At 34.9% G+C, this 42,190-nt stretch carries 41 protein-coding genes and 2 pseudogenes; 30 read left to right on the top strand and 13 right to left on the bottom strand.

Annotation, left to right across the window (positions count from 1 at the left end; genetic code table 11):
* The coding region (locus IV513_RS07190) for an IS3 family transposase (protein ID WP_209389928.1) at nucleotides 1-303 on the bottom strand (303 nt) is incomplete at its 3' end.
* Nucleotides 304-353: 50 nt separating this feature from the next.
* Entirely contained in the window at nucleotides 354-620 is a 267-nt protein-coding gene (locus tag IV513_RS07185) for a transposase (protein WP_209389927.1), read from the bottom strand.
* Between the two features lie 70 nt (nucleotides 621-690).
* On the opposite strand from IV513_RS07185, the gene IV513_RS07180 reads away from it, so the two are divergent.
* From IV513_RS07180 to IV513_RS07075, 22 genes and pseudogenes are all read left to right on the top strand, one after another.
* On the top strand, nucleotides 691-2,028 hold the full coding sequence (locus IV513_RS07180) for a carboxylesterase family protein (RefSeq protein WP_209389926.1): 1,338 nt from the start codon (nucleotides 691-693) through the stop codon (nucleotides 2,026-2,028).
* Nucleotides 2,029-2,129: 101 nt separating this feature from the next.
* Nucleotides 2,130-3,446 (top strand): phenylacetate--CoA ligase family protein, encoded by a 1,317-nt coding sequence (locus tag IV513_RS07175; protein ID WP_209389925.1) that lies wholly within the window; start codon nucleotides 2,130-2,132, stop codon nucleotides 3,444-3,446.
* Nucleotides 3,447-4,532 (top strand): 2Fe-2S iron-sulfur cluster-binding protein, encoded by a 1,086-nt coding sequence (locus tag IV513_RS07170; protein ID WP_209389924.1) that lies wholly within the window; start codon nucleotides 3,447-3,449, stop codon nucleotides 4,530-4,532. It begins immediately after the preceding gene.
* A gap of 75 nt (nucleotides 4,533-4,607) precedes the next feature.
* Nucleotides 4,608-5,546, top strand: a complete 939-nt coding sequence (gene paaA / locus IV513_RS07165) for a 1,2-phenylacetyl-CoA epoxidase subunit PaaA (protein WP_209389923.1) — start codon at nucleotides 4,608-4,610, stop codon at nucleotides 5,544-5,546.
* Between the two features lie 110 nt (nucleotides 5,547-5,656).
* Nucleotides 5,657-5,938, top strand: a complete 282-nt coding sequence (paaB, locus tag IV513_RS07160) for a 1,2-phenylacetyl-CoA epoxidase subunit PaaB (protein ID WP_002981782.1) — start codon at nucleotides 5,657-5,659, stop codon at nucleotides 5,936-5,938.
* A gap of 97 nt (nucleotides 5,939-6,035) precedes the next feature.
* Nucleotides 6,036-6,785, top strand: a complete 750-nt coding sequence (gene paaC, locus IV513_RS07155; protein WP_209389922.1) for a 1,2-phenylacetyl-CoA epoxidase subunit PaaC — start codon at nucleotides 6,036-6,038, stop codon at nucleotides 6,783-6,785.
* Between the two features lie 42 nt (nucleotides 6,786-6,827).
* A pseudogene (locus IV513_RS16060) lies at nucleotides 6,828-7,180 on the top strand (four helix bundle protein).
* A gap of 27 nt (nucleotides 7,181-7,207) precedes the next feature.
* Nucleotides 7,208-7,672, top strand: a complete 465-nt coding sequence (paaD, locus tag IV513_RS07145; protein WP_209389921.1) for a 1,2-phenylacetyl-CoA epoxidase subunit PaaD — start codon at nucleotides 7,208-7,210, stop codon at nucleotides 7,670-7,672.
* Nucleotides 7,673-7,800: 128 nt separating this feature from the next.
* On the top strand, nucleotides 7,801-8,601 hold the full coding sequence (locus tag IV513_RS07140) for an enoyl-CoA hydratase/isomerase family protein (protein ID WP_209389920.1): 801 nt from the start codon (nucleotides 7,801-7,803) through the stop codon (nucleotides 8,599-8,601).
* Nucleotides 8,602-8,683: 82 nt separating this feature from the next.
* The gene (locus IV513_RS07135) at nucleotides 8,684-9,832 is read left to right on the top strand and encodes a 3-hydroxyacyl-CoA dehydrogenase NAD-binding domain-containing protein (protein WP_209389919.1); all 1,149 of its coding nucleotides are present in this window, start codon (nucleotides 8,684-8,686) and stop codon (nucleotides 9,830-9,832) included.
* 79 nt (nucleotides 9,833-9,911) lie between these two features.
* Entirely contained in the window at nucleotides 9,912-10,223 is a 312-nt protein-coding gene (locus IV513_RS07130; RefSeq protein ID WP_209389918.1) for a hypothetical protein, read from the top strand.
* Nucleotides 10,224-10,264: 41 nt separating this feature from the next.
* The gene (locus tag IV513_RS07125; protein ID WP_209389917.1) at nucleotides 10,265-10,489 is read left to right on the top strand and encodes a hypothetical protein; all 225 of its coding nucleotides are present in this window, start codon (nucleotides 10,265-10,267) and stop codon (nucleotides 10,487-10,489) included.
* Nucleotides 10,489-10,902 carry a hydroxyphenylacetyl-CoA thioesterase PaaI gene (paaI, locus tag IV513_RS07120; RefSeq protein ID WP_209389916.1) on the top strand — a complete coding sequence of 138 codons (414 nt, stop codon included), beginning with the start codon at nucleotides 10,489-10,491 and terminating at the stop codon, nucleotides 10,900-10,902. Before IV513_RS07125 ends, paaI begins: the two co-directional genes overlap by 1 nt.
* An 83-nt stretch (nucleotides 10,903-10,985) precedes the next feature.
* Entirely contained in the window at nucleotides 10,986-12,194 is a 1,209-nt protein-coding gene (pcaF, locus tag IV513_RS07115; RefSeq protein ID WP_209389915.1) for a 3-oxoadipyl-CoA thiolase, read from the top strand.
* A 131-nt stretch (nucleotides 12,195-12,325) separates the two neighbouring features.
* Nucleotides 12,326-12,919, top strand: a complete 594-nt coding sequence (locus tag IV513_RS07110; RefSeq protein ID WP_209389914.1) for a transferase hexapeptide repeat family protein — start codon at nucleotides 12,326-12,328, stop codon at nucleotides 12,917-12,919.
* A 20-nt stretch (nucleotides 12,920-12,939) separates the two neighbouring features.
* Entirely contained in the window at nucleotides 12,940-13,767 is an 828-nt protein-coding gene (locus IV513_RS07105) for an alpha/beta hydrolase (protein ID WP_209389913.1), read from the top strand.
* Nucleotides 13,768-13,873: 106 nt separating this feature from the next.
* The gene (gene paaZ / locus IV513_RS07100) at nucleotides 13,874-16,369 is read left to right on the top strand and encodes a phenylacetic acid degradation bifunctional protein PaaZ (RefSeq protein WP_209389912.1); all 2,496 of its coding nucleotides are present in this window, start codon (nucleotides 13,874-13,876) and stop codon (nucleotides 16,367-16,369) included.
* A 69-nt stretch (nucleotides 16,370-16,438) separates the two neighbouring features.
* Nucleotides 16,439-17,125, top strand: coding sequence for an SMUG2 DNA glycosylase family protein (locus tag IV513_RS07095; RefSeq protein ID WP_209389911.1), 687 nt, complete (start codon nucleotides 16,439-16,441; stop codon nucleotides 17,123-17,125).
* 80 nt (nucleotides 17,126-17,205) lie between these two features.
* A complete protein-coding gene (locus tag IV513_RS07090; protein WP_209389910.1) occupies nucleotides 17,206-17,970 on the top strand; it encodes an enoyl-CoA hydratase/isomerase family protein in 765 nt (254 codons plus the stop codon).
* A gap of 133 nt (nucleotides 17,971-18,103) precedes the next feature.
* Nucleotides 18,104-18,607, top strand: a complete 504-nt coding sequence (locus IV513_RS07085; RefSeq protein ID WP_209389909.1) for a hypothetical protein — start codon at nucleotides 18,104-18,106, stop codon at nucleotides 18,605-18,607.
* Between the two features lie 93 nt (nucleotides 18,608-18,700).
* Entirely contained in the window at nucleotides 18,701-19,213 is a 513-nt protein-coding gene (locus IV513_RS07080; protein WP_209389908.1) for a hypothetical protein, read from the top strand.
* Between the two features lie 145 nt (nucleotides 19,214-19,358).
* Nucleotides 19,359-19,721: a DUF1304 domain-containing protein gene (locus IV513_RS07075; RefSeq protein ID WP_209389907.1), complete on the top strand. Its 363-nt coding sequence runs from the start codon at nucleotides 19,359-19,361 to the stop codon at nucleotides 19,719-19,721.
* Nucleotides 19,722-19,732: 11 nt separating this feature from the next.
* Here IV513_RS07075 and IV513_RS07070 read toward each other — a convergent pair whose 3' ends face one another.
* Together IV513_RS07070 and IV513_RS07065 are read right to left on the bottom strand one after the other, a co-directional pair.
* Nucleotides 19,733-20,212: a thiol:disulfide interchange protein gene (locus IV513_RS07070; protein ID WP_245168890.1), complete on the bottom strand. Its 480-nt coding sequence runs from the start codon at nucleotides 20,210-20,212 to the stop codon at nucleotides 19,733-19,735.
* Between the two features lie 25 nt (nucleotides 20,213-20,237).
* Nucleotides 20,238-22,319 carry a TonB-dependent siderophore receptor gene (locus tag IV513_RS07065; protein WP_209389906.1) on the bottom strand — a complete coding sequence of 694 codons (2,082 nt, stop codon included), beginning with the start codon at nucleotides 22,317-22,319 and terminating at the stop codon, nucleotides 20,238-20,240.
* A gap of 125 nt (nucleotides 22,320-22,444) precedes the next feature.
* On the opposite strand from IV513_RS07065, the gene IV513_RS07060 reads away from it, so the two are divergent.
* The 4 genes and pseudogenes from IV513_RS07060 to IV513_RS07045 all read left to right on the top strand — a co-directional run bounded on the left by IV513_RS07060 (nucleotide 22,445) and on the right by IV513_RS07045 (nucleotide 26,702).
* On the top strand, nucleotides 22,445-23,632 hold the full coding sequence (locus IV513_RS07060) for a homogentisate 1,2-dioxygenase (protein ID WP_209389905.1): 1,188 nt from the start codon (nucleotides 22,445-22,447) through the stop codon (nucleotides 23,630-23,632).
* A 146-nt stretch (nucleotides 23,633-23,778) separates the two neighbouring features.
* Nucleotides 23,779-25,284 carry a malate dehydrogenase (quinone) gene (mqo, locus tag IV513_RS07055; protein WP_209389904.1) on the top strand — a complete coding sequence of 502 codons (1,506 nt, stop codon included), beginning with the start codon at nucleotides 23,779-23,781 and terminating at the stop codon, nucleotides 25,282-25,284.
* 66 nt (nucleotides 25,285-25,350) lie between these two features.
* Nucleotides 25,351-25,743, top strand: a complete 393-nt coding sequence (locus tag IV513_RS07050; RefSeq protein ID WP_245168889.1) for a hypothetical protein — start codon at nucleotides 25,351-25,353, stop codon at nucleotides 25,741-25,743.
* Nucleotides 25,744-25,890: 147 nt separating this feature from the next.
* Nucleotides 25,891-26,702, top strand: a pseudogene (locus IV513_RS07045) (glucose 1-dehydrogenase).
* Here IV513_RS07045 and recO read toward each other — a convergent pair.
* From recO to IV513_RS07025, 4 genes are read right to left on the bottom strand one after another with little or no spacing between them, the layout of a single operon-like run.
* Complete coding sequence (gene recO / locus IV513_RS07040; protein WP_209389903.1) at nucleotides 26,703-27,389, bottom strand: DNA repair protein RecO; 687 nt, start codon at nucleotides 27,387-27,389, stop codon at nucleotides 26,703-26,705. It lies immediately after the preceding pseudogene.
* Nucleotides 27,390-29,642: a T9SS type A sorting domain-containing protein gene (locus tag IV513_RS07035; protein ID WP_209389902.1), complete on the bottom strand. Its 2,253-nt coding sequence runs from the start codon at nucleotides 29,640-29,642 to the stop codon at nucleotides 27,390-27,392. It abuts the gene before it with no gap.
* A 1-nt stretch (nucleotide 29,643) separates the two neighbouring features.
* The gene (locus tag IV513_RS07030) at nucleotides 29,644-30,594 is read right to left on the bottom strand and encodes a bifunctional UDP-sugar hydrolase/5'-nucleotidase (protein ID WP_209389901.1); all 951 of its coding nucleotides are present in this window, start codon (nucleotides 30,592-30,594) and stop codon (nucleotides 29,644-29,646) included.
* Nucleotides 30,594-31,349: a 5'-nucleotidase C-terminal domain-containing protein gene (locus IV513_RS07025; protein WP_209389900.1), complete on the bottom strand. Its 756-nt coding sequence runs from the start codon at nucleotides 31,347-31,349 to the stop codon at nucleotides 30,594-30,596. The genes IV513_RS07030 and IV513_RS07025 overlap by 1 nt, the downstream gene beginning before the upstream one ends.
* 109 nt (nucleotides 31,350-31,458) lie before the next feature.
* Here IV513_RS07025 and dapA point away from each other — a divergent pair, with 109 nt between their 5' ends.
* Both dapA and IV513_RS07015 read left to right on the top strand, forming a co-directional pair.
* Entirely contained in the window at nucleotides 31,459-32,331 is an 873-nt protein-coding gene (gene dapA / locus IV513_RS07020; RefSeq protein WP_209389899.1) for a 4-hydroxy-tetrahydrodipicolinate synthase, read from the top strand.
* Between the two features lie 133 nt (nucleotides 32,332-32,464).
* Nucleotides 32,465-32,911, top strand: a complete 447-nt coding sequence (locus IV513_RS07015; protein ID WP_317196404.1) for a GNAT family N-acetyltransferase — start codon at nucleotides 32,465-32,467, stop codon at nucleotides 32,909-32,911.
* Between the two features lie 91 nt (nucleotides 32,912-33,002).
* Here IV513_RS07015 and recG read toward each other — a convergent pair whose 3' ends face one another.
* From recG to IV513_RS06990, 5 genes are all read right to left on the bottom strand, one after another.
* Entirely contained in the window at nucleotides 33,003-35,087 is a 2,085-nt protein-coding gene (recG, locus tag IV513_RS07010; RefSeq protein ID WP_209389898.1) for an ATP-dependent DNA helicase RecG, read from the bottom strand.
* Between the two features lie 112 nt (nucleotides 35,088-35,199).
* Nucleotides 35,200-35,733 carry a thioredoxin fold domain-containing protein gene (locus IV513_RS07005; protein WP_209389897.1) on the bottom strand — a complete coding sequence of 178 codons (534 nt, stop codon included), beginning with the start codon at nucleotides 35,731-35,733 and terminating at the stop codon, nucleotides 35,200-35,202.
* A gap of 28 nt (nucleotides 35,734-35,761) precedes the next feature.
* Complete coding sequence (locus tag IV513_RS07000) at nucleotides 35,762-37,240, bottom strand: peptide MFS transporter (protein ID WP_209389896.1); 1,479 nt, start codon at nucleotides 37,238-37,240, stop codon at nucleotides 35,762-35,764.
* Between the two features lie 126 nt (nucleotides 37,241-37,366).
* Nucleotides 37,367-39,259: a peptide MFS transporter gene (locus tag IV513_RS06995; protein WP_245168888.1), complete on the bottom strand. Its 1,893-nt coding sequence runs from the start codon at nucleotides 39,257-39,259 to the stop codon at nucleotides 37,367-37,369.
* 131 nt (nucleotides 39,260-39,390) lie between these two features.
* Entirely contained in the window at nucleotides 39,391-41,043 is a 1,653-nt protein-coding gene (locus IV513_RS06990; protein ID WP_209389895.1) for a peptide MFS transporter, read from the bottom strand.
* Nucleotides 41,044-41,207: 164 nt separating this feature from the next.
* Between IV513_RS06990 and gcvH the strand changes: the two genes are divergently transcribed.
* Nucleotides 41,208-41,585: a glycine cleavage system protein GcvH gene (gene gcvH / locus IV513_RS06985; protein WP_209389894.1), complete on the top strand. Its 378-nt coding sequence runs from the start codon at nucleotides 41,208-41,210 to the stop codon at nucleotides 41,583-41,585.
* A 55-nt stretch (nucleotides 41,586-41,640) separates the two neighbouring features.
* Nucleotides 41,641-41,943: a VanZ family protein gene (locus tag IV513_RS06980; protein ID WP_245168887.1), complete on the top strand. Its 303-nt coding sequence runs from the start codon at nucleotides 41,641-41,643 to the stop codon at nucleotides 41,941-41,943.
* Nucleotides 41,944-42,190 lie beyond the last annotated feature (247 nt).

Raw genomic sequence — 42,190 nt, 5'->3', positions numbered from 1 at the left:
TGTGACATTGGGATAAATGGGACGTAAAAGTGGCTCTTTTATCCTTGCAGGAAGACGTTTCTTGCGTTTGTTTCTTAGATTAAGTTTCATCGAAGTATAGATTCTGTAAACACGCTTATGATTCCAACCGAATCCTAAGTTCCGCAACCGGTGGTGCATCGTCCAAAATCCCCAAGTCTCGTGCTCTTCTGCAAGCAAAGCCAATTGTGCACGGATCTCATCATCTTTACTTTTACGTATTTTCCTGTAATAAAAAACAGAAGTTTGTAGACTGAAAACCTGACACGCCCTGCGAAAACTCATCTGATGAGTTTCTTTTGAATACAACACCAGATCCCGCTTTTCGCAAGGCGTCAAAGCTTTTTTTCTATGACATCTTTTAAAACTACATTTTCCAAAGTAAGCTCTGCCACAATTTTTTTGTACTGTGAGAGTTGCTTTTCCAGCTCTTTGAGTTGAGCTAACTGATGAGCTTCCATACCGCCATATTTGCTTTTCCAATTATAAAAAGTTCCTTGGCTAATCCCATGCTCACGGCAAATATCATTAACGGATTTCCCCGCGTTTTGTTCAGACAAAATCTTGATGATCTGAACTTCTGTAAATTTACTCTGTTTCATTCTCTTCCAAATTTAAAAACTATAATTTTAAATGATCCAGTTTTTGGGGAAGATTACAAAAGTATTTTATATGAAAGACCATCCAAACAGTGTTTATACATTTCATACTTCTCTTGGGAACATTCTTGCCTTTCAGGAAGATCATGTTTTAAAAATTAAAAATATTCGTTACGCACGTTCCGAAAGGTTCAAAATGCCTGTTCCCCAGAAAGATAACAATCCGGAACAACTTTTACATAAAACTCCGGTTTGTCCGCAAAAAGTGAGTCCTTTTTTAGACCGTTTAATTCAGAAAACCAATATAGATGACTTTCAACCTGACGAATCGCCTCAATATCTCACCATTACCCGCCCCGAAAATGTATCCACAGAAGATAAATTGCCTGTAATTGTTTGGATCCACGGTGGTTCTTATGAAGTGGGATGTGGAAATTTGCCAACTTCTGATCCTTCGGTTTGGGTGAAAGAACAACACGTTATGGTGGTTTCTGTTTCCTATCGGTTAGGTCTTTTTGGTTTCTTGGGCGGAACTGAAGACCGACCTGCAAATTTAGGTCTGTTTGATATTATTGAAGCATTGAAATGGATTCAAGCTCATATTGCAAATTTTGGCGGAGATAAAGATAATGTTACACTTTTCGGTCAGTCTTCCGGTGGAGATGCTATTGCCCATCTTATGATTTCTGAAGGCGTTGAAGGTTTGTTTCATCGGGCAATTATTCAGAGTGCTCCGCTTGGTTTCAGAAAAAAAAGACAGAAAATGTCACAGGAATTTTTTCAGAATACAGATTTTTTGAAAAATGAAAAAGATCCTTTAACCATGGTAGAAAAATATGATAGTTATTTGCCGTCATTTAGAAAATATGGCTTAAAAACTGCGATGCCTTTCTGTAGTCAGTATGGTTTTCCTCCATTGTGTACAGAAGAGGAAAGTGTAGATTTATGGAAAAAAAACGCTTCAAAATATGATGTTTTGGTTGGATATAATCAAGACGAAACAGCATTTTACATTAAAACAGCAGAAAAAGGCTTTTACACCTATCTTCATAAGAAAATTTTGGATAAAATGGTAAGTGTAACTACCAATTCTATTTACGCAAATCCTATTAATAATTTTGCTGAAAATATGGCGAGTGGCGGAGGTAATGTTTATCAATTTGTTTTGAGTTCAATTACCCAAAATCACAGTATTGGAGCTTCGCACTGTGTAGATTTACCTCTTATTTTTTCTAATGAATCTGCTTGGAAGAATTCAGTGCTTCTTAAAGATACTCCTTGGAGCAATATTCATCTTTCAGGAAAGAAAATTCGTGCTTTGTGGGCAGAGTTTGCAAGAATAGGAAAAATATCTAATGATTCTGAAAGACCTGAAATTTTGAAAGTTAACAAAGTGTGCTCCAACCATTAATTAGCTAATATTCAAAAATCTATGATAAAAATCATAAAAAATTTGTCAGATTAAAAAATCTTTTTAATTTTACACCTAACAAATGTTAGTTAGTTAATTATATGGATTTTTCAGTTGAATATTTAAAGCTCGACCAATTGAGACAGCTTCAATCTGAGCGATTGGCTAAATTGGTAGACTATCTTGGAGAGAAGTCGGAATTTTATAGAGGAAAATTTAATGAATCAGGAATATCTCCGCAAGATATAAGGTCGATTGAAGATATTACGAAACTTCCGATTACTTACAAGCAAGATTTAAGAGATAATTATCCGTTCGGATTGTTTACTGTTCCTAAGAATGAGCTTCAGAGAATTCACTGTTCTAGCGGAACAACGGGAAGACCGACAGTTGTAGGTTATGCAAAAGAAGATGTCGATTTATTCAGCGAAGTGGTGGCGAGATCTTTAAACGCAGCAGGAGCAAAACCGGGAATGCAGTTGCATAATGCTTATGGTTATGGTATTTTCACCGGTGGGCTCGGACTTCATTACGGAGCAGAAAAACTGGGAATGAGCGTTCTTCCTATTTCGGGCGGAATGACTTCAAGGCAGGTTGATTTAATTATGGATTTTCAGCCGGAAGTTCTCTGTTGTTCGCCTTCTTATGCACTTACCATCGCTGATGAATTTGCAAAACGTGGAATTTCTGCAGAAGAAATCAGTTTAAAATATGCCGTTTTAGGTTCAGAACCGTGGACGGAAATCATCAGACAACATATCGAAGAAAGATTGGGCGTTCATGCAACCAATATTTATGGTTTAAGCGAAATTATTGGTCCGGGAGTTTCTATGGAGGATTTTGAGGAAAAAGGTGGAGCTTATATTTGGGAAGATCATTTTTATCCTGAAATTTTAGATCCAATTACCAAAGAACCTGTTCCATTCGGTGAAGAAGGCGTTTTGGTGATTACAACTTTAACCAAGAAAGCCATGCCGCTTTTACGTTACTGGACAAACGATATTACAAGTCTTTACTATGATGAAAGCGGAAAAAGAACTATGGTTAAAATGAAACCCATTCTTGGAAGAGCTGATGATATGCTGATTGTAAGAGGCGTAAATGTGTATCCAAGCCAGATTGAAGAAGCGTTTTCTCATGTGGATGGAGTGGTTCCGAATTATTATTTAAAGCCAGTTGAAAAAGAACAGATGTGTGTTGCACTCGATATTGATGTTGAAATTGATAATGATTTTGTAGGAGCAAAAAAACTTGAAATTAATACCGACGATTATGCTATTTTTGTCGGAAACTTTGGGAAAAGCATCGAAAACGAGATTAAAAAGAGAGTAGGAATTACTACGAAAGTTAAAATTCACGCTCAGGACAGTCTTCCAAAATGTGAAGGCGGAAAAATTAACAGAATACTTAAAAAATAAATGAATTCATTTTATAAACTTAAAACTGTAAAAGTTCAGAAAGATACCAACGATGCTGTAAATGTAGCCGTTGAAATTCCTGAGGATCTGAAAGATAAATTCAGATTCAAGCAGGGGCAGTATCTTAATTTCCGAATGATGATTAACGGAAATGAGGAAAGGCGTTCTTATTCCATCTGCAATGCTCCGAGTGAAAAAAGCAACACGCTGGAAGTTTTGGTAAAATTACTCGAAAACGGAAAAGTTTCTGGGTATTTCAACGAACATCTTCACATGGACGAAATCCTTGAAGTAATGCCTCCAATGGGAGGTTTCAATACTTCGTATCACCCGACAAACGTGAAAACTTACGTTGGTTTGGCTGCTGGAAGCGGAATTTCTCCGGTTTTATCGAATATTAAGGAAAGTCTTTATCAGGAACCGAATTCAAATGCTTATTTGTTCTACAGCAACAGAAGCATGAATCATGTAATGAAAAAAGCTGAAATCGATAAATTGGCAGAAACTTTTAACGGAAGACTGAAAGTTGTCTATTTAGTAAGCCGTGAGAAACATGAAGATCCGATTTTTGAAGGAAGAATTTCTCCTGAAAAATTAGATCAGTTGTTCGAAAGGTACGCAGATATTGATGTGAAAGAATCAACATTCTTCATTTGCGGACCTTCGGAAATGATTAAAGGAATTGCAGATTATTTAAAGAAAGATAAAAAAGTACCGGCAATCCAGGTATTATTTGAATATTTTACCGCTCCGGATGAAGAAAATACGGAGGAAATGAGTGACGAATTCAAAGCTATTGCCAATATCGAAAGTATGGTAACGGTAATCATTGATGATGATGAATATTCGTTCCACTTAAATTCAAAAAAAGAGAGTATCTTAGATAAAGCATTGAAAGACAATCTTCCTGTGCCTTTCGCTTGTAAAGGAGGAGTGTGTTGTACGTGTAAAGCCGAAGTTTTGGAAGGTGAAGTTTTCATGGAAAAAAACTACGCGCTTACCGAAGAAGAAGTAGCCAGAGGTTATGTTCTTACCTGTCAATGTCACCCGACAACGAATGTGGTGATGCTTAATTATGATGTTTAAATTGTATTAACGATTTAATGTAAAACGTATTCATGAATACATAAATACTTTTTACATTTTACAAAAGACAAGAAAATGGATTTAGAAAAATTTGTACAATACGTACACAACGAAAATAAAGTAGAACCAAAAGATGTAATGCCTGATGATTACAGAAAACTGCTGGTTCGACAGATTTCTCAGCACGCCCATTCCGAAATTGTGGGAATGTTGCCGGAAGCCAACTGGATTTCCAGAGCACCTTCCTTGAGAAGAAAAATGGCTTTGTTGGCTAAAGTTCAGGATGAAGCAGGTCACGGTTTATACCTTTATTCTGCGACTGAAACATTAGGAGACGGAAGCATTAGAGCAGACAGAGATGCTACTTACGACGATATGTTGGAAGGTAAAGCAAAATATTCAAGTATTTTCAATTACCCTACATTGAGTTGGGCAGATATTGGTGCAATCGGATGGTTGGTTGATGGAGCAGCAATCATGAATCAGGTAATGTTGATGGGAAATTCTTATGGTCCTTATTCCAGAGCGATGGTGAAAATCTGTAAAGAAGAATCTTTTCACCAAAGACAAGGCTATGAAATTTTGATGGCGCTTTGCCGTGGAACAAAACAGCAGAAAGAAATGGCTCAAGCTTCTTTAAACCGTTTCTGGTGGCCGGCTTTAATGATGTTTGGTCCAAATGACGACAGTTCGCCGAACTCTAAAATTTCTATGAACTACAGAGTGAAAAGAGAAAGTAACGATAGTCTTCGTCAGAGATTTATTGATGTTACCGTTTCTCAGGCTGAATTCTTAGGATTAACCATTCCGGACAAAGATCTGAAATGGAATGAAGAAAGACAGCATTACGATTTCGGGGAACTTCCGTGGGATGAATTCATGGAAATCTTAAAAGGAAACGGTCCTGCAAACAAAAAGCGTATTGAAACCAAAAGAAAAGCTCAAAGAGAAAATTCTTGGGTAAAGGAAGCGGCAGCGGCTTTCGCTGAAAAACAGGAAAAAATTTCAATATAACAATATACCGATGTAAAAATGTAGCAATTCAATTGTTATTCTGAGCGAAGCGAAGAATCTCCTTATTGTTAAACTGGTACATTGATACATTGTTAAATTTAATTTTATTTATGGCAAATTTAGATATGTGGGAAGTGTTTATTCAGACTAAACCGGGATTATCTCACAAACACGTTGGAATTGTACAGGCGCCAACAGCAGAAATGGCTTTGCAGAACGCAAGAGACGTTTATACAAGAAGAAAAGAAGGAACTTCTGTTTGGGTTGTTCCAAGTAAATATATCGTGACTTCGGAAGGAGTTGACAAGGAAGCATTCTTCGATCCGGCTGATGATAAATTGTACCGTCACCCGACGTTCTACGAGATTCCAAACGATGTGAAAAATATGTAAATCAATTAATAAATTTGAAAATGTGCTAATTTGAAAATGCCATCACTGTGTTTTAATTTTCAAATTGCCTAATTCTCAAATTTTCAAATTACAACAAATGAACCCATTATATAATTATTTATTAAAACTAGCAGACGACAGTTTCATTATGGGACAGCGTTTGTCTGCGTGGTGCGGTGAAGGTCCTTATTTAGAGGAAGATATTGCATTAACAAACATCGCATTGGATGAACTTGGTCAGGCAAACAACTTTTATGTGTACGCTTCAAGAGTGATAGATAACGGAAAAACTGAAGATGATTTGGCATTTTTAAGATACGAACACGAATATGTAAACGCACACTGGACAGAGCTTCCCAACGAAGATTATGCACAGACCATTTTGAAAGTTTATGTTTTCGCTGTATATCAGAAATTGATGTATGAAGCCTTGTCAAATTCTACAAATGAAGAACTTTCTGCCATCGCCCAAAAATCTTTGAAAGAAGTAAGATATCACTATACTCACGCTGCGTCTTGGATGAAAATTTTTGCTCAGGGAACAGAGGAAAGTAAAAGTCGTTTGGTAAAAGCGATTGAAAATACCTGGGAATATACAAAAGGTTTATTCGCAAAGACAGAAGGGGAAGATGATTTGGTTGCTTTAAATATTGCTCCGAATTCAGATGTTCTTTACGAAGAATTTGTTGCGATTACACAGAAAGATTTTGCGGATTTCAAATTAGAATACCCTACAAATCCTTTCATGCAGCCAAAATCAAGAACAGGATATCATACAGAATATTTTGGATTTATCCTTTGTGAATTACAGTATATGCAGAGAGCGTATCCTGGTTGTACGTGGTAAATTTTTGAATGTAACCATATATCAATTTAATAATTTACCAATATGAATAATAAAAATGATAATTCAATAATTAGTAAGACGCTTCAGTTCTCACTAGATATTATTGAGTATTGCGAAAAATTAGATTCAGCGGGTAAATATGTTATTTCAAAACAATTGTTACGTTCAGCAACAAGTATTGGTGCAAATGTTCATGAGGCTCAAAATCCTTCAAGCAAAATGATTTTATTCATAAAATAAAAATTGCAGCAAAAGAAGTTGAGGAAACAAAATATTGGTTGTATTTGTGGGAGCATTCGAAAAGTTATCCTTTTGAAGAAAAATTGAAAAATCAAATTTTAGAGATTTCTAAAATTATTTATAAGATTTTGAGTACTAGTATTAGTCCAAAATAAGAATTGTTAGATTGATAAATTATTACATTGGTAGATTTATTAAATATATTAAAACTCGTTCCCGATCCGGAAATTCCGGTAATCAATATTGTGGAATTGGGCATTGTAAGAGAAGCGAAAATTACCAGCGAGAATTCTTGTGAAGTAACCATTACGCCTACTTATTCTGCCTGTCCTGCTATGTTTACCATTGAGGAGGACATCATAAAAATTATGAAAGAGAATGGTTGGGATGCAAAAGTAATCACCAAAATGTTTCCCATTTGGACAACAGATTGGATTACGGATGAAGCGAGAGAAAAACTTCGTGCTTACGGAATTACACCTCCCGAAAAAGGAGCAGATGAACATCACATCGGGAAACCGAAGAAATGTCCGCGTTGTGGTTCTATGAATTCAAAACAGATCAGCAGATTCGGATCTACTTTATGTAAAGCTTCATATCAATGCTTAGACTGTTTAGAGCCATTTGATTATTTTAAATGTCACTAGATTAATGTAACAAACGAGCAATATAAAAATGTAAAAATTTTGAATGCGGCAAATATTGTTATACGGGTAAACTGATATATTGCTATATTTTTATACGTAAATTTACATTAATTATAAAAAGTAAAACTATGTACACACAACTTGACATCGAAACCCACTTTGAGGGAAAGCTGAAAATTGCTTATCTCAATCATCCGGATACCATGAATGCCTTAACTAAGCCTTCGTTAACAGAGTTAAAGGAATTTGTAAATGAATGCAGTAATGATCCCATCGTAAGATGTGTTGCGATTTCAGGAAGAGGAAGAGCGTTTTGTTCGGGTCAGAATCTGGATGATGCTTTTGTTCAGGGAAATGATCATCAGGATCACGATATTATCCGAAAAATTGTGACCGACTATTATAATCCTTTGGTGCTTGAAATTACACGTTGCAAAAAACCTGTTGTTGCATTGGTAAATGGTCCGGCTGTAGGAGCAGGAGCGATGTTAGCATTGATTTGCGACTTTGTTTTAGCCAATAATAAATCATATTTTGCTCAGGCATTTTCAAATATTGGGTTAATTCCTGATACGGGTGGAACCTATTTCTTGCCTAAATTATTAGGAAGACAATTGGCCAATTATTTAGCATTTACGGGTAAAAAATTATCGGCTGAAGAATCAAAATCTTATGGTTTGGTAGCAGAAGTTTTCAGCGAAGAAGAATTCAATTCAAAATCTATGGAAATTTTGGAGAAAGTATCTAATATGCCTACAATTGGCTTAAAACTAACCAAAAAAGCTTTTGCCAACTCTTACAATAATACTTTAAAAGAACAGCTTGAATTGGAAGGAGATTTACAGCAAAAAGCTGCAGAAACAGAAGATTTTAAAGAAGGTGTAACTGCCTTTTTAGAAAAAAGAAAACCTAATTATAAAGGAAAATAAATAAACTTGTACAATGTGAAAAGTAAAATGTACAACGTACACATACAATACTTTTTACATTGTACATTTTACATTATACAACATGAAAAATGTAGGAATCATCGGTGCCGGAACCATGGGAATAGGCATTGCACAAGTGGCCGCAACGAACGGATGCAAAGTTTGGGTTTATGACGCCAACGCAAAACAAGTAGAAACGGCAACTGTAGGTTTGGAAAAAACATTAACCAAACTTGTTGATAAACAAAAAATTTCGGCAGAAAAAATGACTGAAATTTTAGCCAATATCTCCATTGCTACAGAATTGAAGGACTTCAAAGAATGTGAACTCATCATTGAAGCCATCATCGAAAATAAAGAAATCAAAACCAAAGTATTTACAGAACTGGAAAACCACGTTTCTGAAACTTGTGTAATCGGTTCCAACACATCATCTATTTCCATCACCTCTCTCGGTGCGGAATTACAAAAACCGGAGCGTTTCATCGGGATCCACTTCTTCAATCCGGCTCCATTGATGCCTTTAGTTGAGGTTATTCCTTCTTTATTAACAGAAAACTCTTTAGCGGAAAAAATATACAGTTTGATGAAAGACTGGGGTAAAACTCCGGTTATTGCCAAAGATATTCCGGGATTTATCGTGAACAGAATTGCACGCCCATATTATGGTGAAGCATTGAGAATTGTTGAGGAAAATATCGCCACGGTAGAACAGGTTGATGATGCGATGAAAACAATCGGCAACTTTAAAATGGGACCTTTTGAACTGATGGATCTTATTGGAGTAGATGTGAATTTTTCAGTCACCAAAACGGTTTACAACGAATATTTTTACGATCCGAAATACAAGCCGTCCCTTCTTCAGCAAAGAATGTCGGAAGCCAAACTTCACGGCAGAAAAACAGGAAAAGGTTTTTATGATTATTCTGATAAGAAACAAGAATCAAGAATCAATAACCAAGAGTTTGAAAAGAATGATGAATTATATCCACAAATATTCTTGAGAATTATCTCTATGTTGATAAATGAAGCGGTTGAAGCAAAAAGATTAGGCATTGCGAATGACGAAGATTTGGAATTAGCAATGCAGAAAGGAGTAAATTATCCCAAAGGATTGTTGGTTTGGGGAAAAGAAATCGGATATGCAAAAATCTCTGAAACCCTTCAAAATCTTTACGAAGAATATCAGGAAGAAAGGTATAGACAAAGCCCATTACTTCGTAAAATGTAACAATATACCAATCTAACGATGCAGCAGTTCTTCTTATTCATTGGTAAATGCCTCATTGTTACTTATTAGATTAAATGTCATGGATATAGAATCATTCCGAACAGAATTGGAAATAAGGCTGAACATTGAAAAAGAATATTTAATTCAGGAACTTTCTTCAATAAAAGATGATCAGGAAAAATTAGAATTATTGGGAATTTTCAATGAAAAATATAAAGAATTGGTTAAAAGAATCGCCCATGAAGAAGGGATTAATTTAGCCGGTTTTTATCAGAGCGAAAAATCATCAGATTCTGGAAATCTTACCTATGAACAGTTAATTTTGGGTAAAACCATGAGTATTTACGATCAATTGGCAGATGAATTATATGAACAAATAAACAATTCTTAGCTTAAAAACATTTAAAAATTATGCTGAAAAGAATTTTTACAATGAAAAACTTTCTCAGATCTATAGTAACTGCGGCTATTTATGTTGTTGGTTTCGCCCTTGTAAAACTTTTCTTTTATTGTTTGGGTTGGGATGATGAGAAAAGTATCAACATATATGGCTTTTTATTTTATTTCGTCTTTATTTTTTTAGCATTCTTCATTTTAGACGGAAGAAATTATACATGGAAAGATGTAATGAGATTTAAAAATTTAAATAAAAGATAATGAATCCGAAACAGGTTGTAGATTACATGATGGAGAAAGACTATTTCTCCCAGTTTTTAGGAATAAAAATTATTGATATTAAAGAAAACTATGCATTAATTGAAATGCAAATCACCAAACAAATGCTTAACGGTTTGGGAACTGTTCATGGTGGAGTAACCTTTGCTTTTGCGGATTCAGCTTTTGCTTTTTCTTCAAACAATGACGGAAATGCAGCCGTGGCGTTAAGTGTAACCATAAATTTCACAAAGGCTGGAAGAGAAGGAGATATTTTCAGAGCTGAAAGTATTTTGGTAAATAATACCAGAAAAACAGCGATTTACGATATTAAAATTACCAATCAGAATCAAGAATTGGTGGCGAAATTTGTTGGAACTGTTTATAAAATCGGAAAAAAGGTTACAGAATTATAAATCAGATAAAAGACATCAGAGGTAAGATATTAGATTTAGAAATGTCTGTTGTCTGAAATCTATCATCTAAAATCTATTGAAAAATGAACAACGTATACATTATAGATTACATCAGAACACCTATTTCAAAATTATCAGGTGGTCTTTCAGAAGTAAGAGCAGACGATTTGGCTGCTATCGTCATTAAAGAAATCGTAGCAAGAAATCCTGAAGTTCCTGTTGAGGAAATTGAGGATGTTATTTTCGGATGCGCCAATCAGGCAGGTGAAGATAATAGAAACGTAGCCAGAATGGGACTTTTGTTGGCTGGACTTCCCTATAAAATCGGAGGCGAAACCGTCAACAGATTGTGTGCTTCGGGAATGTCGGCGGTGGCGAATGCATTCCGTGCGATTGCTTCAGGTGAAGGGGAAATCTATATTGCCGGTGGAGTAGAACACATGACGCGTTCGCCTTATGTGATGTCAAAACCAAGTGCGGCTTTTGGGAGAGACAGCCAGATGTTTGATACGACTTTCGGATGGAGATTCATCAATCCGAAAATGAAAGAAATGTACGGCGTTGACGGAATGGGAGAAACGGCCGAAAATTTAGCAGAAATGCACAGCATCAGCCGTGAAGATCAGGATAAATTTGCGCTTTGGTCTCAGCATAAAGCGACTAAAGCACAGGAAAACGGTAGACTGGCTGAAGAAATTGTAAAAGTGGAAATTCCACAAAGAAAAGGAGAACCGAAAGTTTTCGATAAAGACGAATTCATCAAACCTACTTCCACAATGGAAGGTTTGGGAAAATTGCGTCCGGCTTTCAGAAAAGAAGGAGGGACAGTAACAGCTGGAAACGCTTCCGGAATGAATGACGGAGCAGCAGCATTAATTCTTGCCAGCGAAGAAGCTGTAAAAAAATATGATTTGAAGCCTATTGCCAAGATTTTAGGATCAGCTGTTGCCGGTGTAGAGCCTAGAATTATGGGAATCGGACCTGTTGAAGCAACTCAAAAAGTTTTAAAAAGGGTAAATCTTTCACTGGAAGATATGGACGTCATTGAGCTCAATGAAGCATTTGCTGCGCAGGCTTTGGCAGTAACAAGAACGTTAGGTTTAAAGGATGATGATGCGAGAGTAAATCCAAACGGAGGAGCTATCGCAATCGGTCACCCACTCGGAGTTTCAGGAGCAAGAATTGTTGGTTCTGCCGCTATGGAACTTCAAAAACAAGATAACAAATATGCCTTGTGTACGCTTTGTATCGGTGTCGGACAAGGTTATGCAATGGTGATTGAAAAAGTATAGCTTTTTCAATAATATAAGAATCTGAAAATGTATCAACGTAACAATTCTTGTCATGCTGAGCTTGTAGAAGCATCTCATTGGTAAACCCTTAGATTGATACATTGTTAAATTAAATTTCCAATAAAAATTTTATGAATATCTACTCATATCACGGAATTCGCCCCATCATTAAGCCTTCCGCTTACGTTCATCCACAAGCGGTGATTATTGGCAATGTGGAAATCGGTGAAGAAGTTTATATTGGTCCGAATGCAGTAATTCGAGGCGACTGGGGTAAAATTATCGTGAAAGACGGAGCCAATGTACAGGAAAATTGTACACTTCACGTTTTTCCGGGCATTGAGACCATTCTGGAAGAATCGGCGCATATTGGTCATGGAGCGATTATTCATTCCGGACATATTGGTAGAAATTGTTTGGTTGGAATGAACGCCGTAGTGATGGACAAAGCAGTAATCGGTGACGAATGTATCATCGGTGCTTTAGCTTTTGTTCCCGCAAATTTCAAATGTGATGCAAGAAAACTGATTGTTGGAAGTCCGGCAAAAATCATCCGTGATGTTTCCGATGAAATGATAAAATGGAAAACAGAAGGAACAAAATTATATCAGGAATTGGCAAGAGAAGGAAAAGACGCTATTTTACCTTGTGAACCTTTTACGGAATATGTTCAGCAGATTCCTACGAAAGTTGTTGATTACAGCATTTGGGATGATGTGAAATAAAATTGATTTCAAAATTTAATATGCTTAAAAAACTCCTTATTTTTTGTAGTATTCTCTTTACATTTCAATCTGTAGTTTTTGCTCAGACGGGAAATGTAAAACCCTTAACTATTGGAGAAATCAGAACCATACATTCTAAAATTTTAAATGAAGACCGAATTTTAAATATTTATCTTCCACAAAATTTCGATAAAACAAAATCTTATCCAATAATCTATCTTTTGGATGGAAGCATGAATGAAGATTTTATTCACGTTACGGGTTTAGTGCAATTTTTCAATCAAATGTATTCTATGCCGGAAACGATTGTGGTAGGAATTGCCAATATTGACAGGAAAAAGGATTTTACTTTTCATACTGATTTAAAGGATTTACAGAAAGATTATCCTACGACAGGACATTCGGACAAATTCATTAGTTTTTTGGAGAAAGAACTAAAACCTTATATCGAAAGTCAGTTTAAAACAACCGATAAATACTTATTCGGACAATCTTTGGGTGGACTTTTAGCCACTGAAATTCTATTAAAAAAACCTGAACTATTCAATAATTATTTTATCATTAGTCCGAGTTTATGGTGGGATAATGAAAGTTTATTAAAACAGGCTTCTCAATTATTAACTAAAATTCCGGATACCAAAAAATTCATTTATATTTCTGTCGGAAAAGGAGAACATCCGGTGATGGTAAAAGATGCAGAAAATTTCTTTGATGTTTTGAAAAAAGCCAATAAAAAAAATTGGACTTTAGAATATAAAATGATGGAAACAGATAACCATGCAACGATTCTTCACAGAAGTTTGTATGAAGGTTTGGTGAAATTGTTTCCGTATCAGGAAGTGAAATAAAATGTAACAATATAACAATATAACAATGTAGCAATCTCAAAAATTATTTTTAAATATTGGTAAACTGTTACATTGATATATTGGTAAACTAAAATATAAATACTATATGCAAAAGTTAAAAAACTATATCTACGGCGAATGGATAGAAGGCTCTGGAAACGGAATTCCTTTATACAACGCTGTGACGGGAGAGCAGGTTGCTGTCTCGGATACTGAAGGTCTGAATTTTGAGCAGACTTTGGATTACGGAAGAACAGTTGGTTACAAAAATCTTTCATCCATGACGTTCTACGACCGTGGGGAAATGCTGAAAAAGGTAGCTCTTTATCTTCTCGAAAGAAAGAAAAAATATTACGATTTATCTTATAAAACAGGAGCAACTCATGTGGATTCTTGGGTGGATATCGAAGGAGGTTTCGGTACTTTCTTCACATATTCTGGTTTGGCGAAGAGAATGCTTCCCAATACTCCGTTTTGGGTTGATGGGGAAACTCAGAAAATTTCTGCTAACGGAACTTTTTTGGGTACTCATATTTTAACGCCAAGCGAAGGGGTTTCAGTACAAATTAATGCGTATAACTTCCCGGTTTGGGGAATGCTGGAAAAACTTTCAACTTCATTATTAGCGGGTGTTCCGTCAATTGTGAAACCTTCTCCGTTTGGTTCTTATTTAACCAATGCAGTTTTTCAGGATATGATTGAAAGTGGTGTTCTTCCTGAAGGAGCTGTTCAACTGGTTTGCGGTGAACCTGGAAATATTCTGGATTATGTTCAGGATGGAGATTCTGTGTTATTCACAGGTTCTGCGACAACAGGTAGAAAATTAAAATCTTTGCCATCAATTGCAGGAAATGCGGTTCGTTTCAACATGGAAGCCGATTCTTTGAACTGTTCTATTCTTGGGTTGGATGCAAAACCGGGCACGCCGGAGTTTGATCTATTCATCAAAGAAGTCCGCAATGAAATGACGACCAAAGCCGGACAAAAATGTACCGCAATCAGAAGAATTATCGTTCCTGAAAACTTAATCGGAGATGTTCAGGATGCTTTATCTAAAGCATTAGATCAGACCAAAATCGGAAATCCGTTAAGGCGAGAAACAAGAATGGGTTCTTTAGTCGGAAAACAGCAGTATGATGAAGTTTTAAGAAAAGTAAATTTACTGAAAGCTGAAACAGAACTTATTTACGATGGACAACACGAATTGGTTGATGCCAACTATGAAAACGGTGCATTTATGAGCCCGAAACTATTCTTAAATGATTCTCCATTCACCAAAAATATTTCTCATGATGTTGAAGCTTTTGGTCCGGTTTCTACGTTGATGCCTTACAAAGATGCGGAAGAAGCTGCAGCATTAGCAAAAAGAGGAAAAGGAAGTTTGGTTGGTTCTATCATTTCTCATGATGAAAAATTTGTTGCCGAAACTTCATGGAAAATGGCTTCTCAGCACGGTAGAATTTTCGTGTTAAACAGAGATAATGCCAAAGAAAGTACGGGTCACGGTTCGCCACTTCCTACTTTGATGCACGGTGGCCCGGGAAGAGCCGGAGGCGGTGAAGAAATGGGCGGTTTAAACGGTCTTCATTTTTTTCTTCAAAAGACCGCAATTCAGGGTTCTCCGGATGTTTTAACGGCAATTACTAAAATTTATCAGCAGGGAGCAGAGAAAAAATATTCAGACAAACATCCTTTCCAGAAATATTTTGAAGAAGTTGAGGTTGGAGATTCTTTAGAAACAGCTGGAAGAACGGTAACTGATGCAGATATCGTGAATTTCTCTAATGTTTCCTGGGATCATTTCTATGCCCATACTGATGCGACCAGCTTAACCGGAACGATTTTCGATAAAACAGTGGCTCACGGATATTTTATTCTTTCTGCAGCGGCGGGATTGTTCGTTTCGGGGAAAAAGGGACCTGTTATTGCCAATTACGGGTTAGAAAACTGCTCATTCTTTAAACCTGTTTATGCAGGAGATACGATTACGGTTTACTTAACGGCGAAAGAAAAGATCAACCGTGGGGTGAAAGGCAGAAATATTCCTTCTGGTGTTGTAAAATGGCTGGTTGAAGTGGTGAATCAGAGAGATGAGGTTGTTTGTGTAGCTACCATTTTAACATTAGTGGCAAAGCAGTCTCCTTTTATGGATTTGAATGTTAGAAATATTCAAAAAACGTTGCATAATTTAACCGAAAAATCTGAGCGTACATTTGGGGAACTTTCTCCACAACTGATGGTTGAACATTTGGAAGAGGTCATGAAAAATGGCTTTGGAAATTTAAAATCTGAAGATTTTGAAGAAATTCCTGCAGAAAAACTTGAAAAGCTTCAGGATTGGCTGTACACAGATCAAAAGATAAAATTCGGTGCCAAATATCCACTTTTGAAAGACGGGGAAAGTCTGCAGCCAAAATATAAAAATCTGGATGAGGCAAAAGCAAAATTGCTTGATACCATAAAAGAATTTAAAGTTTATTATAAAGAAAATCCTTTTGCAGAACATTATCATCCAAGATTCGGAATGCTTAATAAAGAAATGATGGAACTTTTCCAGCGAAAGCATTTTACACACCATTTTGAGCAGTTCGGATTGATTTAAATTTAAATAAGCGTAAATACAACAATGCAGCAATTAAATTTTTTGCTGCATTTTTTCTATCTTAATCGTATGAAAACATTCGGGGAAAAGGTCATTGAATTTAACAGCAAATTACATTATTCGGGAAATCTTTCCAACGATTTTCAGGTTTTAAATCCTTACTTGGATAATCCTGAAACAATGACCGTTATGGAAAAGTTTTACCATCATTACTATAACGATACTGCGCAGAGAAAATTTATGATTGGGATTAATCCGAGCCGTCACGGAGCAGGAGTTACGGGAGTTCCGTTTACCGATACCAAACGTCTGGAAACCGTTTGCGGAATTAAAATGAAATCTGCATACACTCATGAAGTTTCATCCGTTTTTGTATATGATATGATTGCACAGTACGGCGGTGCCGAAGAATTTTATAGGGATGTTTATATCAATTCTCCGTTTCCTCTCGCAATTGTGAGAAAATCGAAAGGCAGTTGGGTAAATGCCAATTATTACGATGACAAAGAACTTTTCAAAGATGTAAAAGATTTTATGATGGATACTTTGAAAAAGCATATTGACCTAAATCTCAATACTTCTGAGGTTTTGGTTCTTGGAAAAAAGAATGCAGAATTTATTTCAAAACTAAATCAGGAAGCCCATCTTTTTGAAAAAATGACTGTATTGGAACATCCAAGATATATTCAGCAATACAAATCAAAAGAAAAACAGTTTTATATTGATAAATATATTTTAGCTTTAAAAAAAGATTAGGAGAAAGAAATTTTTCTCCATTAAATTTTTTTACCGAACAATTGTTAGTATTTTTGTTTGAATTCAATATCAGATAAGAAATGAGTGATTTTGTAACATCAGAAATTAAAAATAATATTTCCGAAATTACTTTCGGAACCTCGAAAAGTAACTCGCTTCCGGGAGCTATTCTGGAAAAATTGGCGGAAACAATTTTAGAAGAAGGTGCCAAAAAAGAGGTAAAAGCAATCCTTGTAAAAAGTGCAGGTGAAAAAGCTTTCTGTGCAGGTGCAAGCTTTGATGAACTTTTAGAAATTGAAGAATTAGAGAAATCTACAAAGTTTTTCGGAGGTTTTGCTAAGGTTTTGAATGCTATGAGAAACTGCGGAAAAATTGTGGTGGTAAGAGTTCAGGGGAAAACAACCGGTGGAGGCGTAGGCATTGCTTGTGGAGCAGACTATTGTTTTGCAACAAAAGACTCTGCTTTGGCTTTAACGGAGATTAATTTAGGAATTGGACCTTTTGTAATAGGACCTTATGTGGAGCGAAAAATAGGTAAATCTCAGTTTGCAGCAATGGCTATAGACGCAGATTTCAGATCAGCAGATTGGGCAGAACAGCATAATATTTATCATTCGGTTTCACCTACAATTACTGAGATGGACTTAAAACTAGAGCAGTTTTTAACCACTCTTTCTTCCCGTAGCGAAGATGCTTTAGCTTTAATTAAAAAAGTTTCCTGGGAAGGAACGGAGCATTTTGCTGAATTAATGCCTGCAAGAATTCACATGAGTGCAAGTCTTATTTTAGAAGAATCTGCAAAGAAAAATATTCAGGTGATAAAAGAGAAATTAAGAGCAAAGTAAATTTTTATTAAATAATTGTGATAGAACAGCATTTCAGATTTGAATGCTGTTTTTTTGTTTGGGAGAGATTGTAAATGGAATAATTTTAGTATTCAGATTCTAAAAAAACGGTCAATTAAGAAAACTATATAAAATGAAAAAGTCAGTATTATTAATTATACCTTTATTGTTGGCTTCATGTACAAAACAAAATACAGAGGTTAAAATAACAGATAAAGATTCTCTTTCAGGAGAAACCCATTCAGCTGTTAAGCCAAAAGATTCTGTGGCATCATCTGAAAATCGAGATTCATTAAAAGTTTCAGCAACCAATAAAATGGGAGAAGCCGTTAAAATTATTGATGCAGAGAAACTTCCAAGCACTATAGATCAAACATTTGATGATAAAATTCAAAAACTCATCATTAGAATTCCCAATTATAGTAAATCTAAACTTCATGGCGTGATTACTCCAAAAAATAATAATATGAATGTAAGATTTAATCAGATTAAATTATCAGACGGAACGTATGATGGTCCTTTTGGTAGAGATATTTCTTATGATATAAAGGGGAAAGGCGAAATTTGGCTTATTATAGGTAAAGATCTTATGGCTGAAGGAGAAAATACAGGACAATTCTCAGTTACGATTGACTAAAGTGGTATAATTTCTGCAAAACTCATTTTAGATTTAATTTGCAATTATCTTAAATTAAGAATTGCATCAACTTTAATTTTAAATATTTAAGATATGAAAAAGATAGTATTAATAGCCACTGTCTCATCTATAGCACTGGCAAGTTGTGGTGCAGTACAATCTATTGTACAGAATACTTTTCCTTACACCTCCAATTTCTTAGTTTCTACAGGAGTTCCCGCTAATAAAGAAGTTTCTTCAACATCTACGGCATCCAATGTTCAGACTTGGGTAGGCGGAAATAATAATGCACAGATTAAAGATGTAAGAATTTCCGAGGCGAAAATCTCTGTAGTTTCTCCTACAAGTGGAGATTTAAGTGCGTTGAAATCTGTAAAAGTCTATATCTCTTCCAACGGAACAAGCGAAAAACTGGTAGCATCAAGAAGTGATATTTCCACCAATTCTTCAAGCTTAAATTTAGACCTTAATGATAGCGGGTTTTTAGATAATATTGTTAAAAGTTCAGGACTTTCTGTAAGAACAGTTTATGAATTGAAGAATCAGACTTCTTCGGATATGAATATCAAAGTTTCACTTAATTTCAGCAGTGTTCCTGCAAGATAATTTTATTTCAATCTCAAATAAAAAAATAGCTTTTCAGAAAAATAGGAAAGCTATTTTCATTTTTAATGATAAAAAATGTAAAACGATCTTATTCCAAATTGACATTTAATTTTTAGCTTTACATTTCAAAAAAAATTCGATGTAAATGGAAATTGTTGCCAAAATTTTAATTGCCGTTGTTGCATTAGAACATCTTTATATACTTTGGATGGAAATGTTTGCATGGGAAACCAAAGGAAAAGAAGTTTTTAAAAGTGCTTTACCTCCCGAAATGTTTAAACCCACAAAAGGTTTGGCGGCAAACCAAGGCTTGTATAATGGGTTTCTGGCAGCAGGATTATTATGGTCATTTTGTATTGAAGACTCTAAATGGCAGAGTAACATAGCTTTGTTTTTTCTAGGATGTGTAGCAGTTGCCGGAATTTATGGATCTTTATCTGCTAAGAAAATATTTTTTGTTCAGGCTTTACCTGCAATTCTGGCAATTATTGCGGTTTTGCTGAAGTAGTTTTCGGTTAATTATTTATTTTCGGAATAAATCTGGTACCAATTTTTTAGATTTTCTTTTAAAATTTCGGGGGAACAAAAACCTTCATGATAGTAAACCAATGTTCCTTCTGCGTCTAAAATAATCCATAATGGGTAAATGGGAAGATTTTTATTTTTAGATAACGCTATTGCCAACTCGTGAACTCCTGAATTTCCATTGGGCAAATAATTATATTCTTTCCCCTGAAAAATTATTTTTTCTTTTGTATTTTCTGCATCAAAGTTAATGAAGCATAAGTGTTTATTAATTAAAGATATAAGTTCTTTATCTTGATTAATTCTGAAATAATCCATTTTACAAACCGAACACCATTTTGTATAAATCCTGAGTATTATTGGCTTCGGATTTTTTTTATGCTGAATTTCAAAATCCGAAATATCCAAAGTTTTCATCTGAGAAAAACAAATCCCTGAAATGGAAAGTGTAAGCATAGTTATAAGTTTCATCATAGCTATTGGTTTAATTTTTTCTGAGCTACTTCAAAGTATATTTTATGCCTAAAAATCCTCGTATTTTTTGCATAGGAGCATAGCCGTAAGTGGTGTCAAAAGTATATCGGTTTGGGTTGTTTATAGGATCATTTATATTTCTGTCAAACGGATCAAAAGGCCTCATGATAGGGTTTTTCGGTGTAAAGTTGAAGAGGTTTTTAATGCCACAATATACTTCAAAGCCAGATGGAAAACTTTTTGAAACCTGAATATTTGCTAAAGAATACCATGGTGAGTATTCTGGTCTGTAATCATTTACCAGAATGGGCAATCTCATCGGTCCATACCATTGTCCTGTAAAATCTATTGCAAGATTATTGCTGAATTTGTAGGTAATATTATAGGTTCCGCTCCATTTTGGTGCGTGTAGTTGCTGCGATTTTTGTCTTTCATCATCAAATTTCTGATATACATCAACGTAAGTTAATCCTAAATTGATACTTAAAGGAAAACTGAAAATAAGATCTGTATTCAAAGATAATCCTCGTGAAATTCCGTATCCGTTTAGATTATTGTAAATAATTTTTTCGGGATCAGAATCAAAATCACCAACAATTTTATTGCTAAAATAGGTGTAAAAGGCAAAAGCATCAAAGTTAATCAATTGATTTCCTGCAGGAATTTTCCACATATAATTCAGATTTCCGTTTACAGATCTTTCTGGTTGCAAATTAGATTGAATTACTACTTCTCGTGAACCTGTGAGTGCAGCGTGATCTTCAGTAAATAAATTCACCACCCTGAAACCTGTACCAAAATTAAATCTAAAGGTATGAAATGGATTGGGCGAATATTTCCATGCTAATCTCGGCGAGTGTACACTGCGATGTATATTATCATAATCTAATCTGTAGCCGATGAGCAATGTGTTTTTTTCGCTGATTTCCCATTGATCCTGAATAAAACCACCAAAAATCGGAGATTTCATAGGTTGATTTGTAAATCCGTCTGCAGATAATGTTCCGGGTGTATTATCATCATAAAATGTATTCTTGAAGGTAACCCCAAAAAGTAAACTATGGTTTTTTATTTTTTTGTCCCAATAAGTTTGTATAAAACTGACTTTCTGTTTGGCGAGATAAGGATTGATACCATAATACGAATTTTGATCGTGATAATTATAAGAAAACTGAATCATTATATTTTCTTTTACAGGAAATTGGTACAGCCCAAAAGCTTCCAATCGGTTGGTATATATGCTTTCGCCATATTTTTTCTCGCTTCCGCGATAAGACTTATTCCACTGCATTTCTCCGCCAAAGCGGTCTTCATACAAGTATCGTAATGCAAAACTTGCAGATCGGCTGTTTTTTCGTCTGAAGTTCCATTTGTTGAAAACAGAAATTCGATTTTGCAATGCGGAATCTGTAAAGTTATCTTTGTTTTCATCATATCTCTTGGTAGCATTAAAATAATTTAAGCTGATAATAGAGGCCGCATTTTTGGAGATATTCAGCTTTGTGGAAATATCGAGATTATTTTCGCTCCACGAGGTAGTCATTATGTCTAAACTTAGCTTTGGCGCTGTTAATGCATTTTTTGTTATGATATTTATAACTCCACCCATTGCTTCAGAACCGTAAAGCGAAGAGGCGGGACCTTTTACCACCTCAATTCTGTCAATCAGGCTGTTGGGAATTCCGCTCAATCCATAAACAGTAGAAAGAGAACTTACAATAGGCATTCCATCAATTAAAATCATGGTGTATGGTCCTTCCAATCCATTAATGTGAATATCGCCTGTATTACAAACCGAACAATTTAGTTGAGGTCTTACGCCATTTATCATTGCTATAGCTTCAAAAACATTTGGAGTAGGATTTTTCTGGAAAAATTTCTGGGTGTAAATTTCTACAGATACCGGACTCTTAGATTTGCTGATAGGTTTTAACGTTCCTGTAATAACCATATCGTCGATATATTTTGTTGTCATTATATTTTTTTGCTCTGTTGTTGTAGCAGAATCCACTTTTTTGTAAGAATCTTTGGTTATACTGTCTTTTTCTTGTGCTGGAATTAAATAGACGGAACTTATTAAAATTGAAAATATAATTATTTGCCTCATGAAATTTAAATTGTTAGAGAAATCTAACAAATATTTTTAGAAATTCAAAACTTAGATATTGGAAAATCTTTTTCAGACAATTCATTTAAAAATATTAAATTTGAGAATCCAGATATAAAAGTAAAATGAGATACCACCAATCGGGAAATATCCCACAAAAAAGACATACAGTTTTTAAATCGCCTGAAGATAAATTCTACTACGAGCAGCTTTTCGGAACAGAAGGTTTTCATGGTATTTCTTCATTGCTATACCATATCCATCGTCCTACTCAGATAAAATCTATAGGAGAAGCTAAAGATGTTTCGCCGAAAATTGCCATCGAAAAAAACGTTACTCCTAGAATGTTTAAAGGGATGAATGTTACACCCGAAGACGATTTCCTGGATAGCCGTAAGTTTCTGATGGTAAATAATGACCTAAAGATGGGGTTGTCTAAACCCAGAAAATCCATGGATTACTTCTATAAAAATGCAGAATGTGACGAGTTACTTTTTGTACACAAAGGAAGCGGAATCCTGAAAACTTTTGTAGGAGATCTCAGTTTTTCAACGGGAGACTACCTTATTATTCCAAGAGGAACAATTTATCAGACAGAACTGAATTCTGAGGATACTGTCTTTTTTGTGTTGGAAAGTCATTCTCCGATTTATACTCCAAAAAGGTATAGAAATGAATTCGGACAACTTTTGGAACATTCACCATTCTGCGAAAGAGATATTGTTGCTCCAACTTTTGTTGAACCTAAAGATGAAAAAGGGGAGTTTCTAATTAAAGTAAAAAAAGAAAATCAGATTACCGATTTTATTTATGCAACTCACCCGTTTGATGTGGTAGGTTGGGATGGCTATTTTTATCCGTACAAATTCAACATCAAAAATTTTGAACCTATTACCGGAAGAATTCATCAGCCGCCACCGGTTCACCAAAACTTTGAAGGTCACAACTATGTAGTATGCTCGTTCTGTGCAAGAATGTACGATTATCATCCGCAAGCGATTCCGGCACCATACAATCATTCAAATATAGATTCTGATGAAGTTTTGTTTTATACAGAGGGAGATTTTATGAGCAGAAACCATATAGATTTAATGGATTTTACTTTGCATCCTGGAGGAATAGTTCACGGTCCTCATCCTGGTGCAATGGAAAGAAGCATAGGTAAAAAATTTACCGAAGAATATGCTGTAATGGTAGATCCGTTCAGACCATTAAAAATTACCGAAGAAGCTTTGAAAATTGAAGATCCTACCTATAAAACTTCTTGGCTCGAAAGTGAAGATCATGGGTTGAAAGACAGACTGCAGGAGTAGTTTTTCAGAAAAATAAGCGAGTAAACATAGAACATCGGTCATTATTGCCGATGTTTTTATTCACGGTAAATTTTTGATGTTAAAAACAATTAACCATACCCCCGAAGTAAAACTTTTTCCCGAAATTCGTGGTAAATTTTTAGATAATGCGAAAAGCAATAACCAGTAAGACACCTAAGCCAAAATACGATGTTGTTTTAATTGGCGGAGGAATTATGAGTGCGACTTTAGCCACTTTACTTCATGAATTTGATCCTAATTTAGATATTGCCATTTTCGAAAGGCTTGGAAGGTTTGCCAAAGAAAGTACCGCAGCTTGGAATAATGCCGGGACAGGGCATTCTGCGTTTTGTGAGCTCAATTATACTCCACAAAAAGAAGACGGTTCTATAGACATTGTAAAAGCTGAAAAAATTGCTGAACAATTTGAGGTTTCTAAACAGTTTTGGTCTTATTTAGTTGGGAAAAATTATATCCAGAATCCACAGGAATTTATCAATTCTTGTGCACACATGAGTCTGGTTTTTGGTGAAAATGATGCAGAGTATCTTCAGAAAAGATATAATGCTTTGAAAGAATCTCCTTTGTTTTCTGATATGGAATTTTCTACCGATCACGAAAAACTGAGAAAATGGATACCATTGGTAATGAGCAAAAGAAATCAATCTGAGGTTTTAGCTGCTACAAAAATGGATTTGGGAACCGATGTGAATTTTGGAAGTCTTACAAGAAAAATGGCAAAACATTTACTGGAAGATTCTAAGGTGGAGGTTTTTCTTTATCATGAGGTAAAAGATATCAATCCTCGTGAAGATGGTACTTGGGAAATGAAAGTGAAAGACCGCATCAACAGACATAAACAGGAAGTGACTGCCGATTTTGTATTTATCGGAGCCGGTGGATATGCATTGCCGTTACTCGAAAGTTCGGATATTAAAGAGAGTGCAGGATATGGAGGGTTTCCGGTTTCTGGACAATGGTTGGTAACTCATAATCAGGATTTGGTGGAACAACATCAGGCAAAAGTGTATACTCAGGCAACTGTAGATGCACCGCCAATGTCTGTTCCTCACTTAGATTTAAGAATTATTGATGGTAAAAAAGCTCTTCTTTTCGGTCCTTTTGCAGGTTTTTCAACAAAATTTCTGAAAGAAGGAAGTTATCTCGATTTACCGGAAAGTGTCAACACTAAAAATATCCGTTCATTATTTGGAGCTTGGTGGCATAATTTACCTCTTACAAAATATCTTATTCAGCAGGTTGCCATGAGTAAAGCTCAGAGAATGCAGCATTTAAGAGAATTTGTAAAAGATGCTAAAGAAGAAGATTGGGAATTGAAAGTGGCAGGGCAACGAGTGCAGATCATTAAAAAAGACGATAAATTAGGAGGAAAACTAGAATTCGGAACTGAAGTCGTTGTAAACGAAAAAGGAACTATTGCATCTTTACTTGGAGCGTCTCCTGGAGCTTCTACGGCGGTATTTGCAATGCTGAATGTTCTTGAAAAATGCTTCCCTGAAAAACTTCAAGGAGAATGGAAAGATAAACTGCTGGAAATGATCCCGTCTTATGGACAAAAATTATCAGAAAATCCTGAGTTAACGAAAAAGGTAAGAGCACATAGTAAAGAAATGCTTGAGCTTAAACATTAATATTTACAATAACTTGTACATTATTTTAAATTTTTAGAATCATGTATTGCCCATTTTTTTACTATTATGGAGGTCATTACTAAACCTATAATTGCAAAAGAAATTTTAGAATCTCTTCAGCCTAAAATTGAAGAGGAAAAACAAGTAATTGTGCACTGTTGTTTTCCAGCATCTCCATTTCTTGGAAACCTTATCAGGATTTGGAATACCACTGTTTTAATCGATCAGAATTCTTCTCATAAGAGCAAATTAATATATGCTGAAAATATCAGTATATATCCTTATTGGACTCCCATTCCTTTTATGAAAGATTTTTGGTTTACTCTTGTTTTTTCGGGTTTGCCTAAAGACTGTACAGTTTTTGATTTTAAGGAAGAAATCTCTGAAGAAGGTGGTTTTTTCGTTAAATCTATTAAAAGAAATTCTACAGATGTTTACAGAATAAAAATTTCTGAATAAACTGAGTAATTCTGAAAATGCGTTCCATCTAATTCATTTTTGATTCAAAATTTGTTCAAAAAGAGATATTTAGAAATGGATGATATTGCAAATGGAGCAGTTTGGCGTGAAACTTTCAAGATTTTAAATATCATTTAAATTATTATTATGGAAATTTCATTAAAAAATCAAATAGCTATTGTAACGGGTTCGTCGAGCGGTATAGGTGCAGGAATTGCCAAGTCTTTAGCTTCAGCAGGAGCAACGGTAGTTATCAATCATTCTTCTGAAAATTCTGCGGAAGAAGCTTTGGAAGTTTTAAATGAAATACAAAGAGCAGGTGGAAACGGAATGGTTTGCAAATGTGATGTTTCTAAAGAAGATGAGGTGGTAGTGATGTTTCAGAAAGTGATTTCAGGATATGGAACTGTCGATATTTTGGTGAATAATGCTGGAATTCAAAAAGATTCAAAATTTATTGAAATGACAGTAGAAGATTGGGATGAGGTAATGGGAGTTAACCTTCGAGGGCAGTTTTTATGTTCCAGAGAAGCCATTAAAGAATTTCTCCGTAGAGGAATAGATAAAGCCCGATCTGTAGCCTGTGGAAAAATAATTCATATCAGTTCGGTACACGAAATAATTCCTTGGTCGGGACGAGCAAATTATGCAGCAAGTAAAGGAGCTCTGAAAATGTTGATGCAAACATTGGCTCAGGAGCATGGTTCTGATAAAATTAGAGTGAATTCTATTTGTCCGGGAGCTATACAGACTCCTATTAATAAAGAAGCGTGGGAAACTCCCGAAGCTTTAAACCAATTACTGAAGCTTATTCCTTATAATAGAATAGGACACAGCCGGAAGAAGTTGGGAATCTGGCTGCATTTTTAGCAAGTGATTTAGCCGATTATATTTCAGGAGCAAGTATTTTTATTGATGGTGGAATGACGACTCTTGAAAGCTTTCAAGATAATGGATAATTACTCGAAAATTTGCTGCAGCACTTCTAAAGAATCAGGTGTTCTGAAATCGGTAACATGATAGTGATAGTAGATCAATACGCTGTCTAAAAAGTTTTTTCTTTGAGATTGAGCAATTTTTATTTCGTAAGGATTGGTTTCGGTAAGAATGGTTTTCCAGATTAAAGAGGTTTGGTCGTTAAAGAAATGATGCGTTTCTATGTGAGAAAATGTTCCGGTTTCGGGATCCAGAAAATTTCCTTCACCTAAAAGCGGCGCAACACCCTGAATTCTCAAAATAATGAGTAAAAAAACAAAATGAGAGCTATAGTTTTTGCTTTCCAATTGTTTTATCAATACTTCCATTTCCCGAAAAAAAGATATGTTTTTGTCTTCATTTCTTAAAATATGATTCAGAAAATCTGCAACAAAAAAAATTACGGCATTTGCTTTTATGTCCGTATAAATATCGCTAAGCTGTGCAATTTCAAATTTAGAAATTGTTTTTATGGCTGTATTTTTATTACTTCCTACAGTAATATTTAAATTATTGAGCGGGAGTAAAAAAGCTTTCTTTTTATTTTTTTTTGTATAAATTCCTTTCAGGAAATAAGTTTGAAAACCTTCATCTTCGGTGAAGCAATGCAGGATTGCATCATTTTCACCATACTTAATGAAAGACAACAAAAATCCGTTCTGAGAAATCATTTAATTCACTACTGCAATTTTAGCGGTAGCTTTGTCTGAACCATCTTCATTAGTCATAAGTACGAAATAAATTCCTGAAGCTACTCTGGTTCCTCTTTGGTTGTTAAGGTTCCATTCATAATATCCATTTCGGGCAACTGCGGAGTGAACTAAATTCCCTGCTGCATCTGTAATTCGGATATTGGTTTTTTCTGCCAAACCTTTAATAGTTACATTTCCTTTGAACTGCGACTGCACTACTGGATTAGGATATACCAAAACATTTCCAAAATCTGAAGTTACATCACTTACATCACCCTGATACGTAACAATTCCGTCGAAAGTAACAAAGTACACCTTTCCTGTTTTTTTATCAATTTTAATGTCTGTAACCATATTGGTTGGGAGCGGAGAGTTGGTTTTATTAAAATGTTTAATAATTTTTTCTCCATTAGCAGAAAGATAATATACACCACCATCTTCTACCGATACCCATTTTTGGTTTCCACCATCTACTTCAATCTGGAGAATAGGCGAATCTCGGAAAAGTTCTTCCGCTAAACCTCCCTGTTCAATCACAATGGGTTGGAGAGTGGGGTTGCTTTTAACGGCTGTTGCAGCATTAGGAAGAATTCTCAGTCCATTTTGCATTCCGAACCAGCCATCTCCCGACTTATCCATGGCAAAAGATATGGTTTCGCCTGCAAGTCCGTTATTCTGGTCGAGTAAATATTGTGTATCATCCGAAATATTAGCAGTCTTTTTTGTATCATAAACGACAAAATTTATGGTTCTGGGAATCGGAATCCATAATAAATCTTTGCTGTAAATGGGATATTGAAGTGCAGCACTTGTACTGAGATCTTTTAGGACAAATTTATCTGTAGTTCTTTCGTAAAAACCGATTGAACCTGAAGTTCCGTTATAAAATGAAACGGTAGTAAATATATTGTTTTGCTCGTCCGATGTAAAGCCTACCGGTCGGTTCATATAAGGGTCTACGGCTGCTAAATCATATAATTTTACAAAATCAAAATCTTTGGAACCAGAATTATATTTCATTTTGTAAATTCCGTATCCTGCGGCGTAATTATAATTACTGAAGAAAACATCTGCAGTATTGGCAGGATCCGGGAAAGCATCGATTACATTAAATACGGTAGAACTTCCTTTAAAAATAGAAGGGTATAACCATTCTGTTCCTGTAAAATAATAAAATCCGGGATTTTTTGGATTTATTTGAGGATCATTATATCCATTAGCCCTAATTCCCGTAGAAACTAAAATTTGGTTATCGTTGAATAATCTAATTTTATAAGCATAATTAAAGTATGGACCATCGGGTTTATACGTTACTTCGTCCTCAGTTTTAATTCCGGAAAGTACAGTTCCACCATAGATTTTAGATCCAATTCTTGTTGCCGTATTACAGGTTTCGCCCAAAGCAAAATTTCCTGTATTGGTTCCCGAAGTATTGTAGGTGTAAATTCTTGCTCCATCTGTTATTACAATATTGTCTGAATTTACTACCAGATCCGAAATGTTTCCGAAAGATTGAGAAACAGGTGTTGCAACTCCATTATTGTAGATATAGGCAGTATTGCCAGAAGAAAAAGCGATTGCAGATTCAGAATCTATATGTTTGTAAGAACCTGGGAATTCTGTTGTCCAAGTAGAATATACAGGGAATGTAGTATTCATTTCGTGGCTTTTGAAGCCATCATTGGTAACTGAAAAAACTTTATTGTCTTTAATTGTTGCTTCATTACTGGCTAAATAAACACCGCCTGTAGAAACAAAAAATGTAGAATCTCCGAATTCTTTTTTCTTCAGATCAAATATAGACAAACCATATCCTACAGAAACAACAGCTTTATCTCCTGTAATAGAAATATGATTAATTTTTTTGCTTCCGTTATATCCTGTTGCGATAGGAATATCTACCACAAGAGTTATTCCTTGTGGAGTAATAACATCCAGAGAGCCATTTTGGTAACCTACCAATCCGATTTTGGTCTGTGGATTATAATCGAAAGCAGAAATTTTTACTTCATGGAGACCGTTGGCTTTAGAAAGTTTTGTAATTTCTCCTGTGGCGATGGTATAATAAAAAATTCCGTTTTCTGTAGCAGCGATAATTTTGCCATTGTCTTCCTTCATAGCAAGAACATTATTATAGGAAAAATGATCTGCCCACTTTTTAGACGTAATATTTTGAGCATCTGCAAACTGCAATGTTGCAAAAATACCTAGAGAAATTAAAAGTTTTTTCATATTAAGCGATTATACTGCTGTCGATTGCCTGATTATTCCAGGAAATCTGTTTTACGTTTTTATGATGATCGAAAAAGAAATCTATTCTGCCCAAAAGCAGACCAGCCCAACCCACCTGGTTTACCAAAACATTTTTGCCTTGTCTGTTTTTGAAATTCTGAGGTTCAGGCAAGAAAGTATGGGTATGCCCTCCAAGAATTAAATCAATATTCTCTGTTTGGGAAGCTAAAATTTTATCACTTAGTTTTTGTGGCTCATCTTCGTAATCATAACCTATGTGGGAAAGGCAAATTACCAAATCACATTTTTTTTCATTCTTCAGAAAGTTAGAATAATGTTGTGCAACATCAATAGGGTTATTCCAGATGGTTTCGCCGTACTGTTTTTTGCCTACAAGACCTTCAAGCTGAATTCCCACCCCAAAAATTCCTACTTTAATCCCATTTTTATCGAAAATTTGATATTGGGATGTTTTTCCGTCTAATATTGTATTTTTAAAATCATAATTAGAACAGATGAAAGGAAATTTAGCATTGAGTAAAACCTTTAGAAATCCGTCCAAACCATTGTCGAAATCATGATTCCCCATCGTGGAAGCATCGTATTTCATCATAGACATCAGTTTAAACTCAAGCTCTCCGCCAAAAAAATTGAAATAAGGTGTTCCCTGGAAAATATCACCGGAATCTAAAAGAAGTACATTATTTTCTTCGTTACGAATCTTTTGTATTAAACTTGCTCTTCTTGCAAACCCGCCCTGATTAGGGTTTTTGGTGTAGCTGGAGTCAAATGGCTCTATTCTGCTGTGCTGGTCGTTGGTATGAAGAATGGTAAGCTTTGTTGCTAATTTAAAAGAATTTAAACTCAATTCTTCTGCCATCATCAAATTAGGAGCTAAAGACATTGCCAAAGATCCACCTGCTATTGTTTTTAAAAAACTTTTTCTGTTCATTATTTTTTATCAATAAAGTGTAAACGAATCTCTTCGTTAGGATTGATGTCTGTATTGTTTTTGAAATATTCAATAAACAAATCTCTCAGTTTTATTCCTGTAGGGATCATTTCTCCTTTGCTGAAAAACTTCATATTATCGCCTCCCAAAGCCAAATAGTCTGAAGTTGCAACATAATAGTCCTGATACGGATTTATCGTTTTTCCATTAATCAAAGCTTTAGAAACCGATCCTTGGTTTGTTTCTATATATAAATGCGAAACAGGATTATTCTTTTGGTATTTGGCATAATACTCAAAAAGCCCCATTAAATCTGAACCTTTAAATTTAACAATGATTACCTCATTTTCAAAAGGCATTACTTCATAAACATTTTTCAGAAGAATATCTCCTTTCCCAATCGTGGTACGGATCCCTCCAATGTTGATGAGAGCGGCATCTATAGTACGTCCGAGATTGGTTTTTGCCCATTTATCAGCTCCGTCGAAAGTGTAATCAGCCAGAAGATTTCCCAAATTGCTATTATCGCCTTCCTTAGTGAGATCAACCTGTGTATGAGAGATTTTTTGGTTCATCTCTTTATTGAGCTTCAGGGTGTAGGGCTCTATAAATTTGGCAAGTTCTTCATCGCTCTTCAGCTCATTATTAATGGAAATGTTTTTTTGAGTTTCCACATGAACCAGCTGCGACGAGGTCGTTTTGCATGCTGTAAGTGAAACCAACGCAATCCCAAGCAACAAAAGTTTATTCTGCATAATGTCTTTTAGTATATGCAAATATAATTATATGTAGAATAAAACCTCATTAATTATTATAAATTCTTAGCTGAAATGTTTAAATTTGGCAATAATAATTTTTTAACAGATGAGCATTTTAAAAGGTGTAGGTGTTGCTTTGGTAACACCCTTTAATGAAGATTTATCGGTTGATTTCGACAGTTTAACCAAACTTGTGGAGTACAATATCGATAACGGAACCAACTATTTGGTTGTTTTGGGAACTACAGCAGAGGCGGCAACGCTTTCGGCAGAGGAGAAAAAGCAGGTAACAGATCATATCATTAAGATTAATAGTAAACGTCTTCCGCTGGTTTTAGGAATTGGCGGAAATAATACGCTTGAAGTTAAAAAACAGATCGAAGAGACGGATCTTTCAGATTTTACGGCGGTATTGTCGGTTTCCCCATACTACAACAAACCAAATCAGGAAGGGCTTTATCAGCATTATAAGGCATTGGCTTCTACAGGAAAAAATATTATCATTTATAACGTTCCGTCAAGAACCGGACAGAATTTGGAAGCAGAAACCACTTTACGTCTTGCAAATGAATTCCCTAATTTATTCCTGATTAAAGAAGCGGCACCGAATATTCTTCAGTATTTTGATATTCTGAGAAAAAAGCCTGAAGGCTTCAATCTGGTTTCCGGAGATGATGAATTTACACTTCCCGTAACTTTAGCGGGTGGAGCTGGGGTTATTTCTGTGATCGGGCAGGCGTACCCTAAAGAATTTTCTACAATGGTTCAATTGGCTTTAGATAAAAAAGTGGACGAAGCTTATGAAATTCATAACAAATTGGTAGAAATTACCCGACTTATTTTCGCTGAAGGAAATCCTTGCGGTGTGAAAGTTGTTTTGGCTGAAAAAGGACTCATTAAAAATTACCTGAGACTTCCTTTAGTTCCGGCTTCAGAAGGACTTTATGCAAAAATTAAAAATGAAATGGCAAAGATTTAAAAAATCATTTCATCAATAAAATTAAAGTGAAGAGTATAATGCTTTTCACTTTTTTAGTCTTTATCCTCTGAAAAATTAATCAAATATGAAACTAATCAAAGCAACATAACAGGATATTGAGAAAATTCAGGATTTGGCAAGAAGATCCTGGGAAAGTACGTATTCGGAAATCATTTCAGCCAGTCAGCTGGATTATATGCTTAATGAAATGTATTCTGAACAAGAATTACTGAGCCATTTTCAACATCCCAATTATCATTATTTTTTAGTTATTGATGATGATTTGAATGATGCCGGTTTTATAGGGTTTGAAGATCATTACGAAGAAAATACCACAAAACTCCACCGTATCTATCTTGTTCCCGAGAGTAAAGGTAAAGGTTTAGGCAAAAAAACACTTGAATTTTTAACTGAAAAAGTAAAAGAAAACGGAGATAACAGAATTATTTTAAATGTAAATAAGTATAATTCAGCATTAAAATTTTACGAATCGCAAGGTTATCAGGTTTACGGAGAAGGTGTTTTTGATATTGGAAACAGCTATGTGATGGATGATTTTCTGATGGAGAAATTTGTTTAAAATAAGCCGTGATTTGTCATGCTGTAAGCATCTCTACAATGTTCGTCCAGATTCCTGCGGAATGACAGCAACATTGTGTTTGCCAGAATAATCACGAAATCTTACTCCACTTATTGTTCCCTTTATAATTCTGTAAATAATAATTTTTAATAATCTGATTGTCTGGTCTTGATAAATGCGGATCGGCTTCCAGAATTTTTTCAACCAAACCTTTGGTGTTTTTAATGATTGCGGCATCATTGACTAAATCCAGTCTTTTAAAATCTACGACACCGCTTTGCTGAGTTCCCAAAATATCTCCCGGACCACGAAGCTGCATATCAACTTCAGAAATTTTAAAACCGTCGTTGGTTTCTATCATAGTTTTAATTCTTGTTCGGCTGTCGCTTGATAATTTATCGGAAGTCATGAGGATACAATAGCTCTGTTCGGCGCCTCTTCCCACTCTTCCACGAAGTTGATGAAGCTGAGAAAGCCCGAATCTTTCAGCACTTTCAATAACCATCACCGAGGCGTTCGGAACATTTACACCCACTTCAATTACCGTTGTTGCCACCATAATCTGCGATTTTCCCGAAGCAAAATAATTCATTGCAGCATCCTTTTCATCCGGTTTCATTTTCCCGTGAAGCATGGTAACGCTGTAATTAGAAAAATTATCCATGACATGTTCCAGACCTTCCATCAGGTTTTTGTAATCTAAAGTTTCAGATTCTTCAATTAAAGGATAAACGAAATAAATTTGTCGTCCTTTTCTTATTTCTTCATGGCAGAAATTATACACATAAGCCCGGTCTTTTTCTCTTCTGTGGGCGGTGATAATGGGTTTTCTTCCAACGGGCATTTCGTCTATCACAGAAACATCAAGGTCAGAATAAAAGCTCATCGCCAAAGTTCTCGGAATAGGGGTTGCCGTCATCACCAGAATATGGGGCGGAATTTTATTTTTTGCCCAAAGTTTAGCTCTTTGTGCAACGCCGAAACGGTGTTGCTCATCAATAATTGCCAAACCTAGGTTTTTAAATTTCACCTTATCTTCCAAAATAGCATGAGTTCCCACTAAAATAGAAAGTTCGCCATTTTCCAGCTCCTCATGAATCGTTTTTCTTGCGGAAGCTTTTACAGATCCGGTTAGAAGACTTACTTTTATTTCGGTATCTTTCAGTAAATCTTTAATGCCGTTGTAATGCTGTTGGGCGAGAATTTCTGTAGGAGCCATTAAACAGCTTTGAAAGCCGTTGTCTAAAGCAATAAGCATCGTTAATAAAGCCACCATCGTTTTTCCCGAACCTACATCGCCCTGCAAAAGTCGGTTCATCTGGATGGGCTTTTTCATATCCATTCTTATCTCCTTTAAAACTCTTTTTTGGGCATTTGTTAAATCAAAAGGAAGATGATTTTCGTAAAATCCGGTAAAATAATCTCCTACAATGGGGAAAGGATTTCCTACGGACTGTGTTTTATGATGAAGCTTTTTTAAAGCATAACCCAATTGGAAAAAAAAGGATTCTTCAAATCTTAACCGATAATCTGCCCTTTCAAAATGTTGCTGATCTTTTGGGAAATGAATATTCAGAAAGGTGTGTTGTCTGGATAAAAACTGATAATGACGAATAAGAGATTCCGGCAGATTTTCCTGAATTAAACCAGGGATTTCTTTGCAGATATTCCTTAAAACATTCTGAAAGAATTTTTGGTTTAAACCTCTTTTGCTGAGCTTTTCCGAGCTTGGATAAATGGGTTTGAGCCTTGTTTCTGCTTCTTTATTTTCTTCAGCTTCAATTTCAGGATGAGGCATAGAAAACTGATGATTAAAAACATTGATTTTCCCGAAAATATAGACTTCACGGTTGATAGGAATCTGTTCTTTCAGCCATTTTGAGTACTGAAACCATACCAAATCCATCGTTCCGGTAGAATCATTAAATTTTGCCGTCAATCTTTTTATTTTTCCGTTCTGAATTTCCTGAACAGAAGTTATTTTTCCTTTCAGCTGAACTTCAATGCTGGTTTCCTGAAGACCAGAAACGGTAAAAACCTTGCTTTTATCCAGATATCGTATAGGATAAAAATTAAGAAAACCTTCCACAGTAGAAATCCCCAACACATTTTTGATGAGTTTGGCACGTTCGGAACCGATTCCTTTTACAAATTCTATGGGAGTTTCTAAAGTCATTTATTTAAAATTCCTGATGCGGATTTAATATGAAAATAAAGTTTCGAATTTCGGTAAAATAAAAAAGACTTCCAAAATTTTGAAAGTCTTAATTCTACATTTTCGCAATGCATTAATCTTTTATTTTTGATTTGAATTTTTTCTGATAGTCTTCCCAGTCTTCACGGGTTTTAATTTTTTTGTATAAATCCCCGGAAATAAACGAAAGATAAGGCTCCAGCTCTTTCGCAGACAATTCACCCTGCAGAATTGTAATCGGTTTGCCTTGCTCATCCAAAAAAACTGTGCTTGGAACTGCATTAACGTTCATAAACTGTGTAAATTGGTGTAGAGAATTTCGTCCTCTTTTCTGTGTAGAATTTTCATTTGAAAATTTTCTCCCGAAAATTTCTATCGTCTTTTTCTCTTCAGCATTAAATTTTACAGGGTAATAGTTTTCATTCAAAAATTCTGAAATGGTAGTGTGTCCGTAGGTTTTTTTATCCATTATTTTGCAGGGACCGCACCAATCTGCATAAAAATCAATAAGTATTTTTTTAGGCTGTGTTTTTTGAGCTTCCAAAGCTTCTTCAATAGTCATCCATTTTACCTGAGCAAAATTCAGAGTAATCAAAAAAAGGAAAATAAAACTTATTGATCTTTTCATACTAGAAATTTATAATATGCCGAAAGTATTATTTTACTTCCTGCATTAATTTTTTGATGAATGGAGATATCAAAATTAATACCACTCCGGCAATTAGTGCATATATAGCCAATTGGTAATATCCGTCCGTGTAAGACTGCAATTTAGAAACTAAGTCTTTTCCTGTATTAGATTCTGAAATTTCTGCACCCAGTTTTCCTGCAGCAAGCTGACCGAATGCACTTGCCAAAAACCATAAACCCATCATCATTCCGAATAGTCTTTTTGGAGATAGTTTTGTGATAATCGACATACCAATAGGTCCCAGACAAAGTTCACCAATGGTAGTGATGAAGTAAGCAAAGGCAAAAACATTCAAAGAAGTGATCCCTTCTGCATTGGCGAAAAATTTTGTGTAATAAAAGATATAAAATGAAGCGGAAAGAAATAAAAATCCTATCCCAAATTTAATTAAAGTGTTCGGTTCCAGTTTTTTCTTTGCCAACCAAAGCCACAATAAACCGATGATGGGGCTTAAAATGATAACAAATAAAGTGTTCGAACTATTATTCACAACGTTAGGATCCATATTGAATCCTAATAAATTATGATCCAAATTATCTTTGGCAAATAAAGAAAGTGAGCCGCCACTTTGCTCGTAAATGGCATTAAAAAGAAAATAGAAAAATATAAATGCAAAAGCAGCAATTAATTTTTTCTGAAGATTTGAAATCTCCAGTCTGATTAATTCATAAACAAAATAACCTACTGCAATAATTCCGATAGTGTACATAAAATAGTCTGTATAATCGGTATTTTTCACCATAATGAAGATTAAAGGAATACTTAATATGGAAAGTACATACACAGCAATTTCCCGCATTCTTCTTTTTGATGGTTCCAGATTGAGCAGGGGAGAGTTTCCGATAGGTCCCAGATTTTTTTTGGTAAAAAGGAAAGTTAATAAACCAATAACCATCACCAAAGCAGCTGCAAGAAAACATAAAGTCCAAGAATGATATTTTCCTAAATAAATACATAAAGCACCTCCTAAAAGTCCTCCAATATTAATTCCGGCATAGAACATCCCGTATCCGGCGTCTCTTCTCGGGTCTTTTTCATCATAGAGTTCTCCAACCATCGAAGACACGTTAGGTTTAAAAAATCCAGTTCCGATGATTGAAAATGCAATTCCAATATAAAAAAGTTCTTTTGGAGAAAAAGCAATCAGTAAATTACCGATTACCATCACGATTCCGCCAAAGAAAAGAGATTTTCTAAATCCTAAAATTTTATCTGCGAAAATTCCACCAATAAAAGTAAATGCATATACAAAAGCCTGAATGGCACCATATTGCAGATTTGCTACCCCATCTTTTAATAATAGCTGGTCTACCATAAAGTATGTTAGTACCCCCCGCATCCCGTAGAAGCAGAAACGCTCCCACATTTCTACGGTAAAAAGTGTCCAAAGTTGTTTAGGATATTTTCCTTTAAAATTTTGTATTTCTTCTAGGCTAAGACTCATAAGTGATTGTTTATAAATGAAAAAAACAATAATTTCTTATTATAGATAAGTAAAAATTATTGCCAAACGAATTTATAAAAAAACCTCTGAAAAAATCAGAGGTTTAATTAATATTTTAAAAATAGTTTATTTTACTCCGTGCATCATTTTCTTTAAAATTGGTGAAATTAATGCAAGAATTACTGCTGCAATTCCACAAAGAACTACGAATACCATGAAGAATTCAAATAGATTGTGAATTGTAAATCCTGCAAATCTGTTATATTCTACTGTAATAATATTGTCTGATTTAAGCTTTGATAATTCTGGTTCAGAAAGATAAGTCAATTGTTCAGGCTTGACTTCTGCTTTTTTATCTGCTTTCTTGATCTTGTTTATTGTTTTATTATTTTTTTCAATAGCTTCATTTAGCTTGATTCCGGTTTTGTCGAGTTTTTCTTTATCAATCTTCGCAAGGTCATATTGTGCTAAGATAAACAATTCTTTTCCTGAAACGTCATATTTTTTATCTAAAACTGCTTGAAGATCGATACCCTGCTTTTCGGAAGCTATAAATTTATCTCCAGTTGCAGGCAAAATAGAACCTAAAGTTCCTGCTAACGCATAGCCTGCAGCATTCGAAATAAAGAATACACCGTACAACAATGAAGCAAATCTTTTTGGCGATAGCTTTCCTACCAAAGAAAGCCCAATTGGAGAAAGACAAAGCTCTCCACAAGTTTGAATAAAATATAGTAACACTAACCATTTAATTGCTAGAAGACCGCTGTTTCCTAAATCTTTAACATTGTAAGCAATGATGAAATATGATAAAGCAATCAGAGCTAATCCCATAGCTTGTTTCAGTGGAGAAACCGGTTCTTTTCCTTTTGCTCTTAGTTTATCCCAGAGAAGACTGAAAGGTACAGCTAGAATTACCACAAATAATCCGTTGAAAATTTGAACCATAGAAGCAGGCATTTTCCAACCGAATAAGAATGTTCTGTCTGTTTGATTGTCAGCAATAAAGGTTAAAGAAGAACCAGCCTGTTCAAAAGCTGCCCAAAAGAAAATAATAAAGAATGATACAATATAAATTACTAAAATTCTTTGGATTTCTATTTTCGTCAAAGCTTTATCCAATAAGATAAGAATAGCTAATGAAATGCCTGAAGCATAAATGATTGGATAAATTATACCTTTAACCAGACTTCCGATTTCAAATTTACTGAAGAAAACTTCATTTACATGTAGGTACCTGAAAACAAAGAAAAGAACTACAAATAGGCCTACTGTAATACCTAAAGATGCTGAAGAGAATTTTGCTTTTTCTCCCTCTTCTTCTTTGTTTCTTGATTTTGAAGGTAATCCACCAATAGGTTTACCTTCAGGGTCAACTACATATTTATCTTTTAAGAATAGAAATATTAGAGTTCCCAAAACCATCGCAATACCAGCAGCTAAATATCCCCATTTAAAAACAAAAATATCTCTTTGCCCATCTACCACAACATCTGCAATAATCGGTACAAAATATTGGCTTAATAAAGCTCCAATATTAATTCCCATATAGAAAATGGTAAAAGCCGAATCTAATTTTGATTTTTCTTGAGCAGGGTAAAGGCTACCCACCATGGAAGAAATATTAGGTTTGAAGAATCCGTTACCAAAAATAATAACCAGCAAACCTAACCAGAATGCTATTTTTGAAGTTTCTAATCCGGTATCAAATATTGTAGCACTGTAGAAAAGTAAAAACTGACCAACTGCCATCAATGTACCTCCTAAAAGAATGCAGTACCTGTTTCCCAAGAATTTATCTGCAATAAAACCTCCTAAAAGTGGTGTTAAATAGCATAGAGCCAAAAAACCACCATAAATAATTGATGCATTTGATTCTCCTAAACGCAAAGCATTTACCATAAACAGAGTTAAGATTGCTCTCATTCCATAAAAATTGAAACGCTCCCACATTTCCGTTCCGAAAAGTACCCACAATCCCTTTGGGTGTTTGGTCTTCGACTGAACTACTGTATCCATATATACTTGTTAAATTTTTGTTAAGACTAGCAAATATAGTTTTTTTTAGGTTTTTGGCAAGTTTTAATTTAATTTTAAATAAAAAAAGCCGCAGAATAATCTACGGCTTACTGTTTTCGGATTTCAAAAATTTAATTTATTCCTCTATCCTTCATTATTTTATTGAGACGTTTCAGAATCGAAAGACCAAGTAAAGTTGCCAGAAGTAACAAGCCAAAATTCACGATAAAGAAATTAGCTTTGTTATCATAATCATACCAAAAGCTGGCTAAAACTCCGGAAAGTTTGTTTCCGATTGAAGTAGAAAGAAAAAATCCTCCCATCATTAAAGCGGTAATTCTTGGAGGAGAAAGTTTAGAAACCAAAGACAATCCCATTGGCGAAAGACAAAGTTCTCCTACAGTTATTACTCCGTAAGCGGCTACAAGCCATAAAGCTGAAACTTTTATGAAACCATTTTGTCCTGCATACACAGCTCCCACCATTACTAGACAAGATAACGCAGAAATGAATAATCCCAATACAATTTTTGATGGAGTGCTTGGTTCTTTGCCTTTTCTTCTAAGCATCATAAAAAAAGCAACAACAACCGGCGTTAGAAGAATCACCCAACCCGGGTTGATGGATTGGAATAATTCCGTATTGTAAAGATGAACTGTTTGCGAAGGATTTGCTTCTAATTTTGCTTTGTCGGCTGCAGAAACATTTCTAAAATAAATATCTTTTCCTTGTTCTTTCAAGGCTTTACCATTTGAATCTTTTTTCACCTGATATTGGTGATCGTAAACGGAAACTTCTTTGTTTTGGTAATCTTTTTTGTCAACCAAATAAATTGCTTCTAAAGGCTTTTCTATCGCTTTGGGAACTGTTCTGTCTGTATAATAGTTTGCCCAGCGGGTTAATGCGGTTCCGTTTTGTTTAAAAACAGCCCAAAACATTAAACTTACTGCAAAAATGGCTAGAAGAGCACCGATAGGTTTTTTGTCTTCGGCATTTGCCTTTACGTAGAGCATTACATAAAAGTATATAACCGGAATACAGGCGAAAATAAAAGCATCTGTGCTGTCGCTTCCAAAAATATTTTTCGGAATGAACCATCCTATTAGTCCGAAAATAATAGCGGGTAAAAATACTTTTACCAAGATATCAGAAATTTTGGTATCTCCTTCTTGTGCAGGTTTTAAAATATTTGCCTGTATAATATGTTTTTTCCCAATTGTAAAAATCAACAAACCTACGAACATTCCTACTCCGGCAGTCATAAACGCAGGGCCCCATCCATATTTATTACGCATAAATGCAGCAATAATATTGCATACAAAAGCTCCAATGTTAATTCCCATATAGAAAATATTGTATCCGGCATCTTTGTTTGCTTTGTAAGGTTCTTCGTTGTAAAGATTTCCCAAAAGTGTAGAAATACTAGGCTTAAAGAACCCATTTCCTATAATAATTAAAGCTAATGAACCATAAAAGAGTGGTAATTCTTTAAATAAACCAATTCCTAAATAGCCTAAGCCCATCAAAAAGCCTCCAATATATATTGCTTTGATATATCCTAAAACTCTATCCGCTAAAAATCCGCCCAAAAAAGGAGTTAGATAGGTTAATGCGATAAAAGTTCCGAAGATGTCGTCCGCATTTTTATCATCAAACGCCAATCCGCCTTTCTCGCTGTCAATCATATAAAGCACAAAAATTCCGAGGATCAGATAATATCCGAAACGTTCCCACATTTCTGTGAAAAACAGATAGGGTAAACCTTTAGGGTGTTTAGTTTTCATAATTTTTTTTGAATTTTTTCAAAAATAGCTTTTTAAATTTAAATGAAGAAAATTAAATGAATGCCCGGATTGAAATCGTATTTAGCAATGATTAAAACTTGTTTAAAATTTTCTTTGAGTGTATATCAATTTTGAATAAATTTGTCATCATTAAAAAATTAAAAATGAATACACCGTCAGAATTAAAGTACACTAAAGATCATGAGTGGATTAAGATAGAAGGAAACACTGCCACTATCGGGATTACAGATTTTGCACAAGGAGAATTAGGAGATATCGTTTATGTAGATGTTGATACCGTGGATGACGAAATAAGTGGAGGAGATGTTTTTGGAAGCGTTGAGGCTGTTAAAACTGTATCAGACCTTTTCTTGCCTATCTCTGGGAAAGTAACCGAATTTAATTCTGCTTTAGAAGATCAGCCGGAACTTTTAAATTCTGATCCGTATGGAGAAGGCTGGATTATTAAGCTTGAAATTGCTGAAGATGCAGATCATTCAGAATTGCTTTCTGCAGAAGAATACCAAGCATTAATTGGATAAAATTTCAAACATATTTAAAAAGATATTGCCCATTTATTGGGCATTTCTTACATATATGCTTTTACGTCCTGGGGAAGAAAATCATGAATTTTGGTTTATGTTTTCGGGAATAGACAAAGTATTGCATGTAAGTATCTTCGCTGCATTAGGTTTCTGCCTTATTGCATCATTTCCTAGATTAAAATTTTCTTATTTTTTTCAGATTATTCTTATTTACGCCTTTCTAACAGAGATTTTACAAGAAGAAATGAAACTTGGGCGATCTATGGAAGCTCTGGATATTGTTGCAGATGTTGCAGGTTGCTTATTAGGATACTATACATATCGATTGTTTATAAAGAAGTTTTTCTCTCCTTAAATCTACCTCCATTCGGAGGTATTTTTATTTGATTACCTTTATTTGTGGGGCGTTTATGTATGCAAACGGTAATGTTATTTCTAGCTTTAGAATAAAAAATTAAACAAAAGCTTAAAAAAAATCCACTGATATCCATGCTGTTATGGGTTTAATGTTACGTGAGGGTAAATTTTATGTTAAATTAATTTGTTTTGTGTTTGTATGAATATCTATCTTTGCGGCACCGAAAAACGGAAGTTAAGTAGGT

The sequence above is a fragment of the Chryseobacterium sp. RR2-3-20 genome (assembly GCF_017808115.1).
Lineage (GTDB): Bacteria > Bacteroidota > Bacteroidia > Flavobacteriales > Weeksellaceae > Chryseobacterium > Chryseobacterium oryzae.
The sequence above is the reverse complement of the archived record's forward strand: the minus strand, read 5'-3'. Positions and strand labels throughout refer to the sequence as shown.

Bases quoted from the DNA above. Each gene is read 5' to 3' on its own strand.
- pcaF (WP_209389915.1), top strand. From the start codon at position 10,986: ATGAACAACGTATACATTATAGATTACATCAGAACACCTATTTCAAAA.
- paaA (WP_209389923.1), top strand. From the start codon at position 4,608: ATGGATTTAGAAAAATTTGTACAATACGTACACAACGAAAATAAAGTA.
- IV513_RS07175 (WP_209389925.1), top strand. From the start codon at position 2,130: ATGGATTTTTCAGTTGAATATTTAAAGCTCGACCAATTGAGACAGCTT.
- dapA (WP_209389899.1), top strand. From the start codon at position 31,459: ATGAGCATTTTAAAAGGTGTAGGTGTTGCTTTGGTAACACCCTTTAAT.
- IV513_RS07030 (WP_209389901.1), bottom strand. From the start codon at position 30,594: ATGAACAGAAAAAGTTTTTTAAAAACAATAGCAGGTGGATCTTTGGCA.
- IV513_RS07025 (WP_209389900.1), bottom strand. From the start codon at position 31,349: ATGCAGAATAAACTTTTGTTGCTTGGGATTGCGTTGGTTTCACTTACA.
- IV513_RS07075 (WP_209389907.1), top strand. From the start codon at position 19,359: ATGGAAATTGTTGCCAAAATTTTAATTGCCGTTGTTGCATTAGAACAT.
- IV513_RS07095 (WP_209389911.1), top strand. From the start codon at position 16,439: ATGAAAACATTCGGGGAAAAGGTCATTGAATTTAACAGCAAATTACAT.
- paaC (WP_209389922.1), top strand. From the start codon at position 6,036: ATGAACCCATTATATAATTATTTATTAAAACTAGCAGACGACAGTTTC.
- recG (WP_209389898.1), bottom strand. From the start codon at position 35,087: ATGACTTTAGAAACTCCCATAGAATTTGTAAAAGGAATCGGTTCCGAA.
- IV513_RS07125 (WP_209389917.1), top strand. From the start codon at position 10,265: ATGAAAAACTTTCTCAGATCTATAGTAACTGCGGCTATTTATGTTGTT.
- IV513_RS07000 (WP_209389896.1), bottom strand. From the start codon at position 37,240: ATGAGTCTTAGCCTAGAAGAAATACAAAATTTTAAAGGAAAATATCCT.
- IV513_RS07110 (WP_209389914.1), top strand. From the start codon at position 12,326: ATGAATATCTACTCATATCACGGAATTCGCCCCATCATTAAGCCTTCC.
- IV513_RS07085 (WP_209389909.1), top strand. From the start codon at position 18,104: ATGAAAAAGTCAGTATTATTAATTATACCTTTATTGTTGGCTTCATGT.
- IV513_RS07080 (WP_209389908.1), top strand. From the start codon at position 18,701: ATGAAAAAGATAGTATTAATAGCCACTGTCTCATCTATAGCACTGGCA.
- IV513_RS07130 (WP_209389918.1), top strand. From the start codon at position 9,912: ATGGATATAGAATCATTCCGAACAGAATTGGAAATAAGGCTGAACATT.
- IV513_RS07035 (WP_209389902.1), bottom strand. From the start codon at position 29,642: ATGAAAAAACTTTTAATTTCTCTAGGTATTTTTGCAACATTGCAGTTT.
- IV513_RS07005 (WP_209389897.1), bottom strand. From the start codon at position 35,733: ATGAAAAGATCAATAAGTTTTATTTTCCTTTTTTTGATTACTCTGAAT.
- recO (WP_209389903.1), bottom strand. From the start codon at position 27,389: ATGATTTCTCAGAACGGATTTTTGTTGTCTTTCATTAAGTATGGTGAA.
- paaB (WP_002981782.1), top strand. From the start codon at position 5,657: ATGGCAAATTTAGATATGTGGGAAGTGTTTATTCAGACTAAACCGGGA.
- IV513_RS07070 (WP_245168890.1), bottom strand. From the start codon at position 20,212: ATGATGAAACTTATAACTATGCTTACACTTTCCATTTCAGGGATTTGT.
- IV513_RS07180 (WP_209389926.1), top strand. From the start codon at position 691: ATGAAAGACCATCCAAACAGTGTTTATACATTTCATACTTCTCTTGGG.
- IV513_RS07170 (WP_209389924.1), top strand. From the start codon at position 3,447: ATGAATTCATTTTATAAACTTAAAACTGTAAAAGTTCAGAAAGATACC.
- IV513_RS07105 (WP_209389913.1), top strand. From the start codon at position 12,940: ATGCTTAAAAAACTCCTTATTTTTTGTAGTATTCTCTTTACATTTCAA.
- IV513_RS07060 (WP_209389905.1), top strand. From the start codon at position 22,445: ATGAGATACCACCAATCGGGAAATATCCCACAAAAAAGACATACAGTT.
- mqo (WP_209389904.1), top strand. From the start codon at position 23,779: ATGCGAAAAGCAATAACCAGTAAGACACCTAAGCCAAAATACGATGTT.
- IV513_RS07135 (WP_209389919.1), top strand. From the start codon at position 8,684: ATGAAAAATGTAGGAATCATCGGTGCCGGAACCATGGGAATAGGCATT.
- IV513_RS06990 (WP_209389895.1), bottom strand. From the start codon at position 41,043: ATGAAAACTAAACACCCTAAAGGTTTACCCTATCTGTTTTTCACAGAA.
- IV513_RS07185 (WP_209389927.1), bottom strand. From the start codon at position 620: ATGAAACAGAGTAAATTTACAGAAGTTCAGATCATCAAGATTTTGTCT.
- IV513_RS07140 (WP_209389920.1), top strand. From the start codon at position 7,801: ATGTACACACAACTTGACATCGAAACCCACTTTGAGGGAAAGCTGAAA.
- paaI (WP_209389916.1), top strand. From the start codon at position 10,489: ATGAATCCGAAACAGGTTGTAGATTACATGATGGAGAAAGACTATTTC.
- paaZ (WP_209389912.1), top strand. From the start codon at position 13,874: ATGCAAAAGTTAAAAAACTATATCTACGGCGAATGGATAGAAGGCTCT.
- IV513_RS06980 (WP_245168887.1), top strand. From the start codon at position 41,641: ATGCTTTTACGTCCTGGGGAAGAAAATCATGAATTTTGGTTTATGTTT.
- IV513_RS07065 (WP_209389906.1), bottom strand. From the start codon at position 22,319: ATGAGGCAAATAATTATATTTTCAATTTTAATAAGTTCCGTCTATTTA.
- gcvH (WP_209389894.1), top strand. From the start codon at position 41,208: ATGAATACACCGTCAGAATTAAAGTACACTAAAGATCATGAGTGGATT.
- IV513_RS07090 (WP_209389910.1), top strand. From the start codon at position 17,206: ATGAGTGATTTTGTAACATCAGAAATTAAAAATAATATTTCCGAAATT.
- IV513_RS06995 (WP_245168888.1), bottom strand. From the start codon at position 39,259: ATGGATACAGTAGTTCAGTCGAAGACCAAACACCCAAAGGGATTGTGG.
- IV513_RS07050 (WP_245168889.1), top strand. From the start codon at position 25,351: ATGGAGGTCATTACTAAACCTATAATTGCAAAAGAAATTTTAGAATCT.